Raw genomic sequence first — 55,903 nt, forward strand, 5'->3', positions numbered from 1 at the left:
TGCGGTTCGCTTCGCCGCCATAAGGGATGATGCAGCGGTTGGCATAGAAGAAGCGCGCGTCATTGACCACGATCGGCGTCTTGCGGATTTGACGCACATAGTCGAGCGCCTTGGCCACTGCACGATCACCGGTTTCTTTGCCTTTGATGATTTCCACCAAAGCCATGCGTTCGACCGGGCTGAAGAAGTGAATGCCGATGAACTGTTCCTGACGGCTGGATGCTTTGGCAAGCTCTGTAATTGGCAGGGTCGAAGTGTTGGAGGCAAAGATGCAATCCTCGGGGATCACGGCTTCGACTTTCTGGGTCATCTCGGCTTTGACCTTGGGGTCTTCGAACACCGCTTCGATGATCAGATCGCAGCCCTTGAGCGCGTCCAGATCAGGGGTGGCGTTGATCAGGGCCAATGCCGCCTCTTTCTTTTCGACGGTGCCTTTCTTACGGGCGATGCCCTTGTCGAAATAGGCCTCGGCATAGGCTTTGCCTTTGTCCGCTGCCGCTTGATCACGGTCAATCAGCACCACTTCGATACCGGCCTGTACGGAAACAAGCGCAATGCCCGCACCCATCATACCGGCACCCAAAACGCCCAGTTTCTTGACGCGCTGGTCAGCCACGCCCGCAGGACGTACCGCGCCTTTTTCCAGCGCTTCCTTGTTCAGGAACAGCGAGCGGATCATCGCGGAGGAGGAGGGGTTGAGCAGCACGGAAGTGAACCAGCGTGCTTCGATCTTGAGGGCCGTGTCAAAGGGCACCAATGCGCCTTCATAGACGGCTGACAACAGCGCCTTGGCCGCGGGGAAGGCCCCTTTGGTCTTGCCGTTGATCATCGCGCTTGCCCCCACGAAGGTCATGAAACCGGCAGGGTGGTATGGCGCGCCACCGGGCATTTTATACCCTTTGGCATCCCAGGGTTTCACCAGATCGGCATCTTTGGCGTTCAGCACCCACTCCTTGGCTGCGGCCAGTGGATCAGTAACCACTTCGTCGATCAGGCCGGCCTTGGCGGCGGCGGCCGGGGCGACCATTTTGCCTTCCAGCAGGAAGGAGGATGCGGTCATCGCGCCCAGTTTGAAGGACAGGCGGGTGGTGCCGCCAGCACCGGGGAAGATGCCGACCATGATTTCCGGCAGGCCGATGCGCGCTTTGGGGTTGTCGGCACAGAAGATGCGGTGTGTCGCTAGCGGCAGTTCCAGACCGATGCCCGCAGCTGTACCGGGCAGGGCGCTCGCGATCGGCTTGCCGCCTTTGTTGGTCTTGGGGTCCATACCAGCGCGTTCGATCTTACGCAGCAGGTGGTGCATCTTCATGGTGCCTTCGAACAGGCCCTTGGCTGGATTGTCGCCTGCGTCCTCGCGCATTTTTGCCAGCAGGTTCAGGTCCATGCCGCCAGCAAAAGATCCCTCTTTGCCAGAGGTGATCACGATGCCTTTGACGGCGTCGTCGGCAAGGGCCGCATCGACATGCGCCTCCAGCTGGGTCAGCCCTTCGATGGACATCACATTCATGGATTTATCAGCGACATCCCATGTGATGATGGCAACGCCGTCGGCGTCAGTTTTCATTGTAAAATCGGTCATTTATCGTCTCCCTAATCAGGAATTTTGGTTTAGCGCTTGGGCTGAAAATCGGCGAATTTGTCGAGCAACATCCTGATCAGGGCCAGTGTGGCCTCTGGTCCGTTGCTGCAATCTTCCTCGCTGAGGGTCAGGCGCTTGAAGTTGTAAAGATCGGCACGGTCCAAAGGGTCACTTGGATCGGCCTTGTATTTAAAGAACAGGGGGGGCTTTTGCTGCACCAGCCGGACATAGTCACCGCCATTGGCGACCTTAAGAACCAGCTGGTCCATGCCTTGACGGGTTGCAAGATCAGCCACGGCGTGAAAGGGATGCGTCCCCATTACACCCGCTCGATGATGGTTGCGGCACCCATGCCAGAGGCGATGCACAGGGTCGCAAGGCCGACTTCTTTGTCTGCCCGCTCAAGTTCGTCCAGCAGCGTGCCGATGATCATTGCGCCGGTCGCGCCCAGGGGGTGACCCATGGCGATAGAGCCGCCATTCACGTTGACCTTGTCGTGATCCACATCAAAGGCCTGCATAAAGCGCATGACCACAGCGGCAAAGGCCTCGTTCACTTCGAACAGGTCAATGTCGTTGATGGTCATGCCATTTTCGGCAAGGATTTTTTCGGTGACGGGGACAGGGCCAGTCAGCATGATCGTCGGATCGGTACCGATTTTCGCGTTTGCACGGATGCGGGCGCGGGGTTTCAGGCCATATTTCTCGCCGAATTCCTTGTTGCCGATCAGCACAGCAGCGGCACCGTCTACAATACCGGAGGAGTTGCCCGCGTGGTGGATGTGATTGATCTTTTCCAGATGCGGATACTTCAGCATGGCGACTTTGTCGAAGCCGGGCATGACTTCGCCCATGGCCTGAAACGCCGGAGAAAGGCTGCCGAGGCTTTGCATGTCGGTCTGCGGACGCATGTATTCGTCGTGATCCAGAATGCTCAGACCGTTCTGATCGGTGATGGTGATCACGGAGTTTTTGAAGCGGCCCTCTTTCCACGCCATTTCGGCGCGCTGTTGCGAAGCAACGGCAAGAAGGTCGGCGTCATTACGGGTAAAGCCGTATTCGGTGGCGATGATATCAGCCGAAATGCCCTGCGGGACGAAATACTGCTCCATGGCAATCGAAGGGTCTACGGCAATAGCGGCGCCATCGCTGCCCATCGCCACACGGCCCATCATTTCGACGCCACCGGCGATATAGGCCATGCCGGCCCCGCCTTTGACCTGGTTGGCGGCAAGATTCACAGCTTCCATGCCGGATGCACAGAAACGGTTGATCGCAAGGCCCGGAATGCGTTCGTCAAGGTCGGAGGCCAGAACCGCGGAACGGGCAAGGCACCCGCCGTTTTCCATTACCTGGGTGACGTTACCCCAGATCACATCCTCAACCGCATGGCCGGTCAGGTTGTTGCGCTCCTTCATCGCATTCAGGGTCTGGGCAGACAGCCGCAGGGAAGTTACCTCGTGCAATGCGCCGTCTTTGCGGCCCTTGCCACGCGGCGTGCGGATGGCATCATAGATATAGGCTTCGGTCATGGTGGTCCTCCAGTTATTCAATTCAACCCGGCAAAGCGGGAAAATGTTTGGTGCGCCGCGCCGGTAGCAATGGACAGCCGGCGACAGGTTTAGGCGCTGTTGTTTACTGTGCGCGGTCAGCGGGCGAGCCCGGCATCAGATCGTAAGGGGTTTTCCAGCCGGACTCTGCCGAGAGACGTGTGAGCCAGGCATCAATGTTGGGGAATGCGCTGCGGTCAAAGCCGAAAGGTTCTGGATAGTAGAGATATCCGCAGCAGGACAGATCAGCGTTGGTGATCCCGTCGCCGACAATCCAGTCGCGCCCTTCCAAGTGGTCGTTCAGCACGCTGTAGGCCGCTTGCAAACGGCTCTTGTTAAATGCGATGACCTCTTGCGGGCGCTTATCCTCTGGCAGGAAATTCATCAAAAAACGGGTCATGCCGGCCATAGAGCTGAGCTTGTGATTATCCCACAACACCCAGCGTAGGATTTCGCGGCGCTCTTCAGGGCTCTTTCCACCGAAGTGGCCGGATTTCTCCGAGACATAATCCTGAATAACGCCGGATTGGGTTAACCGGAGCTCACCATCAATCATTACCGGAGCCTCGCCCATGGCGTTGACCGAGGCGCGATATTCCGGCGTGCGGGTTTCACCGCCGAAGAAATCAACCTTGACCGGTTCCCAGTCGAGACCGGAAAGCTGTAAAGCCAGAGCTGCCTTATAGGCATTGCCGGATTCGCCGAAGCAGTGGAGCTTAATCGTCATATGACTGGTCCTTTTGTTAATCTTGGGAACGGGGCAAGCCCCGTGATGAGTTTAAGAGCAAGATGAAGCCGGATTGCTAATGTCTTGCATCACATGAATGTTGGTGCGGGCGGGATCGGCTTCATCTTGCCAATAAACTCAATCCCACAGCCGCATCCAAAGTGGACATCAGAGGTTGCGCGCAATCAACTCCTTCATGATTTCGTTGGTCCCACCATATATGCGCTGGACCCTTGCGTCGGTCCACATTTCGCCAATGGCATATTCCTGCATAAAGCCATAGCCACCGTGCAGTTGCAGGCAGTCGTCCAGCACTTCGCCCTGAGTGTCGGTCAGCCAGTATTTCGCCATTGCCGCGCGATCTACTGTCAGTTCGCCGCGCAGGTGTTCCGCCATGCACTGGTCAAGGAAGGCCCGCGCGACTGTGGTTTTGGTTTTGCATTCGGCCAGCTTGAAACGGGTGTTCTGAAACTGGGTCAGCGGCCCGCCAAAAGCTTCGCGTTCCTTGCAGTATTGGATTGTGCGTTCAACTGCGCCTTCCATTGCACCAACCGCTTCACAGGCAATGATCAGTCGCTCTTGTGGCAGTTGTTGCATCATCTGGTAAAACCCTTGGCCCTCTTCTTGGCCAAGGATGTTTTCCGGCGGAATTTCAACGTTGTCGAAAAACAGCTCGGAGGTGTCCGACGCGTGTTTGCCGATTTTCTCAAGGTTGCGACCGCGCTGGAACCCGGCTGCGCCATCGGTTTCGACGACAACAAGCGAAACCCCCTTGGAGCCTTCGGCGGGGTTGGTTTTTGCGGCGACGATAATCAGGTTGGCGTGCTGGCCGTTGGTGATAAAGGTCTTCTGCCCCGACAAACGGTAGGCATTGCCCTCGCGGATGGCTTTGGTTTTGATGTTTTGCACATCTGATCCGGTGGAGGGTTCCGTCATCGCAAGGGCACCGACCATTTCACCGGAGACCATTTTCGGCAGCCAGCGCTTTTTCTGATCTTCCGTGCCGTATGCAAGGATGTAATGCGCCACGATGCCCGAGTGGATACCGTTGCCCCAGCTGGCCAGATTGGCCCGGGCGGCCTCGATATAGATTGCGGCCTCGTGGCCGAAATCACCACCGGCACCGCCGTATTCCTCGGGGATGGATGCACAGAGCAGGCCAAGCGCGCCGGCTTCTTGCCATGTGTCGCGGTCCATTTCCGATTGTTTGCGCCACTTTTCGAATTTCGGGGCCCATTCGGAATTGATGAAATTTGCCGTCATTTCGGCGAGCATCTGATGCTCTTGCGTCATCCAGCTGGATGGTGTGGGGGTCGCGTCGGTCATAACGTCGCCTTCCAAAGGTACTTTAACGTTTGCGGTCTTCCAGCTCTGCGTTGAACAGCCGCAGTCGTGCGGTCAGGTTCTCTTCGTTGGTGACGCTGGCAAAATTTTCGAACAGAAAGGACAGGGCCTCGCCTTCGTCCAAACCGGCATCCGCGCTAAATTTCTTCAGGCGGCGATATCCGTCTTCGGTCATGGCGACGGGAAAACGGCGGGTCAGGCGGAAGCGTTTGGGCACGGGGTCTCTCCGGTGGTTGGGTTGGTCGGGCAAAACTGCCCGACCGTCACCTTAGAAGTTGGCTGCGTCCAAAGCCATCACTGTATCCGCACCGGTCTGGATGCGTGTCAGGTGCAGGGCTGTGGCCGGCAGTTGGCGTGCCATATAGAAACGACCGGTGGCCAGCTTGGTTTCATAGAACGCGGCGTCGCCGGTGCCGTTTGCCAGTTCGGCGCGGGCGGCAAGGCCCATTTTGGCCCACATCAGACCCAGGCAGACGTGGCCGAACATATGCATAAAGTCGTTGGAGCCGGCCAAAGCGTGGTTCGGATTCTTCATGCCGTTCTGCATGAAGAACATGCCGGCACTTTGCAGGTCTTTGCTGGCGGCTTTCAAAGGTTCGATGAACTCTTTGTCGAACCCTTCGTCTTTGCCTGCGTTGTCCTTGCAGAAGGATTTCACCAGATCAAAGAAGGCCATGACATGTTTACCGCCGTCCTGTGCCAGTTTGCGACCCACAAGGTCCAGCGCCTGAACACCGTTTGCACCTTCATAGATCATCGCAATCCGGGCATCACGGGTGAACTGGGACATGCCCCATTCCTCAATATAGCCGTGGCCGCCGTAAACCTGTTGCGCCTTTACGGTCATGTCATAGCCGACATCGGTCAGGAACCCTTTGATCACCGGGGTGAGAAGGGACACCAGACCGTCCGCGTCTTTGTCATCCGAGCGATGCGCGGCGTCGATCAGCGTAGCACCCCAAAGGATGAAGGCACGGGCACCTTCAATAAATGATTTTTGTTCCATCAGGGAGCGGCGGACGTCAGGATGCACGATCAGCGGGTCGGCGGCTTTCTCCGGTGCTTCGGCCCCGGTCACGGCACGCCCCTGAAGGCGGTCGTTGGCGTAGATCACAGCGTTCTGATAGGCCACATCGGCCTGTGCCAGACCCTGCATGCCGACACCCAGACGGGCCTCGTTCATCATGGTGAACATGGCACGCATGCCTTTGTGTTCGTCGCCCAGCAGGTAACCCGTGGCCTCGTCATAGTTCATCACGCAGGTCGAGTTGCCGTGGATGCCCATCTTTTCCTCGATGGAGCCTACACTTGCCCCGTTGCGCGCACCAAGGGAGCCGTCCTCGTTCACCATGAACTTGGGAACGATAAACAGGGACACGCCTTTGATCCCTTCAGGGCCGCCTTCGATCTTGGCCAGCACCAGATGAATGATGTTGTCGGCCATGTCGTGCTCACCCGAGGAGATAAAGATCTTCTGGCCAGTGATCTTGTAAGAGCCATCCGCCTGTGGTGCGGCTTTGGTGCGCATCAGGCCCAGGTCAGTCCCGCAGTGGGGTTCGGTCAGGTTCATCGTGCCGGTCCAGTCACAGGCAACCATCTTGGGCAGGAAAGTCTCTTTTTGCTGTTCCGTGCCGTGGGCAAGGATCGCCGAAGCCGCCCCATGGGTCAGACCCTGATACATGGTAAAGGCCTGATTTGCTGCCGAGAACATTTCCCCGACGGCAGACCCGATGACCTGCGGCATGTTTTGGCCGCCATACTGTTCTGGCATGTCCAGACCGGTCCAGCCACCTTCCTTGACCTGTTCGAACGCGTCTTTGAACCCTGTTGGCGTTGTGACAACACCGTTCTCCAATTTACACCCTTCAGTGTCACCGACAGCGTTCAGCGGTGCAATGACTTCGGAGGTAAGCTTGCCGGCTTCTTCCAGAATGGCAGAGGTGAAATCCCGCTCCAGATCCTCGTATCCGGGAGTGCCGGCCTCGCTGATATTCAATACATCGTGCAGCACGAACTGCATATCTTTAGTGGGGGCTGTATATGTCGGCATGAGGTTCTCCCGGGGTCAAAAATATCTGGCAGAAGCTGGCGCAGGTGTTACTCCGCCATGCTGGGTTTCTGGTTAAGGGAGGTCATCATTTTTTCTCCCCATTTCAGTTGTTCTTTCAGGTCGTTGATGGCGGCGTCGAGGTCTTCGCGCTGGGCCAGCATTTCAGTCAAACGGTCACGTGCAATGTCCAATGCACGGGTGATCTGGGTCTTTTGCTGGTCGCCACGGTGGTACAGGTTCAACAGCTGGCGAATCTCTTCGAGGCTGAAGCCAAACCGCTTGCCGCGCAAAATCAGCTTGAGGCGTGCGCGGTCCCGATTGGTAAACAGGCGCTTTTGGCCTTCGCGGATCGGGAACAACAGTTCCTTTGCCTCGTAGAACCGCAAGGTACGCGGTGTAACGTCGAAGGTGTCGCACATCTGGCGGATTGTCATCAATTCACTGGTCATTTCGTTTTACTCTCATCACATGGGTACATCGTGGCGCTGTCAGATGCGAAGTGTGACGTCTCTCGCATTCTTACAACACCTCACTAGGTTGACGTAACGCCTACGTCACGTCACTTTCAAAGGTGACGTGACGGCGTCTTTGAGACGGCGCTTTTTACTCTTTTCTTCCCGGGATTTTTGATTTTCGGGGTTGCTGGTTAACCCGAACCACGTTCCGGTCGCAATGCAAGAATATAGGGTCCTGACCCTAGCCACCGCAGAAAGGCTACACCAAAACGGGGTGCGGCGGGCGTGCAATCGCCACCGCCGTAACATACCAGAGGTTTAAATCGTTTCGCGCTTAAATTGAGACATCGCGCTCCCCCCTTTTCGCGTCGACCAAGGGGAGAGGCCGCGGGCAAGTGATTCAAGTTTTTCTCGAAACACTATAATGACTGTTGTTAAAGCGTCAGACTGGGGCGGGGCCTAGCTGTCGACTTTGCTCAGCGCCAACGCGGTGCCGTCGCGCAACTCTTTCAGTTCCAGAATGGCTTCATCCAGTTGCCTACGTTGATCCGACAGTTCGGAAAGCTGTTCATCCGCCAGCTTTACCCATGCCTTCATTTGGCTTTCTTTGCCTTCGTTTTCATAGATCAGCAGCCATTGCCGCGTGACTTCCAGCGGGAAGCCGAATTTACGCGCGCGCAGGATCAGCGTCATGCGGGCCCGTTCACGCGGTCCATAGAACCTTGAGCGGCCCTCGCGGTCTGGATGTAGAAGCTCGATATACTCGTAATACCGCAAGGTGCGGGGGGTAACATCGAATTTTGCGCACATTTCCTTAAAGGTCAGGCGGTCGTCTGCCATAGGTCGTATCTCCCTTAATCAATAAGGTAGGCCGATGCGGAACTGAGCGCAACAGGTGGCCTTGCCCTTTACGTTCCGTCTCGTGATAAAGGGTCAAGTTTGGCCAGAGGACCCCCTAGATGGCAGATATGATGAAACAGGCAAGCCAGTTTATTCAGGCGCTGCCCCATGCCAAAGCACTTGGTATGGAGCTGGAAGAACTCGACAGTGGCACGGCAGCGATTTCGATGCCCTATTCCGAGGACATTATTGGCGACCCCGACACCGGCGTGGTGCATGGCGGCGCGGTTTCGGCCTTGCTGGATACCTGTTGCGGTGCTGCGGTGATGAGCCACCCCAGTAACCCTGCGGGTACGGCGACAATTGATTTGCGTATCGAATATCTGCGCGCGGCAACACCGGGCCAGCGCATCAAGGCGCGCGCAACCTGTTATCATGTGACACGCTCTGTCGCCTTTGTGCGTGCCACTGCGATGGACGAGGATGAAGAGGTGCCCGTTGCCATGGCCACCGGCACTTTCACAGCGGGGAATGGCAAATGATCAAACGTCCTGAACCTGTGCAGATTGTGAAACAGCGGCGTGACAGCGTGTTGCGCGCGCTTGTGGGGCGGGTGCCCTATATCAACTTCCTTGGCGTCACCTTTGAGCGGCGCGGCGACGAGCTGACGGCGATTATGCCGTTCAAGGACGAGCTGATCGGTAACCCCTTGCTGCCGGCCCTGCATGGCGGTGCAACAGCCGCGTTTCTGGAGGTAACGGCAATCATATCGCTAAGCTGGGGTATGATCTGGGAAGATATGGAAAGCGGTGCGTTGGAGATTGACGACATCGACAATATCGCCTTGCCGCGTTTGCCCAAAACCATTGATTTTACCGTGGATTACCTGCGCTCGGGCCTGCCGCGTGATGCCTATGCCCGTGCCCGGATCACCCGCGCGGGGCGCCGGTACGCATCGGTATATGTGGAGGGCTGGCAGGACAACCGCGACCGGCTGTTTGCACAGGCCACGGGGCATTTTGTCATGCCCAAACGGAGCAGCTAAGATGGACACCCGCGCAAGCGGCGGGGTGGGGGAGATTGGCCACAAGCGGGTGCTGCGCATTGCACTGCCGATTGTGATTTCAAATGCAACAGTCCCGATTTTGGGGGCAGTTGATACCGGTGTCGTTGGCCAAATCGGTCTTGCCGCGCCGATCGGGGCTGTGGGTCTTGGCGCAATTGTCCTGTCCGCGTTCTATTGGTTTTTCGGTTTCTTGCGTATGGGAACCGTGGGGCTGACGGCGCAGGCCGCTGGTGACAATGACCATGCCGAGGTGACCGCGCTGTTGACCCGCGGCTTGCTGATTGGTCTGGGTGCCGGGCTTGTGGTGATCGGGCTGCAAATCCCGCTGTTCAGCGCGGCCTTTCTGGTTTCGCCCGCGTCGCCCGAGGTGGAAACCTTGGCCCGTCAGTACATGGCAATTCGCATTTGGTCGGCACCGGCTGCAATAGCGATTTACGCCATTACTGGCTGGCTGATCGCGCAGGAACGCACCCGCGCCGTGCTGGTCATTCAGCTGTGGATGAACGGGCTGAACATCGCACTGGATTTGTGGTTTGTGCTGGGCCTTGATTGGGGCGTGCAGGGGGTTGCGGTTGCGACCTTTCTGGCGGAATGGGGCGGGTTGGCCGTAGGGCTTTGGTTCTGCCGCGCGGCCTTTCAGACACCGGGCTGGCGCAATTGGGTTCAAGTCTTCAGCCGCGCGCGTTGGGTGCGGATGATCCGGTTGAACACGGATATTTTGCTGCGCTCAATCATGCTTGAGGCGATATTCCTGTCGTTCGTTTTTATCGGTTCAGACATGGGGGATGTGACGCTGGCGGCCAATCAGGTTTTGCTGCAATTCCTGATGATCACCGCATTTGGTCTGGATGGTTTCGCTTTTGCCGCTGAGGCACTTGTGGGGCGTGCGGTCGGAGCAGGGCGAGTTGCTGATCTGCGGCGGGGCGCTGTGCTGGCCTCGTTTTGGGCCTTTATCGTGTCCTTTTTGATTACCTTTGCGTTCTGGCTGACCGGTCCACAGATCATTGATCTGATGGCCAAAGCCCCCGAGGTACAGGCAAGCGCGCGGGTATTTCTGCCCTATATGTTGCTGGTGCCGGTGCTGGCCTGTGCGGCCTTTATGCTGGACGGGATCTTTATCGGTGCCACACGGTCGCGCGACATGCGCAATATGATGGCGCTGTCCTTTGTGGTCTTTGTGGTTGCGGTGCTGGTGTTGGTGCCTGCCTTCGGCAATCATGGCCTGTGGGGGGCGATGCTGATCTCTTTTGTGGCGCGGGGCGTTACGCTGGGTCTGCGTTATCCGGCGCTGGAACGCGCGGTTCAGGCTGCGCCGGCTACAGCATAACCTCAACCGCTTCGGGTGGCCGTCCGATGACCGCCTGACCGTTTTTGCAGGCAATCGGGCGCTCGATCAGGATCGGGTGCGCGGCCATTGCGGCCACTAGGGCATCGTCACCCATGTCTTTGCGCAGCTCTAGTTCCTTGAACAGCTTTTCACCGGGGCGCATCATCTTGATGGCGGGGATATTGCCCAAGGCCCGGCGCATCTGTTCGATTTCCGCAAGACTTGGTGCGTCTTGCAGGTAGAGGCGCGGGGTCACCTCGGCACCTGCCGCTTCGATCAGCGCAAGTGTCTGGCGTGATTTCGAACACCGCGGATTATGCCAGAGGGTAATCATAACCAGTCCTCGCGTTTGCTGCCCACCGCATCTGCGACATTGGCAAATCCGTCTGCTGCCAACAGCTCATCCAGCCCCTGTACGATCTGGGTGACCAGCGACATGCCTCCGAACACCAAGGCGGTGTAGAGCTGCACCGCAGATGCACCAGCGCAGATTTTGCCATAGGCCTGTTGGGCGGAACCAACGCCACCCACGCCAACCAGAGGAATATCCGTGAGCGTTGAAAGGCGTGCCAGAACGCGGGTGGATTTTTCAAACAGCGGCGCACCCGACAGCCCGCCCGCCTGCGTCGCATGTGGGCTGTGCAAACCCGCGCGATCAAGCGTCGTATTGGTGGCAATGATGGCGCAGACACCGGCCGTATTGGCCACATCAGTGACGTCCGCGATTTCGGCCTCGGTCAGATCGGGCGCAATTTTCAGGAACACAGGCGTGGCACCGCGCACGTCCATGACACCGTCCAACAGCGCGGCCAGCGCGGCCTTGCCCTGCAAATCACGCAGCTTTTCTGTGTTGGGCGAGGACACGTTGACGGTTGCGAAATCAACATGGTTGCGGGCGGCTTCCATGACCCGGGCGAAATCGGCGGCACGGTCGGTGCTGGTCTTGTTCGCGCCAAGGTTCAGGCCCACAGGCACCCCTGCGCCGCGCTGGGCGAGACGGGTGCAAATTGTTTCTGCGCCTTCGTTGTTGAACCCGAAACGGTTAATCGCAGCCTGATCACGGGTCAGGCGGAACAACCGGGGTTTGGGGTTGCCCGGTTGTGGCAGCGGTGTTGCGGCTCCGACCTCGATAAACCCGAAACCACTGCGTGACAGCGGCGCGATGGCGGTGGCGTTCTTGTCAAAACCGGCGGCAAGGCCAATGGGATTGGGCAGGTCTATCCCGGCCAGCGTCGTTTTAAGGCGGGCCGAGGTTACCGGCCCCGGCGACGGTACCAACCCCAGACGCAGGGCGCGGATCGCCAACCCATGGGCGGCTTCGGGATCAATGCGGTGCAGGGCCGCCAGCCCCAGCCGTTCCATCGCGGCGCTCATGCGAAAGCCCTTGTCGGGCTGCCGGGCTGACAGCGGATCAACCTTGAGGTTTTGACCGCCGCCTGCCGGTGAACAACGGCGCGTTGGTAGTCGGGGTTGGACACCATTGCCAGAAACGCATGGGCGTTGGGATAATGGGCAATGAATGTCGCGTCCCAGCTTTCTTGCGCAGGGCCGATCAGGGTTAGCTCGAAGGTGCCGCGCCACAGGATACTGCCGCCGACACTTTCAAGTATCGCGGCAGTCTCAGCCCCGTAGTGGCCATAGGCCTCGGCCCCCGTCAGCCCGTCGCGGGCCAGTTCGTGATCACCGGGGTAATTCGCCAGATCATTGAACTTTACCAGATTGAGCATGTTCAATTCACTGTCACGGTCCAGATTTTTAAAGGCCTCGAACTGGGCACGGTCCGGATCAACATAGGGAGTCATCGGCTTGCCTCTTCGAAACCGGGGGGAAATTGGTGCTGACCGTCAGCCAGCGGCAGGGGCTGAGCCCAAACCACATCTTCCAGCAGCATGGTGCGGTAAAGATGCGGGAACAACGCGTCCCCGCGCGAGACCTCCCACTTCAATGCATCACCTGCGGCTTCAGCATTCACCGCAATCAGGAATAAATCCTGCGCGCCTGCAAAATGTTTTGCGGCTGTTTCACGTGCCTGATCGGCGGTGGAGAAATGCACATAGCCGTCGGCGAGATCAATCGGCGCGCCAGCGGTTTCGCCTTTTTCACGCAGAACCTGCCATTCTTCGGATCGAAAGATTTTGAAAATTAACATGTGGAGGTGATGCCCGTACGACATCCAAGCGTCAAGCCGCGAACCGCCTGTTAAACCGGCAAGGGCGGGTAACTTTGCCTGTGGTGTCAACTACCTCTTTGACAGGCAGAAGGTCAGGGGCCACCATGCTGCATAGATTCCATTTGGGGGAAAACCGATGAAACGATTCCTGACAAGCGTAGCAGCATTTGGCCTGATGGCCGGAGCGGCGGCAGCCGATTATAAACTGACAATCCTGCACACCAATGATTTCCATGACCGGTTCGATCCGATCAGCAAATATGACGGGCCTTGCTCTGCTGAGGACAACACCGAAGGCAAGTGTTTTGGCGGAATCGCGCGGATGATCACGGCCATCGGTGATGCGCGGGCCCGTGGGGGTGAAAACCAGATTTTGCTTGATGCGGGTGATCAATTTCAGGGTTCGTTGTTTTACACGCAATACGGCGGTGTCATGGCGGCAGAGTTCATGGAACAGCTGAACTATGACGCGATGGCTGTTGGCAACCACGAATTTGACGATGGGCCAGAAGGGTTTGCACCCTTTCTTGATCTGGTGAGCTTTCCGGTGATTTCCGCAAACATCGACGTTAGCGGCAATAACATGTTGGCGGGCAAGATTGATAAATCCACCATTCTGGAGGTCGGTGGCGAGCGGATCGGCATCGTTTCCGTGCTGGCCGAAGACACGGCTGAAACCTCGTCTCCCGGGGCGAGTGTGATTTTTTCTTCGGCCATAGACGCGGCACAGGCCGAGGTTGATGCACTGACGGGACAGGGGATCAACAAAATTATTCTGCTAACCCATGTCGGGCTTCCCAAGGATATGGAGCTTGCCGAGGCATTAACAGATGTGGATCTGATTATTGGCGGTCACTCTCATACCTTGCTCAGCAACACCAACGATCGCGCGGCAGGGCCATATCCAACGTTGGTTAACGACGTGCCGATTGTGCAGGCCTATGCCTATGGCAAATATCTGGGTGAACTGAATGTCACTTTTGATGATGCCGGCAACCTGAGCGAGATCGCAGGCGAACCCATTTTGCTGGATGCCTCTGTCGTTGAAGACAAAGCAGTGGTTGCGCGGGTGAAGGAGCTGGCCATACCATTGGAAGAGTTGCGCAACAAGGTTGTGGCGCAAACGGATGAGGCCATTGGCGGGGACCGTTCGGTATGTCGTGCGATGGAATGCACCATGGGCAACCTGATTGCTGATGCGATGCTGGCCCGGGTGAAGGATCAGGGCATCGACGTGGCGCTTCAGAATGGTGGCGGCATCCGCGCCTCTATTGAGGCGGGCGAGGTGACCATGGGCGAGGTCCTGACCGTGCTGCCGTTCCAGAACACCTTGTCAACATTCGAAGTGACAGGTGCGGTCCTGCTTGAAGCGCTTGAAAACGGTGTGTCGCAGGTTGAAGAAGGGGCCGGGCGGTTCCCGCAGGTTTCGGGCATGACCTATGCCTTTGATGGCAAGCTGGAAGCCGGTTCGCGGATCAGCGATGTGATGATCAACGGCGCGCCGCTTGATCCGGCCAAAACCTATGGCGTGGTGTCCAACAACTATGTGCGCAATGGTGGTGACGGTTACAAAATGTTCAAATCGGCGGCCAATGCTTATGACTTCGGGCCTGATCTGGCCGATGTCACAGCAGAATACATCGCGGCAAATGCGCCTTACAAGCCTTACACAGACGGCCGGATAACAGTGAAGTAATCCCCCGCTACGGCTAAATTGAACAGGCGCATCTCTAGGGGTGCGCCTTTTTCTTCGGGTAAGGTTGGCTGCGGTAAGGGAAGTCTCTTCAGTCAAAAGACAACGCAGCTTCACACAGCGCTTTACCGGCCTGTCCGGTTTTGTTTTTTTGCGCTTGCTACGTTGTCGGGCTGTTATCCCCTAGGTGGGTGTTCTGCGCGATAGCTTGCGGGTGACTGGCCATAGACGCGCTGGAATTCGCGGTAGAAGTTCGAGCGCGTCAGGAAACCTGATTGCGACATGACCTTGGCGACGGAATCTTCGGTTTCACGCAGTAAACCGGCGGCATGTGCCAGCCGGAAACCGTTCACATATTGCGACACATTCATCCCCTGACTGAAATTGATTGCATTTGACAGGCTGCGCTCGGGCACGCTGAGCCGTCGTGCGATGCGTTGTACTGTCAGGTCGGGATCAAGGTAGATCTGGCTGCGTTCCAGCAGGGCGCGGGCGGCGGCTTCCAGTTTGGTCTCTTCACCTTCCACGGCGGGATCGGGTTTGGCCTTTGTGTTCCTTTGCAGGGCCATGAGTGTCGGGATGCTGGTCAGGATCAGAAGTAACAGTAAGATCAGGAGACCGGAGCCGAAGGTCACCAGTGCAGGGGCGTTTGTCCCACGGGTCATGACAAAACTGAGGGCAATTGCCGTATCCAGCACCAACAGGGCAAGCAGAAGGCCGACCGCGCCGTAAATCCAGCGGATTACGGGGCGGGCAATATCAAGGCGTGCATGGATCAGGTTGTCGGGGCCACGGCGCGCCAGCCGAACCAGCAAGGCGGTATAGATCAGATAGCTGGCGCTGATCACCAGATCAAAATCGCGAAAGATATTGGCGAACAGCCCAAGGCCCAGTGCCAGCCCAAAGGCAGCCCCCAGATGCAACAGCGCCTGTTGGCGAAACCTCGTGCCGTCCAGCGTCAGGGCCAGAAAACCGAGGTACAGCAGAGGACCGGCTGACATCGGCAGCACCCGTTGAAAAGTGATGAACCGTTCCACCCCATAGCCGAACCGCATTCCCACCAGTAGCGATTGCAGGGCAAAGCTGGTGAACAACAGCGCGAACAAGACGCCCGAGATACGCCGCCCCAGATCAAGACGCAGCATCAAAGGGGCGATCACTGCGCAGAGAAGTGCGGCGAGGATTGGCAAGGGAACCGAGAGCATTTGCGTATCCAAACCTGTCCTCCTTTACGCGCGGCCTGTCCTTGATCGTGATAGAGGACAGGGTTTACCGCCTCAAGCCGTTGTTTTTTGGGCCGACCTTCGCAATCTCGAAGGCATCAATACCCGAGAAAGGAACACAGGACATGAAGAACATTTTGCATATTGCGGCCCTTGGCCTCGCCTTAACCGCCAATAGTGCGCTGGCCTCTGAGGTGCGCACAGGTATGGCGGACCTTGCGATCAACGATGCGCGCAGTGACCGGCCCTTGGAGGGTTACATCTGGTATCCGACCGAAGAGAGCGCGCCAGCCACGCAACAACATGCCAATGCCGTCTGGCAGGGAATTCGGGCCATCAAGGATGCGGAACCGCAGGCCGGCAAACATCCCTTTGTGGTGCTTTCACATGGGATGTACGGCAATGCACGCAACCAGAACTGGCTGGCTGATGCGCTGGCGCAAGAGGGGTTTGTGGTTGCGGCGGTTCATCACCCGGGCACCTCAAGCTGGATGCGCGACCCCGATCAGGCGCGCCAGATGTGGGACCGTCCCGATGATGTCAGCCGGGTCATTGACCATGCGCTGGCCGATCCCGAGATGCGCGCCTTGATTGATCCCGACCGGATTTACATGGCCGGGCATTCTCTGGGCGGGATGACGGCGGTGGCGCTGGCCGGGGGGCGGTTTGACGCGCCCAAGGTGGCAGGGTTTTGTGCCGCACAGCCGGCGGCAATGGTTTGTGGCCTGATGGACCTGTGGCAGATTGCCAAGACTCCAGAGGACGCAGAGGCGATGCAGGCCGATTTATCTGATCCACGGATCAAGGGGTTTGCGGTTTTCGATCTCGGGGCGACACAGACATTCTCGACCGCCAGCCTGAATGCCATCACGCGGCCCTTGCTGGTGATTGGTGCGCCGAAAGGCCAGTCAGATGTCGATCTGGATGTCGAATCCCGCGCCTTGCGGGCTGCAGTGCCGGCGCAATTTGTGACCTATATGGAACCGGAAAATCTGTCGCATTTCGATTTTCTGGGCATTTGCAAACCAGGTGGGTTTGCCATTCTGAAAGCTGAAGAGCCAGAGGATGCCTTTATCTGCGAGGGCGGCGGGGATCAGCGCAGGGCAGATCAGGCGGTGGTGATCAAGGCCGTACTGGCGGCTTTTGACTGATCCCTTGGGGTGCAAACGCGCACCGGCGGCGAGCGCATCGTGACATGCTGCCGGTTCAGCGCAGAAATGCTTGACCTTTACAGTGATATTGCGTGTCCTGATCCGAACAAAGCGCGACGTTGCAGGAGAAATCATTCATGTGCGGACGAATGGCGGTGACCCTGCCGCCCGACGCAATGGCCCAGCTGTTTGCGGCGGCACCAGCGAATGATCTGCCCCAGGTGCCGGAGTATAACGTCTGTCCCACTGATCCAGTGTCGATTGTCACCAGTGACGGGCTGGGCGGCCGCAAGCTGCGCGCCATGCGCTGGGGGTTCATTCCACGTTGGTACAAGGAGCCGTCGGGCGGACCTTTGTTGATCAATGCGCGCGCTGAGACACTGGCCGACAAACCTGCGTTTCGCACGGCGGCGCGCACCCGGCGCGGGCTGATCATTGCAAGTGGGTTTTATGAATGGACCAAGGACGGCGAGGGTGGGCGCGATCCGTGGTATATCACCCGTCGGGATGGTGGGGCCTTGGCTCTGGCTGCGGTCTGGCAGGACTGGCGGGGGCAAGACGGTGTTTCACAGATGACCTGCACCATTGTCACAACCGGCGCAAACGCGCCTATGCAGGCAATCCATCACAGAATGCCTGTCATTGTTGCACAAGAGGATTGGCCGCTATGGCTGGGCGAGCGTGGAAAAGGCGCGGCGACACTGATGGGACCCGCAGCAGATGATCTGCTGGGGTGGCACCGGGTCGGTCGCGCGGTCAATTCCAACCGTGCCAGCGGAGCCGACCTTGTCGCCCCGCTGTTGCAGGACGACTCTTTAGCCTAGAGGCGCGTTATCGCGGGGATTACTCCGATGCGCCGGGCGCTGAGGCATAGCTGATCTCGCCCTCGGCCATTTCGCCGTCTGACCCTTCACCGGAAAAGGTAAGCGGGGTCGTTTCCTCAAGTTGCAGGCTATACTCGGCGTCGGGGCTCATCGGGCCGGATGTCCAGCTGCCTTCGGGTCCGCTGACAGTTTGCGAGTTGTCGCTGTCGTTCTGGAATACGATGGTATCCCCCGGGCTTGCATAGACCAGTGAAGGAAAATAGCTGCCGTCCAGAACCAGAACGACATGCTCTTCGGCCTGTGCCGTGCTGGCCAAAAGACTCAGAGCAGAAGCAAAAGCGAGAGCGCTCTTGCGTGAATACTTAAGCATTGGAATGCTCCTTGTAACGGCCCCACCCGGTCACATGGGATTTTCACTAAATGGTAAATACGGCGAAAATTTGGCAATCATGTCCGAAATCGTGCGGGAAAATGATCAGGGGGGCGAATTATTGTACTTCTTCCGGGTCCGGATCGTCGGTTTGGGCCTGACCGGTCAGCCAAGTGCGAAAAGAGGTTAGGGCGGCCCCCTCGTCACGGTCTTGTGGCCAGACAAGATAATAATTGCCAATGCTCTGCGTGGTTTGCGCCGAGGCAAGGATCAATTGCCCGTCCCGTAGGTAGGGATCGGCAAAGAAGGTTGGTAAAAGTGCGACGCCGAGGCCGTGAATTGCTGCTTGGGCCATGGTCGAGAACTGGTCAAACACCATGCCCGCCGGCGGATCGGCAGTGACGCCAAGGGCGGCGAGCCAACGGGCCCAGCCCCGCGGGCGGGTTTCCAGATGCAGCAGGGGGTGGGACAGCATGTCCTGCGCCTGAGTCAGAGGGGCATCCAGAAGATCGGGGGCGCAAACCGGCACCACGGTTTCGGGCATCAGGGGCAGGTACTGCACACCGGGCCAGTCTTCGTGACCGAAATGGATCGCAGCATCAAAAGGGCTGTCGGCGATGGCGAAAGGTCTTAATCTTGTGCTGAGATTGACCGTCACCTCCGGGTGGGCGCGGGCGAAATCGCGCAGCCGTGGGGCCAGCCAGTGCATTCCGAAGGCCGGCAAGATAGCAAGGTTCAGCGAACCACCTGTCGGGTTGGTGCGCAGCGAAACCGAGGCCTGCCCGAGCCGGTTCAAAATTTCGCGCACCTGAACGACATAGGTCTGCCCCGCCTTGGTCAGGGCCAGTTGCCGGCCCTTGCGGATGATCAGGGCGACATCCAGTTGCTCTTCAAGTGTCTTAAGCTGACGGCTGACCGCGCTTTGGGTCAGGGAGAGTTCCTGTGCGGCGGCAGTGGCGCTGCCCAGTCGCGCAACCGCTTCAAAAGCAAGTAGGGCGGAGATCGAGGGCAGGAAACGGCGGGGCGCTATCATATGACTTTTTCTCATACATTCAGGACAAAGCTGCGATAGTCTTTTGCCGCCGGATTTGCAATAAGGCCCGCAACTGCACATGCTTTGAAAGGATTTGCCATGACCTCCGAAACCCCTGCGCTGCGCGCCAAAGATGCCCCCGATCTGGGAAGCTTTGACTGGGTCGACCCCTTCCGTCTTGATACGCAACTGACCGAAGATGAACGGATGATCCGTGACTCTGCGGCGTCCTATGCGCAGGAAAAGTTGCAGCCGCGCATCGTGGATGCCTTTGCAAACGAAGAAACCGACGCTGGTATCTTTAAAGAGATGGGCGACATGGGGCTGTTGGGGATCACCATCCCTGAGGAATACGGCGGTCTGGGTGGCGGTTATGTTTCCTATGGTCTGGTTGCGCGCGAAGTGGAGCGTGTGGACAGTGGATATCGCTCAATGATGTCTGTGCAGGCCAGCCTCGTTATGTATCCGATCTATGCCTATGGGTCGGAAGAGCAGCGCAAGAAATACCTGCCGAAACTGTGTTCCGGCGAATGGATCGGGTGTTTTGGTCTGACCGAGCCTGATGCGGGTTCCGATCCGGGCAGCATGACAACACGGGCTGTGAAAACAGCAAACGGGTACAAGCTGACCGGCACCAAGATGTGGATTTCAAACGCGCCGATCGCAGATGTGTTTGTGGTTTGGGCCAAGAGCGAAGAGCATGGCGGCAAGATCCGCGGCTTTGTTCTGGAAAAAGGCATGGAAGGTCTGAGCGCGCCGAAAGTAGGGAACAAGCTGTCCCTGCGGGCATCAATCACTGGCGAGATCGTGATGAAAGACGTGGAAGTTGGCGAAGACGCCCTGCTGCCACATGTTTCTGGTCTGAAAGGGCCATTCGGCTGTCTGAACCGTGCCCGCTATGGCATTTCCTGGGGCGCGATGGGCGCTGCGGAATTCTGCTGGCACGCGGCGCGTCAATACGGGCTGGACCGCAAACAGTTTGGCAAGCCTTTGGCGCAGACGCAGCTGTTCCAGAAAAAGCTGGCCGATATGATGACCGAGATTTCACTGGGTTTGCAGGGGTCTTTGCAGGTTGGGCGCCTTATGGATCAGGCCAACGCGGCCCCCGAGATGGTGTCGATTGTGAAGCGCAATAACTGTGGCAAAGCGCTGGAAGTGGCGCGCCACGCCCGTGACATGCACGGCGGCAACGGGATTTCCGGCGAGTTCCAAGTGATCCGCCACATGGTCAACCTTGAGACGGTGAACACCTATGAAGGGACGCATGACGTGCATGCCTTGATCCTTGGACGGGCACAAACCGGGCTTCAGGCATTTTTCTGATGTCGTTTACGCGCAAGCGCGTAATGAGTTTATAAGCAAGATGAAGCAGGGGCGCGTGGGCAACACGGGCCTCTGCATTTTTACGTGAAGGTGATATGGACCGAGTTGCAATCGTACATGACAATTTTCTCCGGCGTGTCGCCGCAGGGGATTTTCCCGCAGGTGACACAGAGACCGGCGAATTGGATGCAAATACTGCATTGGGGCTATATCGCGCGCAGGTTTTGTCGCGGGCGCTGGATGTGCAGAGCCGGGTGATGCAGAAGGCCGGGCAGGGGTTTTACACCATTGGCTCGTCCGGGCATGAAGGCATGGCGGCGTTGGGCCACGCCCTTCGGGTCGATGATATCGCGTTTTTGCATTACCGAGATGCGGCGTTTCAGATTGCGCGGGCGGCCAAGGCCGGGCAGGCGGATATGATGCGCGATATGTTGTTGTCCTTTGCCTGTTCGGTTGAGGATCCGACAAGCGGCGGCCGGCACAAGGTATTGGGATCGCGGCCCCTGATGATACCGCCGCAGACCTCAACCATTGCCAGCCATCTGCCCAAGGCGGTGGGCGCGGCGCATTCGATCACCCTCGCGCGGCGCAACTGTCCAGAATATGCCATTCTGGCGCGGGATGGTATTGCCATGTGTTCCTTCGGGGATGCCTCGTTGAACCACTCCACAGCGCAGGGGGCAATCAATGCGGCAGGCTGGACGGCCGTTCAGGGGGTACCTTTGCCATTGTTGTTTGTCTGCGAAGACAACGGGATCGGCATTTCGACCAAGACACCAACCGGATGGGTGAAGGCGACAATGTCGGCGCGCCCCGGGATCAAGTACTTTGAGGCCGACGGGCTGGATATTTTTGCGGCTGTTCAAGCGGCACAGGCGGCAGCGGATTGGGTGCGGACCCACCGTAAGCCGGCGTTTCTGCATCTGCGCACTGTGCGTCTTTATGGGCATGCAGGGCCGGATGTTGTGACCTCATACCTGCCGCGTTCCGAGGTTGAAGCGGACGAAGCGCATGATCCGTTGCTTTATTCGGCACGTGGTCTGGTTACCTTGGGGATGGCGACGAAAGAGCAGGCTCTGGCGGTTTATGTCGACACGTTAAAGCAGGTCGCCGACACATCCGAAGAGATGGTGCAGACGCCGAGATTGCAAAATGCTGCGGAGGTGATGGCCAGTTTGATCCCGCCCAAGCGCAGGGTCGCCGCCGGCAACGGACCCAGCGCCGAGCAGCGCGCCGCGGTATTTGGCAGCGATATGGCGCAGATCGAGCAACCACAACCGATGTCTCGGCTGATCAACTGGGCGCTGCATGATCTGATGCTGGAACATCCCGAAACCCTGTTGATGGGCGAGGATGTGGGGCGCAAAGGCGGCAACTACGGTGTCACACAGAAGCTGCACGCGCGGTTCGGTCCGGCGCGGGTGATCGACACGCTGCTGGATGAACAGAGCATTCTGGGGCTTGCGATTGGTCTGGGGCATAACGGGTTTGTCCCGATGCCGGAAATCCAGTTTCTTGCCTATCTACACAACGCCGAAGATCAGCTGCGCGGCGAGGCGGCGACCTTGCCGTTTTTCAGCAACGGACAGTGGAGCAATCCGATGGTCGTGCGGATTTCCGCATTGGGGTATCAAAAGGGGTTCGGTGGCCATTTTCACAACGACAACTCATTGGCGGTATTGCGCGACATTCCGGGGTTGATCATCGCCTGCCCATCCACAGGGGATGAGGCGGCCTGTATGCTGCGCGAGTGTCACCGTCTGGCGCGCGAAGAGCAGCGGGTGGTGATTTTTGTTGAGCCGATTGCGCTTTATCCGATGCGCGACTTGTTGGACGCCGGTGATGGCGGGTGGATGCGGCATTACCCGTCACCGGACCAGCGGATTGGTCTGGACAGTGTTGGGGTGCATGGCGCGGGCAAGGAACTGGCGATTGTGACCTATGGCAACGGGCATTTCCTGAGCCGTCAGGCACAACAGGATCTCGCGGTGCTAGGGATTGCAGCGCGGGTCATTGACTTGCGTTGGCTTGCGCCCTTGCCAGAGGCGGCGCTGTTTGAGGCAATTGGCGAAAGGTCGGTTTTGATTGTGGATGAATGCCGCCGCACTGGCGGGCAGGCCGAGGCGCTGATGGCGCTGATGGCTGAGGCGGGTGTGGCGAAGTTTGCACGGTTGACGGCAGAGGACAGCTTTGTCGCCACAGGTCCGGCTTATGGTGCGACGCTGCCATCACGGCAGGGCATTGTGAGCGCGGCGCAGGCATTGTTGGCGCGGTAAAATAGCCCTCGTTCGAATCGGTTTACCGGTCACGGGGCTGTTTTAAGTTGAAACCCTGCTCGAGGGAATTCCGTTAAGGTATTGATCTAGCATAAAAATTTTTCACCTACGATAAATTTGCACACGTGTGCAAAAATCTCTTGCTTAATGCCGGCGCTTGTTCGACTGTCTAGCGGGGGCCGATGCGGATCGGCTGAGGGAGGCAAGCATGGCTGAAATTCAACTGCGCAATATCAACAAGCGTTGGGGCGCGTTTGTCGGGGTCAAGAATTTTGACCTGACAATTGCAGACGAAGAGTTCTTGGTGCTTCTTGGCCCGTCGGGCTGTGGGAAAACCACAACCATGCGGATGATTGCCGGTCTGGAAGATATCACCGAAGGCGAGATCATCATCGACGGTAAGGTGGTGAATGATCTGGATCCGAAAGACCGCGATGTTGCGATGGTTTTTCAGTCCTATGGGCTTTACCCGCATATGAACGTCTACGAAAATATCCGGTTCCCTTTGAAAGTGCGCAAGGTTGATCCTGCCACCCATGATGCGCGGGTGCGGCGGGCATCGGCGATGGTCGAGTTGGATGATTTCCTGCATCGCAAACCTGCGGAACTATCAGGCGGGCAGCGTCAACGCGTCGCTCTGGCCCGGGCCATTGTGCGCGAACCGAATGTCTTTTTGATGGATGAGCCGCTGTCCAATCTTGACGCCAAGCTGCGGGTCAGCACGCGGGCGCAAATCAAGAACTTGAGCCATGAGCTGAAGGTGACAACGGTTTATGTGACCCACGACCAGATCGAGGCAATGACCCTCGCTGACCGCGTTGTGGTGATGAAGCAGGGCAAAATTCAGCAAGTCGGCACACCGACGGAAATTTACGACAATCCCGCGAATACTTTTGTAGCCTCTTTTATTGGATCGCCCGCGATGAACTTGATGGACGGGGTGATCAAAGATGGTGTCTTTGAAGGAGCCAATGTGCGGATCGAAGGGCTGACCGCGGCGGACGGCGAGGTGACATTAGGGTTCCGCGCTGAAGATGCCGAGGTCACGTCAGGTGCCGCGCAGATCAACGCGCCGATCTACACGATCGAATTGCTGGGGGATGCCGTTATGCTGGCGGTCAAGGCCGGCGGGCAGATGGTTTCAGTCAAGGCGCATAAAGAATACCGGGCGGAGATCGGGGATGCGGTTTCATTTTCTGTGCCACCAAGCATTTGTCACGTTTTCGACAAGGCCACGGGCGCGCGGATCACTGCCGGATAGTTTCGAGAGAAGAAGAGATGCGCCCACGCAAGGTGCATCCGGAAAACGCAATAGGGAGATTGCAAAATGACATTGAAGAGACTGGCACTTGCGGGTGCAATCAGTGTGATGGGAAGTTCGGCATTTGCCGCGTGTTCCTATGAGAATACCACAGAAATCAAAATGTTGTCCGCCGGCTTTGAAGCATGGAAAGCGGTTGCTGATGCGATGTCTGAATGCGGCAACTTCAAAGCCGAACTGGATCAGGAGTTCCGCACCAAACAGCCGGCGGCCTTTGAGGCGAACCCGTCGCTGTATCATCTGGGCGGCGTTTCAAACGGCACGGTAACCCCGTTGTTGAATGCGAAAACCATCCGTCCGTTGGACGATCTGGTTGCGAAATACGGGGCAAACCTGTCGCCGAACCAGTTGATCCGCATCGACGGCAAGATCATGGCCGTGGCGATGATGGTGAACACCCAGCACTTGATGTACCGCGAGGACATTCTGGCTGATCTGGATATCGCCACGCCGACCTCTTGGGACGAGGTCTATGCCGCGGCGGCCAAGATCAAGGACGCCGGTGTCGTCGACTATCCGCTTGGTGCGACAATGAAATCCGGCTGGAACCTGGCACAGGAATTCGTGAACATGTACCCGGGTTTCGGCGGCGCATTGTTCAAAAATGACAATACCACAGGAGTGAACTCTGACGCCGGGCTTAAAGCGCTTGAAACCATGAAGGCCGGCTTGGCATTTATGGATCCCGAGGTTCTGGTGAGCGATTCAACCTATGTGCAGCAGCAGTTCCAGCAGGGCAAGATTGCCATGGCAAACCTCTGGGCGTCGCGCGCGGCAGCGATGAATGACGAGGCCGAAAGCCAAGTTGCGGGCAAGATAAAGATGGCCGCAGCCCCTACTGCAATGGCAGGCGGGGCCCCTGCAACGACCCTTTGGTGGGACGGCATTGTCGTGGCGGCAAATATCACTGATGCAGAAGCCGATGCAGCATTCAAGCTGGCGATGGAAGGCATGGACAGCGATATGGTTCAGGCCAACAATGATGCCGCGATCTGGCTGGTTCAAGGGTTTCAGCCCGGCCCGCTGTCACAGGGTGCCATCGCCACGGCAACGGCCAATCCGGCCCCTCCGGCCTATCCATCCACAACCCAGATGGGCCTGTTGCACACTGTGCTTGGCAATGAAATCCCTGCGTTCCTGACCGGTGAACGAGATGCCGCAGCGACCCTTGTTGCGATCGAGGAAGCCTACACAACTGCGGCCAAAGAAGCTGGCGTGTTGAAGTAACCAAAATGAAGCAGGCCGGTTTTGTTCCGGCCTGCCGATCCTTGCCGCGCCTACCGGTTTCTGTGGGCGTCCGGCTGCCCGTCTGTGCGCCTGTTCAAACCATCAAAAGAGAGCGGAAGTCATGAATTTCAAAACCTTCTTTGCCTTTGTGGCACCGTCCGTCTTTATGATGATCTTATTCATCGCTTTGCCGCTGGTGTCGGTGTTTATCCAGTCTTTCCAGATTACCCAGCCGGTGATGCAGCAGCTTGAAGTCGAGACCTGCACCCCCGGATTTATCACCCAGACCTGTGTGACTGAGCTGAAAACCCTGCCGGTGATCGGTGAGGACGGGAAAATCCAGACCACCACCGAATGGGTCGGCCTGCAAAGTTATCGCAATGTTTTGCAGATGGACAAGGTGTGGCAAGCGCTGTCATCGGGCCGTTTGGCAGATATCCTGCAAATCGATTTCTGGAAGGCGCTGCGGTTTACTTTGATGTTTACCTTGCTCACGCTGCCGCTGGTCATTGGGGTGGGGCTGTTGATTGCGCTGGCGGTGAACAATGCTGCCCGTGCCGTGCGCGGCCCGGTGATCTTTGTCTCGCTTCTGCCCTTCATCATCACACCGGTGATCGGATCGCTGTCGATCTATTGGCTGTTTGTGGGGGATGGCATCCTGACGGCGATGATGGAGCAATGGAGTGGCACTAATATTTCGATGTTTGCCCAGTCGTGGACAATCGAATTGCTGATGTATTTCTATCGCGTCTGGCATGTTGCGCCCTTTGCTTTTGTGATTTTCTATGCCGGTCTGCAAACCGTGAATATGGACACGCTGGAATCTGCGGTGATTGATGGTGCGTCCCGCTGGGAACGTCTGCGCCATGTGATCATCCCACATCTGATGCCGCTGATTGTCTTTATCGCGCTGATCCACCTGATGGATTGCTACCGTGTCTTCGACGAGATCATTGGTTTCCGGTCGCAGGCGCATGTTATTTCTCTGCAATGGCTGACGGTCGATTTCCTGACGCCAGACGATGCGGGTAACCGGGCGATTGCGCGGGCCTCGGCCAGTGCCATGCTCACCATGATCGGGATCGTCTTTCTGTTGATCCTGCCACTACGCCGTACATGGCGGGACCACAAAGGGAGCGCACACTCATGAGCAATACATCCAAAGCCATGCGCCAGTCGCTCGCCCTGCGCTTATCGTCAAATGCCTTCCTTCTGTTCTGGTGCATCGTCGCCGCTTTCCCGATCCTGTGGATCGCAGTGATGAGCGTGAAGTCACCGGTTGACGCTTTTGCACAAAGTCCGATGGATGTGATCTTTGGCCCCAATACGCTTGCCCGGGGTGACGGGCTGTCGGTCATCGACATTGCTCTGGGGCTGATTGTGCTGTTCTTTGCCATCCGCTGGATGTTCACACGGCTGCCGACGTGGGTTGCACGCTACAGCACAGGCAGCGGGCGCGTCATCGGCTGGCTGCTGGGGGCGACGGCCTATGCTCTTGTGTTCCTGCTGGTGTTCTTCGGGCTGTTGCCGCTGGTACTTGCGCCGCTGAATGCGCTTACTGGTGTTCTGGGCGAACCGGTTCTTGGTCTGACCACACAACATTACGTCGCCGTCTGGGGCGAGAACGAATTTTACCGCAACTTCATGAACTCCATGCTGGTGACAGCGGGTGTCGTCACAATTTCGCTGACCGTTGGCACGCTGGCGGGCTATGGTCTGGCACGCTCGGAGTCCGATCTGGCGTTTTGGCTGCTGATCCTCGCGCTGATTTTCCGGGCCCTGCCGCATTCGGTGCTGGTGGCGGGTTATCTGCCGTGGTTCATCAACTCGGCGGAAATTCTGCGCCCAATCTTTGGTGATCTGTCACCGACGCTATATGGGCAACCCTGGGCGGTGATTGCGGTACTGGTAGCGATTAACCAACCCTTCACCATCTGGATGCTGCGCAGCTTCTTTCAGAACATTCCGGCAGAGCTGGACGAGGCCGCACGGGTGGACGGGTGTTCCCATTTCCAAGCCTTCCGCCGCGTGATCATGCCGGTGATGTGGCCGGGCGTGATCACCACGGGCCTGTTCAGCTTTCTTCTGGGGTACAATGACTTTCTTGTCACCTCCCTGCTACTGGATGCCCAGAATCAGACAATGGTGCCTGCGATTGCGGGTTACTTTAACCGTGAAACCACAACCACAGATCAAGTCGAAGCCGTGGCCGCTGCCGTGTCGATCACCGCGCCCCTGTTTTTGCTGGTCATGGTCTTTCAACGTCAGATCGTCAGTGGCCTGACCGCAGGAGCGGTCAAAGGATGATCCAGAAACAATTTTACCTTGCAGATAAACTCCGGGGTCCGGGGCTGGCCCCGGTCCACCTCTTCCCACAATAGAAAGGCCTGATATGAAAGGTTCCCGCCCCGAACAAGCCATGCTGACACGCGATACGGATATGTCAAAAACAGCCCAAACCCGCGCTGTGATCGAGGGCATGGTGGACGGCCTGAATGACCACACCATTGATGGCATCGGCGCGTTCTTCCACGAGAATTTTCGGTGGATGGGCAATACCGGCTGCGGCACCAAAGCCGGGTTGCAGGCGTTTCAGGACAATTGGCAACGCCCGTTTCAGGCGGCGTTTTCTGATAAGGTCTGTGTCGATGAGGCACGCATGTTCATGGGCGAATGGGCCGCGGCCTTTGGCCGGCAAGAGGCAACCCATTCGGGCACGTTTATGGGGGTCGCTCCCACCGGCAAACGGATTGAAATCCGCTATATGGATTTTTGGAAGGTCAGCGACGGCAAGATCGAGGACAATTGGGTGATGGTTGATTTCCCCCATGTGCTGGCACAATTGGGGGTCGATGTTTTTGCCGGAGAAGGCTGGGAAGCCTTTGATCGCGGCGAGAAGTCTCCACCGCGTCCTGATAATTGAGAGTATAAAGAAATGGCGATAACCTATCTGAAACGCGGAAAATCTGACGCGGAACGCAGTGATGACGATGCCAAGACAAGGGGTGTTGTCGAAGCGACGTTGAAAGACATTGAGACCCGCGGAGACACGGCGGTGCGCGCCCTGTCAGAGAAGTTCGACAATTATTCACCTGCGTCCTTCAAATTGTCGCAGGATGAGATTGACGCTTTGATGGCGCGGGTGTCCCCGCAAGATATGAAAGATCTGAAGTTTGCGCAGGAAAATGTACGCCGTTTTGCACAGGCGCAGCGCGACTCTATGCTGGACATCGAAATTGAAATGCAGCCCGGTGTGATTTTGGGCCACAAGAACATTCCCGTGCAATCGGTGGGGTGTTACGTGCCCGGTGGCAAGTTTCCGATGGTGGCATCGGCCCATATGTCGGTGGCCACGGCAAGCGTTGCCGGTGTGCCGCGCATCATTGCCTGCACGCCCCCGTTCAATGGCGAACCCAACCCAGCAGTCATCGCCGCGATGCATCTGGGCGGCGCGCATGAAATCTATGTCATGGGCGGGATTCAGGCGGTCGGTGCCATGGCGATTGGAACGGAAACAATTGATCCTGTGCATTTGCTGGTAGGACCCGGTAACGCCTTTGTGGCAGAAGCCAAACGACAGCTGTTTGGCCGGGTTGGTATTGATCTGTTCGCAGGGCCCACCGAAACCATGGTGATCGCGGATGAAACCGTCGACGCAGAGATCTGCGCCACGGATTTGTTGGGGCAGGCGGAGCATGGGTATAACAGCCCCTGCGTGTTGCTGACCAATTCGCGCAAGCTGGCCGATGAAACCTTGCTGGAGATTGAACGTTTGCTGGAAATTTTGCCGACGGCAGGTACGGCGCGGGTGTCTTGGGAGGAATACGGCGAGGTGATCGTTTGTGACACATATGACGAGATGCTGATGATGGCCGATGACATCGCCTCCGAGCATGTGCAGGTGATGACAGATCGCGATGACTGGTTCCTTGAGAAAATGACCTGTTATGGTGCGTTGTTTCTGGGGCCGCGGACCAATGTATCCAACGGCGATAAGGTGATTGGCACCAACCATACTTTGCCCACAAAAAAGGCGGGGCGTTATACCGGTGGGCTTTGGGTTGGGAAGTACCTGAAAACACATTCTTACCAGAAGATTACCACCGATGCAGCGGCTGCGGAAATCGGGGCTTATGGTTCGCGGTTGTGTATGTTGGAGGGGTTTGTCGGACATGCTGAGCAGTGCAACGTGCGGGTGCGGCGGTATGGCGGGGTGAACGTGCCTTACGGTGAAGGGGCCCCTGTTCAGGATGTGGTGGAGTAGATCGCGATGCGATCTGCGAGAGGCTCTGCCTCTCGCGCTCTCCGGAATTTAAAGGCAAGATGAAAATTGGATAGACCCAGCGCTCATAAGGAGCTGATCGCCCCGCTGCGGGGAGCGATGTATGATTTTGACGTGGCGGCAGTGCGGCGCGTGTTGCACGAAATCTGTGCGCCGGATGTTGTCTTTCGGTTGGCGTTTCCGTTTGAAACCACCGCTGGTGTGGATGCTTTTGTCGACAAGGTGTTTGTGCCTTTGTTTAAAGGGGTGCCCGATCTGGAGCGGCGCGACCACATTGTGATGGCGGGGCCTGACGGCGAGGGGGCCGACTGGGTTGGCTGCGGCGGTTTTTTTGCTGGAACTTTTGCAGGACCGTGGCTGGATATTCCGGCGACGGGGCATCTGGTGCATATGCGGTTTCACGAGTTTTATCGGGTGCTGGATGGCAGGATCGTCGAGATGCAGGCGCTTTGGGATATTCCCGAGGTGATGATGCAGGCGGGGGCTTGGCCGATGGTGCCATCGCTGGGGCGCGAGTGGCATGTGCCGGCCCCAGCGAGCAATGACGGGATTGTGCCCGGACCTTATGATGTGGCTGCGGGCGCAGCGACCTGTGCGCATATTGTCGAGATGCTGGAGTACCTCAAGAAGCACCCTGCGCAGGGTGGCCCTGAGGTAATGGAGATGGACCGGTTCTGGCATCCGCGCATGTCGTGGTATGGACCATCGGGGATCGGCACGGGGCGTGGGCAGGCGGGCTTTCGCAACTGGCACCAAATTCCATTTCTGAACGGGATGCCGGACCGCGGCAAATACGTGGACGAGATTACCTATCATTTCTTCGGTGATCGCAATTTTGCCGCTGTGACCGGGTGGCCGGATATGTACCAGAGTATTACGCATGACGGCTGGCTCGGCATTCCGCCGCTAGACAAAAAGATCGAAATGCGGTCGCTTGATTTCTGGCGGGTGGAGAACGGATTGATCCGGGAGAACTGGGTGTTGGTTGATCTGCTGCATATGTATCACCAGATCGGCGTTGATGTCTTTGCCCGGATGCGTGAGTTTAACAAAGCCCGTGCAGGGTTTGATCCCCAGACAGGAGTTGCGTTGTGATGAGCCTTCCTAAAACCCCGGCTTTTGATCTGACTGGCAAGCGGGCGCTGGTCACCGGGGCCTCCTCGGGCATTGGTTTGGGATGTGCGGCGGCCCTCGCGCAGGCGGGGGCGCATGTGGTTTGCGCCGCGCGGCGTGCTGATATGCTGGAGGGGCTGACCGATGCCATGCGCGCGGAAGGGCTGTCCGGCGAGGCGCTGGTGCTGGACATTGCGGATCTGTCCGCCTTGCAGCTTGCGTTACAGGGAGAGGACGCCTTTGATGTGGTGTTAAATGCCGCCGGAATGGCCCGGCATGCGTCAGCGGTTGACACAACCCCTGAAGATTTTGACGCGGTGATGCATGTCAATGTGCGGGCGGCCTATTTTCTGTCGGCAGAAGCGGCAAAGGGCATGATCGCTGCGGGCAAACCGGGGTCAATCATCCACATTTCCAGCCAGATGGGCCATGTGGGCGGCATTGACCGGTCGGTTTATTGCACCTCGAAACATGCGGTGGAGGGGATGGTCAAGGCGATGGCGGTGGAATGGGGCAAGGCGGGCATCCGGATTAACACGATCTGTCCGACGTTTGTGCGCACGGCGTTGACGCAGTCGACGTTTGACAATCCCGAACGGTTTGCCTGGATTATGAACAAGATCAAGCTGCCCCGTGTTGCCGAAGTCGAAGACATTATGGGGGCGGCGTTGTTTTTGGCGTCGGATGCCTCTGCGATGGTAACGGGGACGGCGATGATGGTCGACGCCGGCTGGACAGCGGATTGATGGCTAAGGTGACTTCTCTTGATGTGGCGACATTGGCAGGCGTCAGCCGCTCGGCAGTTAGCCGCGTGTTTACCCCGGGCGCAAGCGTCAGCCCGGCCACCGCCTCAAAGGTGCGGACGGCGGCGCGGGCCTTGGGCTATCGTCCGAATGTGCTGGCGCGCAGCCTGATTACCGGGCGCAGCCGCATTATCGGGCTGGTCGTGGCCTATCTGGAGAACCAGTTTTACCCCGAAGCGATTGAAAAACTGTCGAAATCCTTGCAGGAGCAGGGCTATCACGTGTTGGTTTTCATGGCTTCCAATGACAGCGCGGCGACCCAGACCGTAATTGACGAGTTGTTGGATTATCAGGTGGATGGGATCGTCATCGCCTCGGTCGGTGTCTCCAGTGACTTAACGCGGCGTTGCGAAGATGCCGGCATTCCCATTGTCCTGTTTAACCGGGATCAATTTGACGACAGGCTTTCTTCGGTGACCTCTGACAATATGGCGGGGGGCGCGCGTCTGGGGCGGTTTCTGGTGGCAGGCGGGCACAGTCGATTCGGGCATATTGCCGGTTGGGAAGGGGCCTCTACCCAGATCGACCGCGAGGCCGGGTTCAAGGGGGCGTTGATGGAGGCGGGGGCAAAGATCGTCGCGCGTACCGTGGGAAACTTCCACTTTGACAGCGCCAAAGAAGCCGCCCGCGAGATGTTTGACCGGGATGATCCGCCGGATGCGGTTTTTGTGGCCAATGATCACATGGCCTTTGCGGTGATGGATGTACTGCGGTTCGAACTGGGCATCCGCATTCCTGATGATGTGTCTGTGGTTGGCTATGACGATGTGCCGCTGGCCAGCTGGGCCAGCTATGACCTAACAACTGTGCGCCAGCGGGCGAATATCATGGTGGAGAATGCCATCGACCTGCTGATGACCCGCATTGACGATATCGACACGCCGCCACGGCGAATTTGCATTGACGGCCCTCTTATTATTCGCGGCTCTGCCCGCCTACCCGAAGGACAAGACCATGCAGGGATTTGACCCGAAATTCGAAAACTTCCCCGACTATATCATCGGTATTACCAAAGAGATTTGGGAAGATCGGGGTATTGCAACCCTGCATCAATATTACAGCGACGATATTGTCGTGCGCAGCCCCGGATCGGTGGTGATCGGCAACCAGTCGGTGATCGGTGCCACGATGGCGACGCTTGCTGAATTCCCCGACAGGACTTTGTTGGGTGAGGATGTGATTTGGTCCGGTACGCCGGAGGAGGGAATGCTGTCCTCGCACCGCTTGTTGTCAACGGCGACGCATATGAACGACGGGATGTATGGAGCGGCGACGGGCAAAAAGCTGGTTTATCGTATCATGGCCGATTGTCATGCCATCAATAACCAGATCAATGATGAATGGTTGATCCGCGATCAAGGCGCGATTGTACGGCGGATGGGCTGGGAGCCCAAGCAATACGCTGCTGATCTGATTGAGCGGGAAGGCGGGCCGGAGGCTTGCATCAGGCCACTAACCCCCGCGATTGACCAGCCAGGACCCTATAAGGGGCGCGGCAACGAGAATGAATGGGGCGCGAAATACGCGGAAATCCTCAGCGGTATCATGGGGGCTGACATGGCGTTGATCCCGTCCGAATACGACCGCGCTGTGGTCACCGAATATCCCGGCGGGATGACGGGGCACAGCCACGATTCGGTTGACGCATTCTGGATGGGGCTGCGGGCGTCGTTCCCCAATGCCCGGTTCCAGATCGACCATGTGATTGGGCGTGACGACCCCCTGATGCCACCCCGTGCTGCTGTGCGCTGGTCACTTACCGGCAAACATGACGGCTGGGGCAGCTTTGGCACCCCAACGGGTAAGGATGTTTATGTGCTGGGCATCAGCCATGCAGAATTTGGGCCATGGGGCCTGCGGCGGGAATACACGATCTACGACGAGGCGATGGTCTGGAAACAGATCCTCTTGCAAACAGGGTAAAGTGGGAGCAGGGCAATGACATCCTACGCCGATCTGATGTTCACGGCTGCGGTACGCGCCGAGCAGGACCGCATCGGCAGTCTGGGGAAATATGACAGCCGCTATGCGGCCAAGCAGGATGAACCCTTGGGGGGGGATGAACAGGCGTTCCTGACCTCCCGCACCTCGGTCTATATCGCATCGGTGAACAGTGACGGCTGGCCTTACATGCAGCACCGTGGCGGGCCTGCGGGGTTCCTCAAGGTATTGGACCCGTTCACCATCGGGTTTGCGGATTATCTTGGCAACCGGCAGCTGATCACCAAAGGCAATCTGGCGGGTGAGGATCGCGTTTCGGTTTTTGCCATGGATTACGCCCGCAAAGCGCGTTTGAAACTGCAAGGCCATGCGATGATGCAGGAGGCCGAAGATGTGCCCGATCTGGTCGAACACATGGCCACCGAAGGACAGGGCCGCGTTCAGCGGGTGATGACCATCCGTGTTGTGGCGTGGGATTGGAACTGTCCGCAGTTTATTACGCCGCGATTTGACACGCAGGAGATGACCGCGCTGGTGGGGCCCGAGCTGTCGCGGCTTGAGGATGAGAACGCCGCATTGCGCGCGCGGCTTACGGCGCTGGAGGGCCGCAGATGATTGCACGGGCCAGAACCCTTGCCCCGTTGCATGGCCATTTGGGCAGCCGTCGGGCGCGCCGGTTGAACCTGCGCCCGCCCTCAGAGAGTGTCTTGCGCTAGGACACCCTTTTTAAATTTTTCAGGAATTAACCCAATGACACCTCAAGACATGCAATCCCGGATCGTGCGTTACGGCGATCTGCGCCCCTGCAAGACAGCCTTTATCGACGCCCACACACCGGGCAGCGACCAAAAGGAAAACTTTACCATCATCGGGGGTGGCGTTTCAGAAAGCCCCGATCAGCACGTTCACATCACCATTCCGCACGGATTCAACATCGGGGCCGCCGGCCAACCGTCGAAATGCCGCAACTCACTGCACAACCACCGCACGGCGGAGGTGTTCTTTATCTTGTCGGGCCGCTGGCGCTTTTTCTGGGGTGAACATGGCGACGCTGGCGAGGTGATCCTTGAGGAAGGTGATATCTTTAACATCCCGACCAATATCTTTCGCGGGTTCGAAAACATTGGCACCGATTACGGGATGATCATGGCGGTTCTTGGCGGAGATGATGCCGGGGGCGGTGTGATCTGGGCTCCGCATGTGATCAAGGATGCCGCCGCCCATGGTCTGGTGCTGGGCGAGAATGGCAAGCTTTATGACAGCAAAAAAGGCGAGAACTTGCCGGAAGGTGTGGCACCGATGCCCTTGCTGAGCCAAGCGGAACTGGATCAGGTCGATACCCCCAGCCCGATGCAGGTGGTGGGGGGCTACGTACGCCGCTATCTGGACATGCTGGCGCTGACGCAGTCGGGGGCTCCCTGCAAGGTGATCGGTGAAAACGGTATCATCCGGGACAAGCCCGGTTTCGAGATTGAATTGATCACCCGCGCTTGTGCCACCGATGAAAAACACAGCCACAAGCGCCCCTCGGTCCTCATGCCGGTTAAAGGACACTGGCGTGTCGATTGGGACGGCGGCAGCGCGACGCTTGCGCCCGGAGATACGATGTCGGTACCCGAAAACCTTGCTCATAGTGTTGTCCCTGCCATGACCGGTGAGGCCGCATTGTACCATGTGATTGCCACGGAAGACGCGGCCGGTGCTACGTGGACAGGCGATTGATGTGACACTGGTTTTTGACGGGCATAACGACGCGCTGGGCCGATTATGGTGCGGCAGCACCGATCCGGTGGTCGATTTTGCCCGTCCTGTCGGGCATATCAACGTGCCGCAGGCGCGGGCAGGAGGGCTGGGGGGCGGGTTCTTTGCCCTCTTCTCGCCGCAGCAGCGCAAACCGTTCACCTTTGATGCTTTTGCTGAGGATGAATTGGATGTGCCGCTGCCCGCAGCGCTGGAGCAAGGCACAGCCCTTGTAGCGGCCATTGGCCAAGCAGGCATCGCCCATCAGCTTCAGGCAGCGGGGCATCTGCGGATTTGTACGGATGCGGAGACCCTTGCGCGCAGTTTTCTCGACAAACCGCTGGCCTGTGTTCTGCATTTGGAGGGGGCGGATTGTATCGGGCCCGACCTGTTGGCGCTTGATACGCTCTATGCGTTGGGCCTGCGGTCACTTGGGTTGGTGTGGTCGCGGCCTACGGTTTTCGGACATGGGGTGCCGTTTCGCCATGGCAGTGACGGGGATACCGGACCGGGACTAACAGCAGATGGCAAACGTCTGGTTGCGCGTTGTCTGGAACTGGGGCTGACAGTGGACACCAGCCATCTGACGATGAAGGGGTTCTGGGACGTAGGCGAAGCGGGGGCACCGCTGGTGGCGACCCACTCCAACGCCTGTGCCATCGCCAATAACGCGCGCAACCTCACCGACGCACAGCTGCGTGCGATTGGCGAAACCGGCGGCATGGTGGGGCTGAACTTTGCCAGCATGTTCCTGAACCATGACGGTTGGACCACGGCGCAAGCCAACCTTGATGACTGTCTGCGCCATCTGGATCATATGATGAAGGTTGCAGGTGAGGATCATGTGGGGATCGGTTCGGATTTTGACGGCGCACCGCTGCCGCAGGGCATCGCCTCGGCTGCTGATTTGCCCAAGTTGATCGGCGCTATGGAACGTCACGGCTATGGCGCAGCGTTGATTGCGAAACTGGCCCATGAGAACTGGCTGGACTTTCTAAGCCGGCAATTGGGGTCGGGCGGTTGACTGCGCGATACGGGCGGCGACAGATCACCTGTGCCGGACCGGGGGCAAAGGCTCAAGGCACAAAGTACAAGAAAAAGTAGGAGCGCGTGCGCATGAACGATAGTCTTTTTAAACTGCTGCAATCGGTGGACACACCTACCGTCTGCAATGCCATCGAAGTGGCGCAGGGCAAACGCGGGTTTGATGATTTCACCCGTGGCACGATGCAGTGTTCGGCACCCGGGACAGCCATGGTCGGCTATGCCCGCACCGCGCGCATTCAGGCGGTGAATCCGCCAACGGAGTCCCCTGAGGTGATCAAAGCGCGGCGCATGGCCTATTACAAATATATGGCCGAAGGGCCGCGCCCCGCAGTGGCAGTGGTACAGGACATGGATGTGCCAAATGCCATTGGGGCGTATTGGGGGGAAATAAATACCAATGTTCACAAGGCGTTCGGCATGACTGGCGCGCTGACGGACGGTGTGATGCGCGACCTTGGTGATCTGCCTGATGGCTTTGTTGTGCTGGCGGGATCAGTGGGGCCAAGCCACGGATTTGTACACGTCATCGATTTTGATGAACCGGTGCAGGTGATGGGGATGCGGGTTACGCCGGGTGATTTGATCCACGCCGACCGTCACGGTGGCGTGGTGATCCCGCAGGATGCGATCCCTCACCTTGAGGGGGCAATCCGCCAGTTGTTCAAATCCGAAAAGGTGGTGCTTGACGCCACCAAGGGCAAACGCATCGGTTTTGCGGAGTTCGAAGCGGCCTGGGCTGCCTTTGAGACCTCACGCACCTGACACCAGATACCTTGAAATGATCAATGATAAACGTTGATGTCGCGTTTGGCGCAGCCGCTGTTTTTGAGTTTAAAGGCAAGATGAAGGGCGGGGGTTGTGCTTCATCTTGCAGATAAACTCATGCCGAACCGTGGTTTCAAGGACGGGTTTCGCGGGGCTTAATCTTTGATCGAAGGTGCCCCGCCTTCAAAGGTATTGCCATTCACGTAATCACAGGGGTCTTCCTGCATTTGCAGGTGAAGCCCGTCCCCCCGGTAGGGATGCGCGCGGGCCAGTTCCTCGTCCACATCTATGCCAAGCCCTGCCACGGTTGGTGCCCGGATGAACCCGTCCTCGACCTTTATGCTGCTCTTGATCAGACGGTCATGGAACGGGGTTTCGATTGTCTCCGCCATCAACAGGTTGGGAATGCTGACACCCAGATGGATGTTCGCGGCCCATTCCACGGGACCCGCATAAAGATGCGGGGCAAGCTGCGCGTTATAGACCTCGGCCATGGCGGCAACTTTCTTCATTTCCCAGATACCACCGGCACGGCCAAGGGCGGGTTGCAGGATCGTCGCAGCGCCAGAGCGCAGCACCGGGGCAAATTCTGCTTTGGTGGTCAGCCGCTCGCCGGTAGCGATGGGAATGGCCACAGCATTGGCGACCTTGGCCATTTCAGCGGTATTGTCCGGGGGTACGGGCTCTTCGAACCAGAGTGGCGCATAGGGTTCGATCGCTTTGCCCAATCGGATTGCACCGGCTGTTGTAAATTGGCCGTGGGTGCCAAACAAGAGGTCTGCTTTGTCACCCACTGCGGCGCGGATCGCTTTGCAAAAGGCTATGGATTGGCTGATGTCGGACATTGCGGGCATATGTCCGCCGCGCATAGTATAGGGGCCAGCGGGATCAAATTTAACCGCAGTATAGCCGCGCGCGACACAATCGGCAGCAGCTTCGGCGGCCATTTCCGGAGAGGTCCAGAATGCTGTCATATCATGGTGTGGCAGCGGGTAGAGGTAAGTATAGGCGCGGATGCGTTCGTTCATCACCCCGCCCAGCAGGGCGTAAACCGGGCGGTCGCGGTCCTTGCCCAAGATATCCCAACAGGCAATTTCGAGACCGGAAAACGCGCCCATCACCGTCAGGTCAGGACGTTGAGTGAAGCCCGACGAATAGGCACGGCGAAACATTCGTTCAATGTTTTCAGGATTTTCGCCCTGCATGTGGCGGGCAAAGACATCTTTGATCACATGGCGCATGGCCTCGGGGCCGATGGAGGCGGTATAACATTCACCCCAGCCGACCAGACCGGTGTCCGTGGTCAGTTTGACAAGGATCCAATAACGCCCGCCCCATCCTGGCGCAGGGGGGGCGGTAACAATAACGTCGAGGTCTTGCAGCTTCATCCGGTTGCCTTTCGCAAGAGAGGGATCGGGGGCCTGAGAACGATGACTATCCTGACCAACGGCTCTAACGGTTGAGCATGATCACATTGCGCCGCGCGGCACCGGTTTTGGTGTCCGCAATCGCCTCGTTGATCTGATCCAGTGACCAGCGGCCTGAAATCAGCTCGTCCAGCTTCAGCCGGCCTTGCAGGTAAAGGTCGACCATCCACGGTATATCGCGCTGGATCACCACATCGCCCATCTTTGAGCCGACCATGCCTTGCCCCATAAAGGCCATTGTCACCGGTTCGTAGCTGGACAGGTCGCCTGAATGGGGCATACCGACCATGATGACCTTGCCGCCACCCGCCAGATATCGGGGTGCGGCATCATAGGCCGGAATGGCACCGACGGTCACAATGACCGCATCCGCGCCGCGCCCCATTGCCTTGATCGCGGCGCGCCATGGTTTCGGCTCGGATGCTAAAACGCCATCCGTGGCCCCGAACTCTTTTGCGACGGCCAGCTTTTCCTCGCTCATGTCGACAGCGATGATCCGGCGGGCACCGGCAATCCGCGCGCCTTGAATCGCGTTCAATCCGACACCGCCTGCACCAATCACCACCACATCCTGACCCGCGCGCAGGCCGGCGGCATTGACCACGGCACCAACGCCGGTGATCACGCCGCAGGCAATCAATGCGGCCGCATCTTTGGGAATGTCGTCGGAAACCTTAACCACCTGTGCCTGTTCCACCACGACCTTTTCGGCAAAAGCACCCGCGGCCATGCCCTGATGCAGCGTGCCACCATCGGCGGTTTTCAACGGGCCGTGATCACCGTCATAGGGGGTTTCACAAACGGTTGGTTTGCCGCCGGCACATGAGGGGCAGCTGCCGCAGGCGCGGATCAGTGTCACCACAACGCTGTCGCCTTTCGCCAGCCCTTGCACGCCCGCCCCAACGGCGCTGATGCGACCGGCCGCTTCATGTCCATAGACCGCAGGCAGGGAACCGCCCCAAGCCCCATCCGCAAAGGAGATATCGGAATGACAGATTGCCACAGCATCCAGCGTCACCTCGACTTCGCTCCCTTCAGGGGCGCGCAGGTCGATCTCTTCGATGACCAGCGGTTTGCCGAACGCATGGGCAACAGCGGCTTTGATCTTTGGCATTCATCGTCTCCCTGTGACATTTTCTTTACAGGCTGACGGCGAATGCCATATCGCGCAAGCATTTATACGACGCATCATGGCGCGGATGACGTAGCGTCCAAAGATCGGATTCGAAAGATAAACACGCCAAGCGCCAGTACCATCAAGCCGCTTGCCAACAGAAATGGTGCGCCGGGCAGGTAAAGCGGAGCGCCGTCGCGGGTGAATTGCGCAAAGGTGGCCGTCATTGCCAGGGGAGAGAGGATCATTGCCAACGCGCTGGCCGAGGTCAGCACCCCCTGTAGTTCGCCCTGTGCGTTATCCGGCACTTGTCTGGACATGATGCCGGTCAGTGCCGGCGGTATAACCCCCGCAATGGCCGCCACCGGCGTCAGCGCCAATGTAAAGACGCCCGACGGTATCACCGCGATTGCGATATAGGTGCCGATGGCGAACAGGTGCCCGGCAATCACTGTGCCCCGTTCCCCCATTTTGTGCAGGGCCAGTCGAATAAGCCCGCCTTGCACGATGACCATTGCGCCGCCGAACAGGGCCAATGACAGGCCAATGACCGAGGGTTGCCAGCCGAACCGCTCCTGACCGAAATAGGACCAGACCGAAGGATATACAGCGAAAGCAACGCTATAGAGGAAATAGACCACCAAAAGCGGGCGCGCGCCGGGCAGTTTGCCCAAATGTTTCAATGCTCCGAAGGGGTTTGCACGGCGCAAGCTGAAGGTCCGTGCGTTTTCGGGCCGCAGCGTTTCTTTCAGCACCAGCCAGCCCAGCATACAATTGGCCGCCGCCAAAGCTGCGGCTGCCCAGAACGGGGCCCGGGTGCCGTATTCGGCCAACAGGCCGCCCATGGTTGGCCCGATCAGAAATCCAATGCCAAAACCGGCACCGATCAGGCCAAAATTCTTGCTGCGTTCCTGCGGTGTCGAGATATCGGCCATGAAAGCAGAAGCTGTCGCATGGGTGGCAGCGGTGATGCCGCCTATGATCCGGCCCAGCAAAAGCAACCAGATGCTGCCTGCCAGCGCCATCACCACATAGTCGGCTGCCATTACCGCCAGCGACAGCAACAGAACGGGGCGGCGGCCAAAACGGTCCGACAGCCCGCCAAGCACCGGCCCGAACAGGAATTGCATCACGGCAAAAGTTGTCGCCAGAACCCCACCCCAAAGTGCGGCCTGACTGAGGTCTCCGCCGTTCACCTCGCGAATGAGGTCAGGCATCACCGGCAGCATCAGGCCAATGCCCATGGAATCGATCATCACTGTGATCATAACAAAGGCAACAGCAGGGCGCATAGATCAGAGGGCGGACACGCGGGTGGCAAAGGCCTGTGCCTGTGAGGCTGCGTCGCCCATGCTGGTTGTTGGATCAAAGGTCGCGGCATCCAGCTGGGGATAATCCGCCAGCGCCAGTTTCGGCAGCGGAGTTTGGGATTTGCGCGCCTCCAGGCACAGGGCTTTGCAGGCCGCCTGAGCCTCGGGGCGGGGCATGATCTTGGCAAGGGCAAAGCTTAGGGCTTCGGCATGAATCAGCCCCAGATTGCCGTCCAGTGCGGAGCGCATCTGTACCGGGTGCGGGGCCAGACCGGCGGCAAGCACCTTGGCGTGTTGCAGGGCGGCGGCAAGGCTGAGCGACATTTGCGGCACCATCATCCATTCGGCAAACCACGCGGCACCGTCACGCTGGTGTTGATGCATGGCAGCGGTATGCAGGCCGGCCTTCAACCCGCTGACCTGATGATGCAAGGCAACCAAAGCAGAGGGGCGTACGGGATTTTGTTTTTGGGGCATTGTTGAAGAGGCCCCGGTGCCGCCAAGGCTGACCTCGCCCAGTTCGCTGGCGCTGAGGCCGATAAGCGTCTGGCCCATATGGGACAGGGCCGCGACCACCTGTGCCTGCCAGTCGGCGATGCGCAGGACCGGTCCGCGATCCGTGTGCCACGACCGTTGCGGATCACCCAACCCCAATGCCTCTGCGAGGCTGGCACGGATGTCATGGGGGGCCGGGCCAAGCGCAGAACCAGTGCCGGCAGCCCCTGAAAGCGAGACCAGAAGTGACGATGCGCGCAGGGCGTCGAGGGCCGCCAGCGCGTCAAGCAGCGGCGCACCAAACTGTGCCAGTACAGCGCCCCAAGAGGTTGGCGTCGCTTGTTGGCCATAGGTGCGCGCAACCATCGGCAGCGCGGCATGTTCCTCGGCTTGCTGCCCCAGACCAGAAAGAACTTCGCGCAGGTCCGCCTCGGCCAGAGCCAGCGCCTGACGTAACCGCAACATCAGGGCGGTGTCGACGATATCCTGTGATGTCGCCCCCCAATGCACGAATTGCGCATGTTCGGGTGCGTTCATTTCCGCGCGAAATGCCGCTACCAGACCGGGCACGCAAACGCCGTTTTCACCTGTGGCTGTCGCGATGGCACCGGGATCAATCTGGATTTCCATGCTGGCGCGATGGATGGCAGCCGCAGAGAGTTCGGGGATCACACCAAGGGTGCCCTGAACCTTGGCCAAGGCCCCCTCGACCAGCAACATCGCACGGATGGCGGCGCTGTCGGAAAACAGACGTCCGGCCTCTGAGGTGTCAAATAGCTTTGCGTAAAGCGGGCTGTCAAAAAGGGATGCGGCCATGATTACCCTACCTGTTCTTGGGGGAAGTGCTGCGCTGCGCTGCGCGAAGACCGTTCAGACATGTCCAATCCCTTTGAGGAATTCAACCAGCAGCGATGCAAATTCTTCAGGCTGTTCGACGCAGGGCAGATGCCCCGCCTTGCGGATCAGGTGGAATTTTGAACCGGGGATAAGGTCAACGGTTTCGCGCACCAGATCGGGCGGGGTTGATCCGTCTTCGGTGCCGGCAATGCCCAGTGTCGGCAGGCGCAGGCTGGCCGTGGGGGTATAAAAATCGGTGCCGGAAATGGCGGCGGAACATCCGGCATAACCTACGTCCTCGCCGCGCACCAACATGTTGCGCCACAATTCCAACTCGGGTGTTTTGCGAAACGCCGCCGAGAACCAGCGCTCCATTACCCCGTCGGCCAAAGCTTCGATGCCGTCAGATTGCACCGCGGCAATCCGGTCTTTCCAGATTTCGGGGGTGCCGATCTTGGCTGCGGTATTGGACAGGACCATGGCGCGCATCAGGTCGAGGCGTTTCACGGCCAGCCCCTGTGCGATCATCCCGCCAATCGACAGGCCGACAAAAACGCAGTCTTTCACCTTCAGGTGATCCAGCAGCCGTTCCACGTCGGTCACCAATGCCCCCATTGAATAGAGGCCCTCTGGACAAGACGACAGACCGTGCCCGCGTTTGTCATAGCGGATCACCCGCAGACCGGCAGGCAACATCGGCAGGATCGGGTCCCACAGGCGCATATCGGTCCCCAGCGAATTGGCAAAGACCACCGTGGGTCCATCCTCTGGCCCATCGACACGGTAGTGCAGGCGGACATCGCCGGTGTCGAACATCTTCATGGGGTGGCCTTTCGCAGTTGGATCGTCGCCATGATCTGACCGTGATCAGAGGCAAGTTTGTTATAGGGCGCTTCGGGGTGGCTGCCGTCAGTCAGGTGGTCATTGAGGACAGAGAAATACGACATTTCGCCGATGTGTCCTGACCAGTCTGGCATGAAATGGCGCGACATTAAAATCTGGTCGATGCTTTCATAAACGCCGCCAAAGGCCGAGGTATAAACCATGTCACGCAGGGATTTCTTGACGAACAGCCGTTCGGCAGAGTGCAGGCGCACCGCTTCGATGTCCTCGGTGATCTGGGCGTTCTCGGCGTCGGAGTAGCGGTCGCCGCGATGCTCTGCGTCATGGCGCAACATCCATGCATAGTTCTTGAACGGCACCTCACCGGTGATGATTTCAGAGCTGACCGCGTTTTCACTGTCGTTCAGATCGCCCAGCACGATCACGGGGTGCCCTTGGCGCAATTCGCCGATAATCGCGCCGCGCAGCACCCAAGCCTCTGCCATGCGGCGCATTGCAGCGCGTGCAGCCCCCAAGGCGCGGCCCACGGGGTCGTAGTTGGTCAGGTCGGCCTCGTTGGCAGTCTCTGCGCCCACGGGCCGGATGAATTCGCCCAGTTTCGATTTCAGATGGCAGTTGAACACAGTGACAATTTCGCCGTTCACTGGCACCCGTACCTTGAGGATCGGGCGGCTGAGCTTGCGGATGGTGAAGAACCCGCCTTCGTCACCGCCGAAGGTCTGAAAGGGGATTTTGAACGGGGTGCCTAGATCCTGAATGATCTCGGGCTCTTCGGCAAAACCGAGCCGCGACAGGATGGCGACGCCGGGGCGGCGGTTGCCGGCGGGGCCATCATGGAGATTGGGCGCAAAGGCAAGGGCGGCATCCTTGTAGGGGCCATAGCTGAGGTGTTGGAATATCGCCCGCTTGCGGTAGCGTTTGTCAGGGCCGGGGATGGCTTGGGCGTTGCTGGCGGCCCCATAGGTATCGGCGCGCGCAATGGTGTCACGCAGGGCGCTTTCCTCGAAGATCTCTTGAAAACCAATGATATCAGCATTCATGGTGACCAGTTGATCGGCCAGCCAGTCTTCTTTCCATGCGTATTCTTCGGGGGTGTAAGACTGGAATTTATAATATTCCTTTTCTGCCCCGATTAGGTTTTTGACGTTGAAACTGGCAATGGTAAATTCGGTCATGTCAGGGTCTCCAAAGCGCGGGCGAAGATGGGCATATCCACATTACCCCCAGACACAACGACAATCACGTCATCACCGGCAATCTCGCCCCCGTGAAACAGTGCGGCGGCAAGAGCAACAGCGCCTCCCGGTTCGACAACGATTTTCAGGCGGTTCCACGCATGTGCCATCGCCTGCAGCACTTCGTCTTCAGTTACAACCAGACCGGCACCACACAGCCGGTGCATGATCGGAAAGGTGATATCGCCGGGTTGTGGTGTCACGATGGCGTCACAGATATTTCCCGACAGCTGCGCGTTGCGTTCAATCCTGCCAGAGGCAAGCGAGCGGGCAACGTCGTCAAACCCTTCGGGTTCGGCTGTGCGGGCGCGCAGGCCGGGGGCATCGGCCTCAAGGGCCAGTGCGATCCCAGAGGTCAATCCGCCGCCACCACAGCAGGCGATGACGTCGGCGTTTTCAATGCCCCGTTCGCTGGCCTGCGCCGCAATTTCAAGGCCACAGGAACCTTGCCCTGCAATCACCTGCGGTTCGTCGAAAGGTTTAATCAGGGTCAGGCCGCGTTCTTGGCTCAGTTTTGCCCCGATGGCATCGCGGTCTTCGGTGGCGCGGTCATAGGTGATCACCTCGGCACCATAAGCCCGGGTGTTTGCCAGCTTAAGCGCGGGGCTGTCGGCGGGCATAATGATCACGGCAGAAACGCCATGCCGCTTGGCCGCCAGCGCCACGCCCTGCGCGTGGTTGCCGCTGGAAAAGGCGATGACACCTTTGGCGCGGGTGGCCGGATCAAGGGCCGACAGCGCTGACCATGCGCCGCGAAACTTGAAACTGCCGGTGTGTTGCAGGCACTCCGGTTTCACCCAGACGCGCCGGCCCGCAATGTCGTCCAGAAAGGAAGAGTTCAGCAACGGCGTACGCCGGGCATGGCCGTCAAGCCGCTTGGCTGCGGCGCGGATCATTTCGATATTCATTGCATTTCTCCGATCCATTTGTGCAGGGCTGCAAGGGATTGTGGTTCATCCAGAAACGGCACATGCCCGCGTCCGGGCACGGATCCAAGGATCATGTCGGGGCGGCGTATTTGCATGTCGCGCACGGTGGTTTCGCTCAGCAGGTTCGATCCTTCCCCCCAGATGCAGGCAAGTGGCAAACCTTGCAACGCATCAAAGAAGGGCCAGAGGTCAATGGCAGGCCCCTCCATCGCCGCCAGTACCGCGTCGCGCAAATGCGGATCATAGGTGATGGCAAGGCCGGTATCGGTCTGCACATAGTGCTTTACCGCTTCTTCCATCCACCGGCTGTCAGGGACGTTGTGAAATTCCGGAAAGGCGCGGGCCATCGCAGAGGCGGCTTCGGCATGGGTTTTGGCGGCAGGTGGGCGTCCGATAAAGTGACGGATCATGTCCAGACCGGCCGCTTCAATCACCGGACCGACGTCATTCAGAGCCACCCCCAGCAGATGATCCTTGGCCGCTCCCGCCAGTCCCATGGCGTTCAACCCGCCGCGCGAAGTGCCCAGTACGGCAACCTTGTCCAACCCCAGATGTGCCAGCAGTTCCAGCACATCGCGACATTCCACCGGCAGCGCATAGTTCTGCCAATCCGGATCGAAATCCGATTGCCCGCGCCCGCGATAATCCATCTTGATCAGCCGGTTACCGGCAAGGTGTGGTGTGACATAGTCGAAATCTGCCGTCGTGCGGGTAAGTCCCGCAAGGCACAGGATCGGCAGACCCGCACCGTCATCAGTATAGAAAAGTGACAGCCCGTCGGAGGTGGTGAACCGCGCCATCAGCGGCCCGCCAGTGCCGGGATACCGGTCAGGTCTGTCAACACATGTGCGGGCGACCAGGGCAGGCGGTCCATTGGATCCCCCGGGCGGTTGACCCAAGCGGTGGTGAACCCGTAGCCGGTGGCCGCCGCCGCGTCCCACCCGTTCGAGGACACAAACAACACCTCTGACTTGGCGCAGCCAAAATGCCCGCCGACCAGATCATAAACCCGCGCATCTGGCTTGAAGACACCAACAGTTTGTACCGAGAGACAGGCATCAAGTACCCCTTCGATGCCGGCGGAGCGGACGGCCCCCTCCAGCATCTGAGGGGATCCATTTGACAGGATTGCGGTTTTCAAACCCGCCGCCTTGAGCCGGGTCAGCATCTCAGGCACTTCGCGGTAGGCTTGCAATTCCCAATAAAGCGCCAACAGACGCTCGCGCAGTTCCAGATCACCTGCGTGCCCCGTTTTTTCCAACGCCCAGTCCAGCCCGTTTTCGGTGACTTCCCAGAAATCCGTATGCGCCCCTGTGACCGCGCGCAGCCATGAATAGGAAAGCTGTTTTTGACGCCAATGCTCGGCCAGCTGCATCCAGTCGTCGCGGATTGCTGCAAAATCAGGTTCCGACGCGGCCTGTCGGGCGGCGGCACCGACGTCAAACAGCGTACCATAGGCATCGAAAACACAAGTGGTGATGGGCATAGGAGGCCTTTCCTTGTTTGACCTCAGATTGTCACGCCAGGCCCATATGAAAAACCCCCGAAATTGTACCAAACAGACCTGTAACTTGGCGCGGGGTTTACATCATGCGGGGGCTTTGACAGGGTGCGCGCCAAACCGGAGCACCTGCGCAGATACGTGGCCTCCTTTCATCCCCCAAAATTCGGAGACACCAATGACTGAAGTTAAATCAGGCGATACCGTTGCCATCCATTATACCGGCACCTTGCTGGACGGCACCACCTTTGACAGTTCCGAAGGGCGCGACCCGCTGGAATTTCAGGTTGGGTCGGGCCAGATTATTCCGGGTCTTGATGTGGCCCTGCCGGGAATGAACGTTGGCGACAAGAAGACCGTCCAGATCGCCTGTGCAGATGCCTATGGCCCGCTGAACCCTGAAATGCGCCAGGCAATTCCGCGTGAAGGTATTCCGGCGGATCTGGCAATCGAAGTTGGGACAACGCTTGAAATGCAGACGCCGGATGGACAGGCCATGCCGGTGATGGTTGTAGAACTGGACGAGGCGACAGTTACCTTGGATGCAAACCACCCTCTGGCGGGCAAGGACTTGCAGTTTGATATCGAGTTGATGTCGATCGCCGGCTAACCACGCCTTAGGCAGATATCGGTGCCTCATACTTGGGCCTGGCCTTCGAGGTCGGGCCCTTTTCTTAAGCCTAAGGGCGCTGCACAGCCGGTCTTATATCAACTTGATCGGGCCGGTTGACCTTAACCCGGTCTCGTAACCCGGTACTGCCCACGGGGCCGGGCGTCGAGCGGCCCGTTACCTTCATGCCAGCCTCCATTGCAGCCGTCATTAACGCGTTTGCCAGCCTCGGCTCTGTGTGCAGGGTCAAGGCCACCGTCAACATCAACAGAAAACTGACGATCTTGCTCCAGAAACGTGCGCGCTGGGCGACGGTGCGGCGGTGTTCCAACGCCTCATTGGCATATATCTCGCGAAAACTCATGGGCAGGGTGTATCCGCGGATGCTGGCAAAATCGTGACCGTTTCACGAAATCTCTTCTCTGGCGGTGGCCTTGCATAAAACGGCGCTTCTGCCCGCCGCCCATTGCCTCTAAAGAGGGGGGATGAACACCACTGATCCCTTTGAGATTTTTCTCGTTTGCGCCCCCGGTCTTGAGCCGGTCCTGTTGGAAGAAGTTGTCGAGCAGGGTTTCACCAGCCCCGTCGCCGGCCCCGGTGGTGTCACCATCATGGGCAATTGGCCGGATGTCTGGCGCGCCAATCTGAACCTGCGCGGGGCGGTGCGGGTGCTGGCCCGGATCGGCTCTTTTATGGCCTTTCATCTGGCCCAGCTGGACAAGCGCGCGCGTAAATTCGACTGGGGTGCGGTGCTGCGCGCCGATGTGCCGGTGCGGGTTCAGGTCACTTGTAAGGCGTCAAAAATCTACCACGCCAAGGCGGCATCGGAACGTATTGAACGCGCCTTGGTGGAAAGCCATGGCATCACCCTGTCGCCAGAGGCGGAAATGCTGGTGAAGGTGCGTATCAACGACAATCAGGTCTCGATCAGTCTGGATACCACCGGCGAGCCGTTGCATGTGCGCGGCCATAAAGAGGCAGTCGGCAAAGCGCCCATGCGCGAGAACCTTGCGGCGCTGATGCTGCGCCAATGCGGATATCGGGGCACGGAACCGCTGGTCGATCCGATGTGCGGCTCGGGCACTTTTGTCATTGAAGCTGCGGAAATCGCCGCCGGTATGCAACCGGGCCGCAGCCGAAGCTTTGCTTTTCAAAGCCTCGCGTCCTTTGACGCAGAGCAGTTCGAGGGTCTGCGCGTCTCAACCTCCCAAACCCAACCGCCAGCGATGTTCTTTGGGTCTGACCGGGATGCCGGCGCGGTGCGGAATGCCACGGCGAACGCGGCCCGGGCAGGGGTGGCGGAATGGACTGCATTCACCTGCCATGGTGCCGCCGAAGTGCGCCCACCCGAAGGCCCTGCCGGTCTGGTCATGGTGAACCCACCCTATGGTGGACGGATCGGCAACAAGAAACTGCTTTATGCGCTTTATGGCTCTTTTGGCACGACGATGCTGACGCATTTCAAAGGCTGGCGTGTGGGACTGGTGACATCCGAACCGGCCCTGGCCAAAGCCACGGGCCTGCCATGGAAACCCCTCGGGCCGGCCATCGCCCATGGCGGTATGAAGATCTGGCTGTGGCAGACACCGCCGCTGCGCTGAACTCTGCTCCAAAGCCCGCCAGAAAAGGGGCACCGTCATGCCCCTCCTCTTTTTGGCTCTAAATACTGTCCGCACCCTCACCCCAGCGCAGGCACTGGCGTTCACCCTTTGCCAAGCTTCAATGCTTTAAAGAAACTCTTGTTGCGGCATACCCAAAACATGGAAACCGCCGTCCACGCGGATGATTTCTCCGGTGGTGCAAGCCCCAGCATCAGAGGCCAGATAGACCGCAGTGCCGCCCACGGCTTCCAGCGTCGCGTTTTCGCGCATCGGGGCATTTTGCCCTGCATGTTTGTATGTCTTGCGCGCGCCGCCGATGGCCGCACCGGCAAGGGTTTTCATCGGGCCGGGGCTGATTGCATTGACGCGAATGCCTTCAGGACCAAGGTCATTGGCGAGATAGCGTGTCGCGCTTTCCAGCGCCGCCTTGGCAACGCCCATAACGTTATAGTTCGGCACCACGCGGTTTGATCCCTGATAGGTCAGGGTCATCAAAGTGCCGCCATTCTCGACCATCATCGGATGGGCACGTCGGGCAATTTCGATGAAACTATAGGCCGAGATGTCCAGCGAGTGTTTGAAGTTCGCGCGGCTGGTGTTCAGGAAGCGGCCTGTCAGCTCGGATTTGTCCGAAAATGCAATGGCATGTACGACAAAATCGATCGTCGACCAGCGGGCACCCAGCTGTTCAAACGCCGTATCAAGGGAAGCATCATCGGTCACGTCGACATCGACCATAAAGTCCGATCCGACGCTTTCGGCCAGCGGCTTCAACCGGCTGCCAAAGGCTTCGCCCTGATAGGTGAAGGCCAGTTCCGCCCCGGCATCCGCCATCGCTTTGGCGATGCCCCATGCTATCGAACGTTCGTTTGCGACACCCATGATCAGGCCGCGCTTTCCCTTGAGCAGATCAGACATTCTGAAATCCTATCCCTGGTATTTCGACAGGATCATTGATCCGTTGGTGCCGCCAAAACCAAAAGAGTTGGTCATAACGGAATCGAGGCCTGCGTTATCCACACGGGTGGTTGCAATCTCGGAGGGGTCCAGTGCCGGGTCCAATGTTTCGACATTGATCGACGGGGTGATGAAATCATCCTTGAGCATCAGCAAACAGAAGATTGCCTCCATCGCGCCGGCTGCCCCCTGACCGTGGCCGGTCATTGACTTGGTCGAGCTGACCGGTGGTGTTGAGCCTTGGCCGAACACACGTCGTACGGCTTCGATCTCCCCAACATCGCCTACAGGCGTCGAGGTGCCATGTGCATTGATATAGCTGACCTTGCGCCCTTCGGGCAGGGTGGCCAGGGCCAGTTGCATGGCGCGGGTACCGCCCTCGCCAGAGGGGGCCACCATGTCGTGCCCGTCAGAAGTTGCAGCAAAGCCAGTCACTTCGGCATAGATCGTCGCCCCACGCGCCAGCGCATGATCAAGGTCTTCCAGCACCACCATGCCGCCACCACCGGTGATCACAAAACCATCGCGGTTGGCGTCAAAGGCACGGGAGGCCTTTTCCGGCGTTTCGTTATATTTGCTGCTCATCGCGCCCATGGCGTCAAACAGGCAGGACAGTGTCCAGTCGAGTTCCTCGCCGCCACCGGCAAACATGACGTCCTGTTTGCCCAGCATGATCTGTTCCGCGGCAGAGCCGATGCAATGCAGAGAGGTCGAACATGCCGAGGTAATGGAATAGTTGATGCCCTTGATCTTGAAGGCTGTCGACAGGTTGGCGCTGATCGTGGAGGACATGCATTTGGGCACGGCGAAAGGCCCGATACGCTTGGTTGCGCCGGTCTTGTCCACGATGTCATGAGCGGTTTTCATGGCGGATGTGGACGGACCGCCGGAACCGGCAATCAGACCTGTGCGCGGGTTTGAAATGATGCTTTCGTCCAGACCCGCGTCGGCAATCGCTTGTTCCATGGCAAGGTATGCATAGGCTGCGCCGGGGCCCATGAACCGCAATGTGCGTTTGTCGATGTGATCCGCGACATTGATTTTTAACGTGCCCGCGATCTGGCTGCGAAAGCCGTGTTCGGTCATCTCTGTGCTTGCTTCGATGCCCGATGTGCCCGCCTTCAATGCGGCGGTGACTTCTTCGGCGTTGTTCCCGATGGAGGAAACGATGCCCAGACCTGTAACGACGACTCGCTTCATGAACAAACCTCTGGATTGATGCGCCGCAAGGGCCGCATTCCTGTTAAACTTCCGGTCTATTTAGGACGGCAAGGCTTGGCGGTGCAAGGGGATAGCGGTTCGTGACCTTAGTCAGGTACCAGATCATTGGTGCTATAGCGGATGATCGAGCTGTCGACGGATTTGTCGCGGGTGCCCACTAATACCATGCCTTCACCACTCAGCAACATGGAGCGGCGTTGCAGGGTATACTCCTGACCGCCGGCGGTGATGACGGTGCTGCCTGAGGAGCTGTGATCGGTATATTCCAACTGTGCCGCGCGCAGCTCGAAAACTCCGTGTTTGCGTGACACCCAAGGGTGTTCGATCACCGCCTGACAATCCGATGAGCGCCCGACCATCACGCTTTCCCCGTCCAGCAGGGGCCATTCCTTTGGGGCGCAGGACAGGACCGCAGATTCCGTGCGCGGGCCGATGGGGGAATCCTTCATGCCGAACAGGACAGTCTGGGTGGACAGATCACTGACAGCAAAGGAATGCACCCGCGTCGCCTCGCGTTTGCCTTTCAACTTTACCCCGCCCATCGAGACAAACAGCGACTGCAAGGGCGGCGTAAGCTGTTCGAAAACCGTGTCCCCGATCAGCACCTCCCCCGGTTTGGCAAGTGCGGCCAGACGTGCGGCAGTGTTCACCGCATCCCCGTAAATGTCTGAATCCTGACTGAGGACATCGCCGCAATGGGCACCGGCATGTACACCCAAACCCTCGCCCCAATCGGCCTGTATCATCTCTCGCGCCGCAGCAAAGGCGTTTTCGGCCTCGCCGAAAAAGCTTAGCGTGTCATCCCCCTGTGATTTGACGCAATGCCCGCCGTGATCTTCAATGATCCTGCGCATCTGTGCCAGAATCGCGCTGACCTGCGCCAAAGCGTCCTGATCGGACAATCTGTCATACAGGCTTGTGCTGCCGGTAATATCGGCAATCAAGACGTGGGCCGTGGCCATCTATAGCGCTCCGCGGTTAAGGGCCGCATTTTTGAAAAGGTATCTTTTTGTAAATCTTAGGTCTGCCGGGGGGCTGTGGCAATAGGGCATGCCATCGGGGTCGGAACGGGCGGCGGGACTGCCCCGCCGCACCGGTATTCAGCTTTCGCTCAGCGCGACTTTCATGCCGGTCACCTGATAAATCACTTCGCCGTCAGCCTCGACGATGCCATCGGCAACGCCCATGGTCAGACGGCGGGTCTGGATCGCCTTGGTGAAATCAATTTTGTAGGTCAGCATTTTGCGTTCTGGGCGCACCATGCCGGTCAGCTTCACTTCGCCCACGCCAAGGGCGTAACCGCGGCCCTGCCAGCCCCGCCAGCCAAGGTTGAAGCCGGTCAGCTGCCAAAGCCCGTCCAGGCCCAGACAGCCGGGCATGATTGGGTTGCCGGGAAAGTGGCAGTCAAAGAACCACAGGTCCGGCGTGATGTCGAATTCGGCAGTGATATGGCCCTTGCCATGGGCCCCGCCATCAGCAGAGACATCGGTGATCCGGTCCATCATCAACATTGGTGGCGCAGGCAATTGCGCGTTGCCCGGGCCGAACAAGTCGCCAGCGGCGCATTTCAACAGTGCTTCCTTGTCAAAGCTGGTGGGGTAGTCGGCCATGCGTAGGGTTCTCCTGACGGAATGAATGCTTCGGGGCGGTCTACATTGTGCGCCGTGGTATCGCAAGAGAGCGCTGAGGGCTTGGTCTGGGGCGATGGGTCAGGACAAGGTAACTTCGTTCAGGAAGCCCTCATAGAACTGCATAAGCACCGCATGGCGTTCGCGGGCCAGAATACGCCCGGTTTCGGTTTGAAACTGCCCCGCAAGCTGCAAAAGCTTGGTCGAAAAGTGATCAAGTGCAAAATTGGTATCATCCAGATCGCGGGCGTCGGCCTGCGGATCAAGCGGGTCGTAAAGCGGGCGACCCAGGGCCCCTGAAACTGCGAAACACCGGGCGATGCCGATGTGCCCCAAAGCATCAAGTCGATCCGCGTCCTGCAATATCCGCGCTTCCAGTGTCTTGGGCGATAGATTGGCCGAAAAACTATGCGCCTCAATGGCATGTCGGACGGCGGCAATTTCCTGTTCGGGCCGGTTCAGCTTGGTCAGTGCGGCCTTGGCGGCAGTGGCGGCAAGGCGCGAGGCGTTTGCACGGTCCGGTGAGTCTTTGGGGACATGAACGCAATCATGCAACAAGGTCGCGGCGGTCAGAACCGTCAGGTTCCCACCTTCGACAGCGGATATTTTTCGAACATTCTGCCAAACCCGCAATAGATGTGCCAAATCATGTGCGGTATCGGTTGCCTGATTGTCCAGCAGTGCCAAAAGATGCCCTGCGAGGGTTTGGTTCGGGGCAAAGAGTTCAGCGATTGTCATGGGTTAAGCATAGGGTGGCTTTGTGTTCCGCACAATGTTGCCCACGGGCTACGGGTCCTGACCCTGGTTAATCAGGACCAGAAAGCTGGCGCAAAGCGTGTCCAAAACCAGTACTAATGCACTCTAGTGCCAGTTTTTGGTTTTCGAATTGAATACAACTCGCAAAAACCCCTATATTGCAAATCAACAGGCAACGGAGCGATCCATGACGCAAACCCACCTAGAAAACGGCACCCGCTGGCTGGAACAGGCCGGTGTGCGCCCGACCCGGCAACGTGTGACCCTGGCCAGTCTTCTGGTGGGGGACGGCCAGCACCGGCATGTCACCGCCGAAAGTCTTTTTGATGCGGCAAAGGGGCAGGGCGATGCGGTCTCGCTTGCGACGGTTTACAACACGCTGCGTGCTTTTTGCGGGGCGGGGCTGTTGCAGGAAGTGACCGTCGACGGTTCCAAAAGCTATTTTGATACCAATACCCACGACCACCCGCATTTCTATTGGGAGGACGATGGGAAGCTGACAGACGCGCCGGCGGAGCAATTGGTGATTTCCGGGCTGCCGGACGCACCGGCAGGGGCCGAGATTGCAAGTGTCGATGTGGTAATCCGTCTGCGCCGCAAAGAGGTGGCGGGGTAATCCCCGCTCGATATTGTGCCGCACCCGCTGATCACCCAAGACCATGTTGATACCTATCAGCGCGACGGTGTTGTGCTGATCAAAGGGCTGTTTGCCGAACATGTCGAGACGCTTCGCGCTGGTGTGTCGCGCAATATGGCGGAACCCGGACCTTTTGCCTCCAATAACGACAAGGCGGGTGAAACGGGACGGTTCTTTGATGATTATTGCAACTGGCAACGTATTCCCGAGTTCGAAGAGGTGATCCGCAGCAGTGCCGCCGCCGAGGTCGGGGCGCAGTTGATGCAAAGTGACAGCGTGCAGTTGTTTCATGACCATGTGCTGGTGAAAGAGCCGGGCACGTCGATGGCAACGCCCTGGCATCAGGATGGGCCGTATTACTTCGTTGAAGGCCGCCAGACGGTCAGCTTCTGGTCGCCGCTTGACCCGGTGACCGAGGCGGCCTTGCGCTGTGTAGCCGGTTCGCATCTTTGGGAAAAACCGGTGTTGCCAACACGTTGGGTTAAGGGGGATGCCTTTTTCGATCCGGCCCCTTATATGCCGGTTCCCGATCCGGATGCAGAAGGAATGGATATCCGCGAGTGGGACATGGCGGCAGGGGATGCCGTCGCCTTTAACTACGGCATCCTGCATGGGGCACGTGGCAACAAGGCGGGATTGCGGCGACGGGCGTTCTCATTGCGGTTGGTCGGGGACGACGCACGCTATGTTGAGCGGCCAGGAAAGACCTCTCCGCCGTTCCCCGGACATGACATGCAGCCGGGCCAGAAATTGCGCTCTGACTGGTTCCCGGTACTGTGGCCGCGGTCCTAACGCACGTTTCGAACGTACCATAGACTGAGGTCCGTGTCGGTCCTTTCGACCTTGCTTTTTGACAGAGTTTCCTTCTAGGGTTGAGCTTTTAGAGTGGTTTATTTTGACCATATCCCAAGGAATTTTATTATGTCCAAAGAAGTTGAGAAGCTAAAAGAACACGTTACCAAGAAAATCAAAGACAAGCTTAAGAAGTTCTCACCCGTTGCTGGTGAGAAAATGAAGAAGGCACTGTTGGCCAATTTGGATGACACATGGGCCAAGGAAGACAAGCTGCAAGAGGCTATTCAAGAAATCAAGCTGGGCGGTATGCCGGGTAAGAAAACGGATGATTTTCTGAAACACAAGGACGCTGCCGGCCCGCGCAAGACATGGGAAGCCGCGTTGAAAAAGCACCGTAAGGGGCTGGACGACTTCAAAAAGTTTCAAGATCAGGCAACGGTGGTGCGCAAGGATCTGGAAAAGCAGGTCGCGCTGGCCGAGAAGAGCCTGAAGAAAGCTGGTGGCAAACCCGACAAAACGGTGGCGAAAGACATGGCCGAAGCCCGCAAGGCGCTTGCAGATATCACAACAGCGGAAAAGCTTTATGGCGGGCTTGAGGGGTTCGTGGTGATGTACGGTATGATCCCCAAGCGGACCAATGACGCCATCGTCAAACAGGCGATTGAGGCGGTCACACCGAAGGAATTTCCTGAGCCGCTCACTGCGAAAAACCGCGATGCCACTGAAAAGCGGCTGAAAAAGGACGCCAAATCGCTTGACGGGTTATGC

Annotated in this window: 58 protein-coding genes (2 of these 58 only partly in view); 27 read left to right on the forward strand and 31 right to left on the reverse strand. The window is 58.3% G+C overall.

Going from position 1 to position 55,903, the window contains the following annotated elements:
- The 9 genes from HKX44_RS14815 to HKX44_RS14855 form a co-directional block, all read right to left on the reverse strand.
- A protein-coding gene (locus HKX44_RS14815; protein WP_276152138.1) for a 3-hydroxyacyl-CoA dehydrogenase NAD-binding domain-containing protein crosses the window boundary here: on the reverse strand, positions 1–1,579 show its 5' portion. Its footprint begins 623 nt before the window's first position; 1,579 of the gene's 2,202 nt are visible here — the first part of the coding sequence; the start codon lies at positions 1,577–1,579; the stop codon falls past the left edge of the window.
- A gap of 29 nt (positions 1,580–1,608) precedes the next feature.
- Positions 1,609–1,899: an acetyl-CoA acetyltransferase gene (locus HKX44_RS14820; RefSeq protein WP_276153141.1), complete on the reverse strand. Its 291-nt coding sequence runs from the start codon at positions 1,897–1,899 to the stop codon at positions 1,609–1,611.
- Positions 1,899–3,110 (reverse strand): acetyl-CoA C-acetyltransferase, encoded by a 1,212-nt coding sequence (locus HKX44_RS14825; protein ID WP_276152140.1) that lies wholly within the window; start codon positions 3,108–3,110, stop codon positions 1,899–1,901. Before HKX44_RS14825 ends, HKX44_RS14820 begins: the two co-directional genes overlap by 1 nt.
- 103 nt (positions 3,111–3,213) lie before the next feature.
- Positions 3,214–3,855 (reverse strand): glutathione S-transferase, encoded by a 642-nt coding sequence (locus HKX44_RS14830; protein WP_276152141.1) that lies wholly within the window; start codon positions 3,853–3,855, stop codon positions 3,214–3,216.
- A gap of 168 nt (positions 3,856–4,023) precedes the next feature.
- Complete coding sequence (locus HKX44_RS14835; RefSeq protein ID WP_276152142.1) at positions 4,024–5,181, reverse strand: acyl-CoA dehydrogenase family protein; 1,158 nt, start codon at positions 5,179–5,181, stop codon at positions 4,024–4,026.
- Between the two features lie 22 nt (positions 5,182–5,203).
- On the reverse strand, positions 5,204–5,416 hold the full coding sequence (locus HKX44_RS14840; RefSeq protein ID WP_276152143.1) for a hypothetical protein: 213 nt from the start codon (positions 5,414–5,416) through the stop codon (positions 5,204–5,206).
- A gap of 51 nt (positions 5,417–5,467) precedes the next feature.
- Positions 5,468–7,249 (reverse strand): acyl-CoA dehydrogenase C-terminal domain-containing protein, encoded by a 1,782-nt coding sequence (locus HKX44_RS14845; RefSeq protein WP_276152144.1) that lies wholly within the window; start codon positions 7,247–7,249, stop codon positions 5,468–5,470.
- Between the two features lie 47 nt (positions 7,250–7,296).
- Entirely contained in the window at positions 7,297–7,698 is a 402-nt protein-coding gene (locus HKX44_RS14850) for a MerR family DNA-binding transcriptional regulator (protein WP_276152145.1), read from the reverse strand.
- Positions 7,699–8,163: 465 nt separating this feature from the next.
- A complete protein-coding gene (locus tag HKX44_RS14855) occupies positions 8,164–8,544 on the reverse strand; it encodes a MerR family DNA-binding transcriptional regulator (protein ID WP_276153228.1) in 381 nt (126 codons plus the stop codon).
- 119 nt (positions 8,545–8,663) lie between these two features.
- Between HKX44_RS14855 and HKX44_RS14860 the strand changes: the two genes are divergently transcribed.
- Genes HKX44_RS14860 through HKX44_RS14870 form a run of 3 tightly spaced genes read left to right on the forward strand, consistent with a single transcriptional unit; the run spans position 8,664 to position 10,937 of the window.
- A complete protein-coding gene (locus HKX44_RS14860; RefSeq protein WP_276152146.1) occupies positions 8,664–9,086 on the forward strand; it encodes a PaaI family thioesterase in 423 nt (140 codons plus the stop codon).
- Entirely contained in the window at positions 9,083–9,589 is a 507-nt protein-coding gene (locus tag HKX44_RS14865; RefSeq protein WP_276152147.1) for a PaaI family thioesterase, read from the forward strand. Before HKX44_RS14860 ends, HKX44_RS14865 begins: the two co-directional genes overlap by 4 nt.
- Position 9,590: 1 nt before the next feature.
- Positions 9,591–10,937, forward strand: coding sequence for an MATE family efflux transporter (locus HKX44_RS14870; protein ID WP_276152148.1), 1,347 nt, complete (start codon positions 9,591–9,593; stop codon positions 10,935–10,937).
- Here the strand turns inward: HKX44_RS14870 and arsC are convergent.
- Genes arsC through HKX44_RS14890 form a run of 4 tightly spaced genes read right to left on the reverse strand, consistent with a single transcriptional unit; the run spans position 10,927 to position 13,086 of the window.
- A complete protein-coding gene (arsC, locus tag HKX44_RS14875; protein WP_276152149.1) occupies positions 10,927–11,271 on the reverse strand; it encodes an arsenate reductase (glutaredoxin) in 345 nt (114 codons plus the stop codon). The genes HKX44_RS14870 and arsC overlap by 11 nt on opposite strands.
- Positions 11,268–12,311, reverse strand: a complete 1,044-nt coding sequence (locus tag HKX44_RS14880) for a quinone-dependent dihydroorotate dehydrogenase (RefSeq protein ID WP_276152150.1) — start codon at positions 12,309–12,311, stop codon at positions 11,268–11,270. Before HKX44_RS14880 ends, arsC begins: the two co-directional genes overlap by 4 nt.
- Complete coding sequence (locus HKX44_RS14885) at positions 12,308–12,739, reverse strand: DUF1330 domain-containing protein (RefSeq protein WP_276152151.1); 432 nt, start codon at positions 12,737–12,739, stop codon at positions 12,308–12,310. Before HKX44_RS14885 ends, HKX44_RS14880 begins: the two co-directional genes overlap by 4 nt.
- Positions 12,736–13,086, reverse strand: coding sequence for a DUF952 domain-containing protein (locus tag HKX44_RS14890; protein WP_276152152.1), 351 nt, complete (start codon positions 13,084–13,086; stop codon positions 12,736–12,738). Before HKX44_RS14890 ends, HKX44_RS14885 begins: the two co-directional genes overlap by 4 nt.
- Positions 13,087–13,243: 157 nt before the next feature.
- Between HKX44_RS14890 and HKX44_RS14895 the strand changes: the two genes are divergently transcribed.
- Positions 13,244–14,803: a bifunctional metallophosphatase/5'-nucleotidase gene (locus HKX44_RS14895; RefSeq protein ID WP_276152153.1), complete on the forward strand. Its 1,560-nt coding sequence runs from the start codon at positions 13,244–13,246 to the stop codon at positions 14,801–14,803.
- A 173-nt stretch (positions 14,804–14,976) separates the two neighbouring features.
- On the opposite strand, the gene HKX44_RS14900 is transcribed toward HKX44_RS14895, so the two are convergent.
- Positions 14,977–16,017: an AraC family transcriptional regulator gene (locus tag HKX44_RS14900; protein ID WP_276152154.1), complete on the reverse strand. Its 1,041-nt coding sequence runs from the start codon at positions 16,015–16,017 to the stop codon at positions 14,977–14,979.
- A gap of 131 nt (positions 16,018–16,148) precedes the next feature.
- Between HKX44_RS14900 and HKX44_RS14905 the strand changes: the two genes are divergently transcribed.
- Entirely contained in the window at positions 16,149–17,174 is a 1,026-nt protein-coding gene (locus HKX44_RS14905) for an alpha/beta fold hydrolase (RefSeq protein ID WP_276152155.1), read from the forward strand.
- A 137-nt stretch (positions 17,175–17,311) separates the two neighbouring features.
- Positions 17,312–17,998: an SOS response-associated peptidase gene (locus HKX44_RS14910; protein WP_276152156.1), complete on the forward strand. Its 687-nt coding sequence runs from the start codon at positions 17,312–17,314 to the stop codon at positions 17,996–17,998.
- Positions 17,999–18,017: 19 nt separating this feature from the next.
- Here HKX44_RS14910 and HKX44_RS14915 read toward each other — a convergent pair whose 3' ends face one another.
- Positions 18,018–18,368 (reverse strand): hypothetical protein, encoded by a 351-nt coding sequence (locus tag HKX44_RS14915; RefSeq protein ID WP_276152157.1) that lies wholly within the window; start codon positions 18,366–18,368, stop codon positions 18,018–18,020.
- Between the two features lie 118 nt (positions 18,369–18,486).
- Positions 18,487–19,401, reverse strand: a complete 915-nt coding sequence (locus HKX44_RS14920) for a LysR substrate-binding domain-containing protein (protein WP_276152158.1) — start codon at positions 19,399–19,401, stop codon at positions 18,487–18,489.
- Positions 19,402–19,500: 99 nt separating this feature from the next.
- Here HKX44_RS14920 and HKX44_RS14925 point away from each other — a divergent pair, with 99 nt between their 5' ends.
- The 16 genes from HKX44_RS14925 to HKX44_RS15000 all read left to right on the forward strand — a co-directional run bounded on the left by HKX44_RS14925 (position 19,501) and on the right by HKX44_RS15000 (position 37,236).
- Positions 19,501–20,724, forward strand: a complete 1,224-nt coding sequence (locus HKX44_RS14925; RefSeq protein ID WP_276152159.1) for an acyl-CoA dehydrogenase — start codon at positions 19,501–19,503, stop codon at positions 20,722–20,724.
- A gap of 95 nt (positions 20,725–20,819) precedes the next feature.
- Positions 20,820–23,000: a thiamine pyrophosphate-dependent enzyme gene (locus HKX44_RS14930; RefSeq protein ID WP_276152160.1), complete on the forward strand. Its 2,181-nt coding sequence runs from the start codon at positions 20,820–20,822 to the stop codon at positions 22,998–23,000.
- Between the two features lie 208 nt (positions 23,001–23,208).
- On the forward strand, positions 23,209–24,261 hold the full coding sequence (locus HKX44_RS14935; RefSeq protein ID WP_276152161.1) for an ABC transporter ATP-binding protein: 1,053 nt from the start codon (positions 23,209–23,211) through the stop codon (positions 24,259–24,261).
- Positions 24,262–24,327: 66 nt separating this feature from the next.
- Entirely contained in the window at positions 24,328–25,548 is a 1,221-nt protein-coding gene (locus HKX44_RS14940; protein WP_276152162.1) for an extracellular solute-binding protein, read from the forward strand.
- Positions 25,549–25,669: 121 nt separating this feature from the next.
- Positions 25,670–26,698: a sugar ABC transporter permease gene (locus tag HKX44_RS14945; RefSeq protein ID WP_276152163.1), complete on the forward strand. Its 1,029-nt coding sequence runs from the start codon at positions 25,670–25,672 to the stop codon at positions 26,696–26,698.
- Positions 26,695–27,855 (forward strand): carbohydrate ABC transporter permease, encoded by a 1,161-nt coding sequence (locus HKX44_RS14950; RefSeq protein ID WP_276152164.1) that lies wholly within the window; start codon positions 26,695–26,697, stop codon positions 27,853–27,855. The genes HKX44_RS14945 and HKX44_RS14950 overlap by 4 nt, the downstream gene beginning before the upstream one ends.
- 85 nt (positions 27,856–27,940) lie before the next feature.
- Positions 27,941–28,471, forward strand: coding sequence for an ester cyclase (locus HKX44_RS14955; protein ID WP_276152165.1), 531 nt, complete (start codon positions 27,941–27,943; stop codon positions 28,469–28,471).
- 12 nt (positions 28,472–28,483) lie between these two features.
- Positions 28,484–29,812 carry a histidinol dehydrogenase gene (gene hisD, locus HKX44_RS14960; protein ID WP_276152166.1) on the forward strand — a complete coding sequence of 443 codons (1,329 nt, stop codon included), beginning with the start codon at positions 28,484–28,486 and terminating at the stop codon, positions 29,810–29,812.
- 117 nt (positions 29,813–29,929) lie between these two features.
- Positions 29,930–30,925 carry an ester cyclase gene (locus HKX44_RS14965; protein ID WP_276152265.1) on the forward strand — a complete coding sequence of 332 codons (996 nt, stop codon included), beginning with the start codon at positions 29,930–29,932 and terminating at the stop codon, positions 30,923–30,925.
- Positions 30,925–31,689, forward strand: a complete 765-nt coding sequence (locus tag HKX44_RS14970) for an SDR family oxidoreductase (protein ID WP_276152167.1) — start codon at positions 30,925–30,927, stop codon at positions 31,687–31,689. The genes HKX44_RS14965 and HKX44_RS14970 overlap by 1 nt, the downstream gene beginning before the upstream one ends.
- The gene (locus tag HKX44_RS14975) at positions 31,689–32,714 is read left to right on the forward strand and encodes a LacI family DNA-binding transcriptional regulator (protein ID WP_276152168.1); all 1,026 of its coding nucleotides are present in this window, start codon (positions 31,689–31,691) and stop codon (positions 32,712–32,714) included. Before HKX44_RS14970 ends, HKX44_RS14975 begins: the two co-directional genes overlap by 1 nt.
- Entirely contained in the window at positions 32,701–33,669 is a 969-nt protein-coding gene (locus HKX44_RS14980; RefSeq protein WP_276152169.1) for a nuclear transport factor 2 family protein, read from the forward strand. The genes HKX44_RS14975 and HKX44_RS14980 overlap by 14 nt, the downstream gene beginning before the upstream one ends.
- Before the next feature lie 15 nt (positions 33,670–33,684).
- A complete protein-coding gene (locus HKX44_RS14985; RefSeq protein ID WP_276152170.1) occupies positions 33,685–34,302 on the forward strand; it encodes a pyridoxamine 5'-phosphate oxidase family protein in 618 nt (205 codons plus the stop codon).
- A 135-nt stretch (positions 34,303–34,437) separates the two neighbouring features.
- On the forward strand, positions 34,438–35,409 hold the full coding sequence (locus HKX44_RS14990; protein ID WP_276152171.1) for a cupin domain-containing protein: 972 nt from the start codon (positions 34,438–34,440) through the stop codon (positions 35,407–35,409).
- Positions 35,387–36,451 carry a membrane dipeptidase gene (locus HKX44_RS14995; RefSeq protein WP_276152172.1) on the forward strand — a complete coding sequence of 355 codons (1,065 nt, stop codon included), beginning with the start codon at positions 35,387–35,389 and terminating at the stop codon, positions 36,449–36,451. Before HKX44_RS14990 ends, HKX44_RS14995 begins: the two co-directional genes overlap by 23 nt.
- 92 nt (positions 36,452–36,543) lie before the next feature.
- A complete protein-coding gene (locus HKX44_RS15000) occupies positions 36,544–37,236 on the forward strand; it encodes an RraA family protein (RefSeq protein WP_276152173.1) in 693 nt (230 codons plus the stop codon).
- 158 nt (positions 37,237–37,394) lie between these two features.
- Here HKX44_RS15000 and HKX44_RS15005 read toward each other — a convergent pair whose 3' ends face one another.
- From HKX44_RS15005 to HKX44_RS15045, 9 genes are all read right to left on the reverse strand, one after another.
- The gene (locus HKX44_RS15005) at positions 37,395–38,627 is read right to left on the reverse strand and encodes a mandelate racemase/muconate lactonizing enzyme family protein (RefSeq protein ID WP_276152174.1); all 1,233 of its coding nucleotides are present in this window, start codon (positions 38,625–38,627) and stop codon (positions 37,395–37,397) included.
- Between the two features lie 64 nt (positions 38,628–38,691).
- Positions 38,692–39,780 (reverse strand): Zn-dependent alcohol dehydrogenase, encoded by a 1,089-nt coding sequence (locus HKX44_RS15010; protein ID WP_276152175.1) that lies wholly within the window; start codon positions 39,778–39,780, stop codon positions 38,692–38,694.
- A gap of 74 nt (positions 39,781–39,854) precedes the next feature.
- A complete protein-coding gene (locus HKX44_RS15015) occupies positions 39,855–41,072 on the reverse strand; it encodes a TCR/Tet family MFS transporter (RefSeq protein WP_276152176.1) in 1,218 nt (405 codons plus the stop codon).
- A gap of 3 nt (positions 41,073–41,075) precedes the next feature.
- A complete protein-coding gene (locus HKX44_RS15020; RefSeq protein WP_276152177.1) occupies positions 41,076–42,401 on the reverse strand; it encodes a lyase family protein in 1,326 nt (441 codons plus the stop codon).
- A gap of 54 nt (positions 42,402–42,455) precedes the next feature.
- Positions 42,456–43,244 (reverse strand): 3-oxoadipate enol-lactonase, encoded by a 789-nt coding sequence (gene pcaD / locus HKX44_RS15025; RefSeq protein ID WP_276152178.1) that lies wholly within the window; start codon positions 43,242–43,244, stop codon positions 42,456–42,458.
- Positions 43,241–44,440: an endonuclease/exonuclease/phosphatase family protein gene (locus HKX44_RS15030; RefSeq protein WP_276152179.1), complete on the reverse strand. Its 1,200-nt coding sequence runs from the start codon at positions 44,438–44,440 to the stop codon at positions 43,241–43,243. Before HKX44_RS15030 ends, pcaD begins: the two co-directional genes overlap by 4 nt.
- Entirely contained in the window at positions 44,437–45,408 is a 972-nt protein-coding gene (locus HKX44_RS15035; RefSeq protein ID WP_276152180.1) for a threonine/serine dehydratase, read from the reverse strand. Before HKX44_RS15035 ends, HKX44_RS15030 begins: the two co-directional genes overlap by 4 nt.
- A complete protein-coding gene (locus HKX44_RS15040; protein WP_276152181.1) occupies positions 45,405–46,229 on the reverse strand; it encodes an alpha/beta hydrolase in 825 nt (274 codons plus the stop codon). The genes HKX44_RS15035 and HKX44_RS15040 overlap by 4 nt, the downstream gene beginning before the upstream one ends.
- On the reverse strand, positions 46,229–46,915 hold the full coding sequence (locus HKX44_RS15045; protein ID WP_276152182.1) for a haloacid dehalogenase type II: 687 nt from the start codon (positions 46,913–46,915) through the stop codon (positions 46,229–46,231). Before HKX44_RS15045 ends, HKX44_RS15040 begins: the two co-directional genes overlap by 1 nt.
- Positions 46,916–47,108: 193 nt before the next feature.
- Here HKX44_RS15045 and HKX44_RS15050 point away from each other — a divergent pair, with 193 nt between their 5' ends.
- Positions 47,109–47,540: a peptidylprolyl isomerase gene (locus HKX44_RS15050; RefSeq protein ID WP_276152183.1), complete on the forward strand. Its 432-nt coding sequence runs from the start codon at positions 47,109–47,111 to the stop codon at positions 47,538–47,540.
- 70 nt (positions 47,541–47,610) lie between these two features.
- Here the strand turns inward: HKX44_RS15050 and HKX44_RS15055 are convergent, their stop codons facing one another.
- On the reverse strand, positions 47,611–47,904 hold the full coding sequence (locus HKX44_RS15055; protein WP_276152184.1) for a hypothetical protein: 294 nt from the start codon (positions 47,902–47,904) through the stop codon (positions 47,611–47,613).
- 121 nt (positions 47,905–48,025) lie between these two features.
- Here HKX44_RS15055 and HKX44_RS15060 point away from each other — a divergent pair, with 121 nt between their 5' ends.
- Positions 48,026–49,141 (forward strand): class I SAM-dependent RNA methyltransferase, encoded by a 1,116-nt coding sequence (locus HKX44_RS15060; protein WP_276152185.1) that lies wholly within the window; start codon positions 48,026–48,028, stop codon positions 49,139–49,141.
- A 126-nt stretch (positions 49,142–49,267) separates the two neighbouring features.
- Here the strand turns inward: HKX44_RS15060 and HKX44_RS15065 are convergent, their stop codons facing one another.
- From HKX44_RS15065 to HKX44_RS15085, 5 genes are all read right to left on the reverse strand, one after another.
- Complete coding sequence (locus HKX44_RS15065; protein ID WP_276152186.1) at positions 49,268–50,059, reverse strand: enoyl-ACP reductase; 792 nt, start codon at positions 50,057–50,059, stop codon at positions 49,268–49,270.
- A gap of 9 nt (positions 50,060–50,068) precedes the next feature.
- The gene (gene fabB, locus HKX44_RS15070; protein ID WP_276152187.1) at positions 50,069–51,298 is read right to left on the reverse strand and encodes a beta-ketoacyl-ACP synthase I; all 1,230 of its coding nucleotides are present in this window, start codon (positions 51,296–51,298) and stop codon (positions 50,069–50,071) included.
- 107 nt (positions 51,299–51,405) lie between these two features.
- Entirely contained in the window at positions 51,406–52,281 is an 876-nt protein-coding gene (locus tag HKX44_RS15075) for an adenylate/guanylate cyclase domain-containing protein (RefSeq protein ID WP_276152188.1), read from the reverse strand.
- A gap of 138 nt (positions 52,282–52,419) precedes the next feature.
- Positions 52,420–52,929, reverse strand: coding sequence for a bifunctional 3-hydroxydecanoyl-ACP dehydratase/trans-2-decenoyl-ACP isomerase (gene fabA, locus HKX44_RS15080; RefSeq protein ID WP_276152189.1), 510 nt, complete (start codon positions 52,927–52,929; stop codon positions 52,420–52,422).
- A 99-nt stretch (positions 52,930–53,028) separates the two neighbouring features.
- Positions 53,029–53,685, reverse strand: coding sequence for an HD domain-containing protein (locus HKX44_RS15085; protein WP_276152190.1), 657 nt, complete (start codon positions 53,683–53,685; stop codon positions 53,029–53,031).
- A gap of 205 nt (positions 53,686–53,890) precedes the next feature.
- Between HKX44_RS15085 and irrA the strand changes: the two genes are divergently transcribed.
- From irrA to HKX44_RS15100, 3 genes are all read left to right on the forward strand, one after another.
- Positions 53,891–54,319 carry an iron response transcriptional regulator IrrA gene (irrA, locus tag HKX44_RS15090; RefSeq protein ID WP_276152191.1) on the forward strand — a complete coding sequence of 143 codons (429 nt, stop codon included), beginning with the start codon at positions 53,891–53,893 and terminating at the stop codon, positions 54,317–54,319.
- A gap of 15 nt (positions 54,320–54,334) precedes the next feature.
- Positions 54,335–55,132, forward strand: a complete 798-nt coding sequence (locus HKX44_RS15095) for a phytanoyl-CoA dioxygenase family protein (protein ID WP_276152192.1) — start codon at positions 54,335–54,337, stop codon at positions 55,130–55,132.
- 129 nt (positions 55,133–55,261) lie between these two features.
- Positions 55,262–55,903: the 5' portion of a hypothetical protein gene (locus HKX44_RS15100; protein ID WP_276152193.1), read on the forward strand. It continues 267 nt past the right edge of the window; the window shows 642 of its 909 coding nt (coding positions 1–642); the start codon lies at positions 55,262–55,264; the stop codon falls past the right edge of the window.

Source organism: Sulfitobacter sp. M05 (assembly GCF_029285175.1).
Classification (GTDB): domain Bacteria; phylum Pseudomonadota; class Alphaproteobacteria; order Rhodobacterales; family Rhodobacteraceae; genus Sulfitobacter.

Coding starts and splice junctions, on each gene's coding strand:
- HKX44_RS14895 (WP_276152153.1), top strand. CDS start 13,244: ATGAAACGATTCCTGACAAGCGTAGCAGCATTTGGCCTGATGGCCGGA.
- hisD (WP_276152166.1), top strand. CDS start 28,484: ATGGCGATAACCTATCTGAAACGCGGAAAATCTGACGCGGAACGCAGT.
- HKX44_RS14830 (WP_276152141.1), bottom strand. CDS start 3,855: ATGACGATTAAGCTCCACTGCTTCGGCGAATCCGGCAATGCCTATAAG.
- HKX44_RS14990 (WP_276152171.1), top strand. CDS start 34,438: ATGACACCTCAAGACATGCAATCCCGGATCGTGCGTTACGGCGATCTG.
- HKX44_RS14930 (WP_276152160.1), top strand. CDS start 20,820: ATGGACCGAGTTGCAATCGTACATGACAATTTTCTCCGGCGTGTCGCC.
- HKX44_RS15045 (WP_276152182.1), bottom strand. CDS start 46,915: ATGCCCATCACCACTTGTGTTTTCGATGCCTATGGTACGCTGTTTGAC.
- HKX44_RS14905 (WP_276152155.1), top strand. CDS start 16,149: ATGAAGAACATTTTGCATATTGCGGCCCTTGGCCTCGCCTTAACCGCC.
- HKX44_RS14935 (WP_276152161.1), top strand. CDS start 23,209: ATGGCTGAAATTCAACTGCGCAATATCAACAAGCGTTGGGGCGCGTTT.
- fabB (WP_276152187.1), bottom strand. CDS start 51,298: ATGAAGCGAGTCGTCGTTACAGGTCTGGGCATCGTTTCCTCCATCGGG.
- HKX44_RS15055 (WP_276152184.1), bottom strand. CDS start 47,904: ATGAGTTTTCGCGAGATATATGCCAATGAGGCGTTGGAACACCGCCGC.
- pcaD (WP_276152178.1), bottom strand. CDS start 43,244: ATGAAGATGTTCGACACCGGCGATGTCCGCCTGCACTACCGTGTCGAT.
- HKX44_RS15000 (WP_276152173.1), top strand. CDS start 36,544: ATGAACGATAGTCTTTTTAAACTGCTGCAATCGGTGGACACACCTACC.
- HKX44_RS15040 (WP_276152181.1), bottom strand. CDS start 46,229: ATGGCGCGGTTCACCACCTCCGACGGGCTGTCACTTTTCTATACTGAT.
- HKX44_RS14980 (WP_276152169.1), top strand. CDS start 32,701: ATGCAGGGATTTGACCCGAAATTCGAAAACTTCCCCGACTATATCATC.
- HKX44_RS15035 (WP_276152180.1), bottom strand. CDS start 45,408: ATGAATATCGAAATGATCCGCGCCGCAGCCAAGCGGCTTGACGGCCAT.
- fabA (WP_276152189.1), bottom strand. CDS start 52,929: ATGGCCGACTACCCCACCAGCTTTGACAAGGAAGCACTGTTGAAATGC.
- HKX44_RS14950 (WP_276152164.1), top strand. CDS start 26,695: ATGAGCAATACATCCAAAGCCATGCGCCAGTCGCTCGCCCTGCGCTTA.
- HKX44_RS14945 (WP_276152163.1), top strand. CDS start 25,670: ATGAATTTCAAAACCTTCTTTGCCTTTGTGGCACCGTCCGTCTTTATG.
- HKX44_RS15060 (WP_276152185.1), top strand. CDS start 48,026: ATGAACACCACTGATCCCTTTGAGATTTTTCTCGTTTGCGCCCCCGGT.
- HKX44_RS14860 (WP_276152146.1), top strand. CDS start 8,664: ATGGCAGATATGATGAAACAGGCAAGCCAGTTTATTCAGGCGCTGCCC.
- HKX44_RS14835 (WP_276152142.1), bottom strand. CDS start 5,181: ATGACCGACGCGACCCCCACACCATCCAGCTGGATGACGCAAGAGCAT.
- irrA (WP_276152191.1), top strand. CDS start 53,891: ATGACGCAAACCCACCTAGAAAACGGCACCCGCTGGCTGGAACAGGCC.
- HKX44_RS14890 (WP_276152152.1), bottom strand. CDS start 13,086: ATGTTAATTTTCAAAATCTTTCGATCCGAAGAATGGCAGGTTCTGCGT.
- HKX44_RS14870 (WP_276152148.1), top strand. CDS start 9,591: ATGGACACCCGCGCAAGCGGCGGGGTGGGGGAGATTGGCCACAAGCGG.
- HKX44_RS14880 (WP_276152150.1), bottom strand. CDS start 12,311: ATGAGCGCCGCGATGGAACGGCTGGGGCTGGCGGCCCTGCACCGCATT.
- HKX44_RS14985 (WP_276152170.1), top strand. CDS start 33,685: ATGACATCCTACGCCGATCTGATGTTCACGGCTGCGGTACGCGCCGAG.
- HKX44_RS14975 (WP_276152168.1), top strand. CDS start 31,689: ATGGCTAAGGTGACTTCTCTTGATGTGGCGACATTGGCAGGCGTCAGC.
- HKX44_RS15010 (WP_276152175.1), bottom strand. CDS start 39,780: ATGCCAAAGATCAAAGCCGCTGTTGCCCATGCGTTCGGCAAACCGCTG.
- HKX44_RS15085 (WP_276152190.1), bottom strand. CDS start 53,685: ATGACAATCGCTGAACTCTTTGCCCCGAACCAAACCCTCGCAGGGCAT.
- HKX44_RS14865 (WP_276152147.1), top strand. CDS start 9,083: ATGATCAAACGTCCTGAACCTGTGCAGATTGTGAAACAGCGGCGTGAC.
- HKX44_RS14915 (WP_276152157.1), bottom strand. CDS start 18,368: ATGCTTAAGTATTCACGCAAGAGCGCTCTCGCTTTTGCTTCTGCTCTG.
- HKX44_RS14970 (WP_276152167.1), top strand. CDS start 30,925: ATGAGCCTTCCTAAAACCCCGGCTTTTGATCTGACTGGCAAGCGGGCG.
- HKX44_RS14820 (WP_276153141.1), bottom strand. CDS start 1,899: ATGGGGACGCATCCCTTTCACGCCGTGGCTGATCTTGCAACCCGTCAA.
- HKX44_RS15020 (WP_276152177.1), bottom strand. CDS start 42,401: ATGGCCGCATCCCTTTTTGACAGCCCGCTTTACGCAAAGCTATTTGAC.
- HKX44_RS14920 (WP_276152158.1), bottom strand. CDS start 19,401: ATGATAGCGCCCCGCCGTTTCCTGCCCTCGATCTCCGCCCTACTTGCT.
- HKX44_RS14910 (WP_276152156.1), top strand. CDS start 17,312: ATGTGCGGACGAATGGCGGTGACCCTGCCGCCCGACGCAATGGCCCAG.
- HKX44_RS14955 (WP_276152165.1), top strand. CDS start 27,941: ATGAAAGGTTCCCGCCCCGAACAAGCCATGCTGACACGCGATACGGAT.
- arsC (WP_276152149.1), bottom strand. CDS start 11,271: ATGATTACCCTCTGGCATAATCCGCGGTGTTCGAAATCACGCCAGACA.
- HKX44_RS14925 (WP_276152159.1), top strand. CDS start 19,501: ATGACCTCCGAAACCCCTGCGCTGCGCGCCAAAGATGCCCCCGATCTG.
- HKX44_RS15065 (WP_276152186.1), bottom strand. CDS start 50,059: ATGTCTGATCTGCTCAAGGGAAAGCGCGGCCTGATCATGGGTGTCGCA.
- HKX44_RS15030 (WP_276152179.1), bottom strand. CDS start 44,440: ATGACCGAATTTACCATTGCCAGTTTCAACGTCAAAAACCTAATCGGG.
- HKX44_RS15005 (WP_276152174.1), bottom strand. CDS start 38,627: ATGAAGCTGCAAGACCTCGACGTTATTGTTACCGCCCCCCCTGCGCCA.
- HKX44_RS15050 (WP_276152183.1), top strand. CDS start 47,109: ATGACTGAAGTTAAATCAGGCGATACCGTTGCCATCCATTATACCGGC.
- HKX44_RS15075 (WP_276152188.1), bottom strand. CDS start 52,281: ATGGCCACGGCCCACGTCTTGATTGCCGATATTACCGGCAGCACAAGC.
- HKX44_RS14855 (WP_276153228.1), bottom strand. CDS start 8,544: ATGGCAGACGACCGCCTGACCTTTAAGGAAATGTGCGCAAAATTCGAT.
- HKX44_RS14825 (WP_276152140.1), bottom strand. CDS start 3,110: ATGACCGAAGCCTATATCTATGATGCCATCCGCACGCCGCGTGGCAAG.
- HKX44_RS14850 (WP_276152145.1), bottom strand. CDS start 7,698: ATGACCAGTGAATTGATGACAATCCGCCAGATGTGCGACACCTTCGAC.
- HKX44_RS14885 (WP_276152151.1), bottom strand. CDS start 12,739: ATGACTCCCTATGTTGATCCGGACCGTGCCCAGTTCGAGGCCTTTAAA.
- HKX44_RS15015 (WP_276152176.1), bottom strand. CDS start 41,072: ATGCGCCCTGCTGTTGCCTTTGTTATGATCACAGTGATGATCGATTCC.
- HKX44_RS14965 (WP_276152265.1), top strand. CDS start 29,930: ATGTATGATTTTGACGTGGCGGCAGTGCGGCGCGTGTTGCACGAAATC.
- HKX44_RS14940 (WP_276152162.1), top strand. CDS start 24,328: ATGACATTGAAGAGACTGGCACTTGCGGGTGCAATCAGTGTGATGGGA.
- HKX44_RS14845 (WP_276152144.1), bottom strand. CDS start 7,249: ATGCCGACATATACAGCCCCCACTAAAGATATGCAGTTCGTGCTGCAC.